The sequence below is a fragment of the Acinetobacter sp. AOR34_HL genome (genome assembly GCF_027854795.1).
GTDB classification, from domain to species: Bacteria; Pseudomonadota; Gammaproteobacteria; order Pseudomonadales; family Moraxellaceae; genus Acinetobacter; species Acinetobacter junii.
Genome location: NZ_JAKTID010000079.1, coordinates 1 through 44,255, shown reverse-complemented (window position 1 = coordinate 44,255; position 44,255 = coordinate 1). Strand labels below are relative to the sequence as shown.

The 44,255-nt window shown below is 38.2% G+C and carries 39 protein-coding genes, 1 tRNA gene and 1 pseudogene; 28 read left to right on the top strand and 13 right to left on the bottom strand.

Translation table 11 applies throughout. From position 1 onward, the window contains the following. A partial coding sequence (locus MKL32_RS16245; protein WP_442866712.1) for a transposase occupies nucleotides 1–148 on the bottom strand: 148 nt, incomplete at its 3' end. Next, nucleotides 108–515, bottom strand: a complete 408-nt coding sequence (locus tag MKL32_RS13380) for an IS5/IS1182 family transposase (RefSeq protein WP_019509710.1) — start codon at nucleotides 513–515, stop codon at nucleotides 108–110. The genes MKL32_RS13380 and MKL32_RS16245, both read right to left, overlap by 41 nt. A 251-nt stretch (nucleotides 516–766) precedes the next feature. Between MKL32_RS13380 and MKL32_RS13375 the strand changes: the two genes are divergently transcribed. From MKL32_RS13375 to MKL32_RS13355, 5 genes are all read left to right on the top strand, one after another. Beyond that, complete coding sequence (locus MKL32_RS13375) at nucleotides 767–1,930, top strand: catalase family protein (RefSeq protein ID WP_126132660.1); 1,164 nt, start codon at nucleotides 767–769, stop codon at nucleotides 1,928–1,930. A gap of 150 nt (nucleotides 1,931–2,080) precedes the next feature. Next, a complete protein-coding gene (locus MKL32_RS13370; protein ID WP_125272552.1) occupies nucleotides 2,081–3,010 on the top strand; it encodes an LpxL/LpxP family acyltransferase in 930 nt (309 codons plus the stop codon). 117 nt (nucleotides 3,011–3,127) lie between these two features. Beyond that, a tRNA-Met gene (locus MKL32_RS13365) sits at nucleotides 3,128–3,204 on the top strand. 271 nt (nucleotides 3,205–3,475) lie between these two features. After that, nucleotides 3,476–3,697, top strand: a complete 222-nt coding sequence (locus MKL32_RS13360; RefSeq protein WP_125272551.1) for a cold-shock protein — start codon at nucleotides 3,476–3,478, stop codon at nucleotides 3,695–3,697. A 271-nt stretch (nucleotides 3,698–3,968) separates the two neighbouring features. Next, complete coding sequence (locus MKL32_RS13355) at nucleotides 3,969–4,202, top strand: hypothetical protein (RefSeq protein WP_099948791.1); 234 nt, start codon at nucleotides 3,969–3,971, stop codon at nucleotides 4,200–4,202. 57 nt (nucleotides 4,203–4,259) lie between these two features. On the opposite strand, the gene MKL32_RS13350 is transcribed toward MKL32_RS13355, so the two are convergent. After that, nucleotides 4,260–4,826, bottom strand: a complete 567-nt coding sequence (locus MKL32_RS13350) for a lysozyme (protein ID WP_125272550.1) — start codon at nucleotides 4,824–4,826, stop codon at nucleotides 4,260–4,262. Nucleotides 4,827–5,050: 224 nt separating this feature from the next. Here MKL32_RS13350 and MKL32_RS13345 point away from each other — a divergent pair, with 224 nt between their 5' ends. Continuing rightward, the gene (locus MKL32_RS13345) at nucleotides 5,051–5,605 is read left to right on the top strand and encodes a 1-acyl-sn-glycerol-3-phosphate acyltransferase (protein ID WP_125272549.1); all 555 of its coding nucleotides are present in this window, start codon (nucleotides 5,051–5,053) and stop codon (nucleotides 5,603–5,605) included. A gap of 142 nt (nucleotides 5,606–5,747) precedes the next feature. After that, nucleotides 5,748–6,497, top strand: coding sequence for a YebC/PmpR family DNA-binding transcriptional regulator (locus MKL32_RS13340; protein WP_004954784.1), 750 nt, complete (start codon nucleotides 5,748–5,750; stop codon nucleotides 6,495–6,497). Nucleotides 6,498–6,540: 43 nt separating this feature from the next. Here MKL32_RS13340 and MKL32_RS13335 read toward each other — a convergent pair whose 3' ends face one another. Both MKL32_RS13335 and MKL32_RS13330 read right to left on the bottom strand, forming a co-directional pair. Beyond that, nucleotides 6,541–7,011 (bottom strand): Lrp/AsnC family transcriptional regulator, encoded by a 471-nt coding sequence (locus MKL32_RS13335; protein WP_004911804.1) that lies wholly within the window; start codon nucleotides 7,009–7,011, stop codon nucleotides 6,541–6,543. Between the two features lie 456 nt (nucleotides 7,012–7,467). Then, nucleotides 7,468–8,238, bottom strand: a complete 771-nt coding sequence (locus tag MKL32_RS13330) for a glutathione S-transferase family protein (protein WP_126132347.1) — start codon at nucleotides 8,236–8,238, stop codon at nucleotides 7,468–7,470. A gap of 357 nt (nucleotides 8,239–8,595) precedes the next feature. Here MKL32_RS13330 and MKL32_RS13325 point away from each other — a divergent pair, with 357 nt between their 5' ends. From MKL32_RS13325 to ychF, 7 genes are all read left to right on the top strand, one after another. After that, nucleotides 8,596–9,807, top strand: coding sequence for an SfnB family sulfur acquisition oxidoreductase (locus MKL32_RS13325; protein WP_270900648.1), 1,212 nt, complete (start codon nucleotides 8,596–8,598; stop codon nucleotides 9,805–9,807). A 13-nt stretch (nucleotides 9,808–9,820) separates the two neighbouring features. After that, nucleotides 9,821–11,044 (top strand): SfnB family sulfur acquisition oxidoreductase, encoded by a 1,224-nt coding sequence (locus MKL32_RS13320; protein WP_042892106.1) that lies wholly within the window; start codon nucleotides 9,821–9,823, stop codon nucleotides 11,042–11,044. Next, a complete protein-coding gene (locus MKL32_RS13315) occupies nucleotides 11,044–12,456 on the top strand; it encodes an LLM class flavin-dependent oxidoreductase (RefSeq protein WP_270900647.1) in 1,413 nt (470 codons plus the stop codon). Before MKL32_RS13320 ends, MKL32_RS13315 begins: the two co-directional genes overlap by 1 nt. Nucleotides 12,457–12,483: 27 nt before the next feature. Further along, the gene (locus tag MKL32_RS13310) at nucleotides 12,484–13,314 is read left to right on the top strand and encodes a MetQ/NlpA family ABC transporter substrate-binding protein (RefSeq protein WP_270900646.1); all 831 of its coding nucleotides are present in this window, start codon (nucleotides 12,484–12,486) and stop codon (nucleotides 13,312–13,314) included. A gap of 11 nt (nucleotides 13,315–13,325) precedes the next feature. Beyond that, nucleotides 13,326–14,396 (top strand): methionine ABC transporter ATP-binding protein, encoded by a 1,071-nt coding sequence (locus MKL32_RS13305; RefSeq protein WP_270900645.1) that lies wholly within the window; start codon nucleotides 13,326–13,328, stop codon nucleotides 14,394–14,396. Then, the gene (locus MKL32_RS13300; RefSeq protein WP_087540784.1) at nucleotides 14,377–15,036 is read left to right on the top strand and encodes a methionine ABC transporter permease; all 660 of its coding nucleotides are present in this window, start codon (nucleotides 14,377–14,379) and stop codon (nucleotides 15,034–15,036) included. Before MKL32_RS13305 ends, MKL32_RS13300 begins: the two co-directional genes overlap by 20 nt. Nucleotides 15,037–15,135: 99 nt before the next feature. Beyond that, nucleotides 15,136–16,227 carry a redox-regulated ATPase YchF gene (gene ychF, locus MKL32_RS13295; protein ID WP_004911821.1) on the top strand — a complete coding sequence of 364 codons (1,092 nt, stop codon included), beginning with the start codon at nucleotides 15,136–15,138 and terminating at the stop codon, nucleotides 16,225–16,227. An 87-nt stretch (nucleotides 16,228–16,314) separates the two neighbouring features. Here ychF and MKL32_RS13290 read toward each other — a convergent pair whose 3' ends face one another. Next, the gene (locus tag MKL32_RS13290; protein WP_125272543.1) at nucleotides 16,315–16,887 is read right to left on the bottom strand and encodes a hypothetical protein; all 573 of its coding nucleotides are present in this window, start codon (nucleotides 16,885–16,887) and stop codon (nucleotides 16,315–16,317) included. A 128-nt stretch (nucleotides 16,888–17,015) separates the two neighbouring features. Then, nucleotides 17,016–17,549 carry an Mpo1 family 2-hydroxy fatty acid dioxygenase gene (locus tag MKL32_RS13285; protein WP_005402442.1) on the bottom strand — a complete coding sequence of 178 codons (534 nt, stop codon included), beginning with the start codon at nucleotides 17,547–17,549 and terminating at the stop codon, nucleotides 17,016–17,018. 106 nt (nucleotides 17,550–17,655) lie between these two features. On the opposite strand from MKL32_RS13285, the gene MKL32_RS13280 reads away from it, so the two are divergent. Beyond that, entirely contained in the window at nucleotides 17,656–18,360 is a 705-nt protein-coding gene (locus MKL32_RS13280) for a Crp/Fnr family transcriptional regulator (RefSeq protein WP_005402441.1), read from the top strand. Nucleotides 18,361–18,503: 143 nt separating this feature from the next. Here the strand turns inward: MKL32_RS13280 and MKL32_RS13275 are convergent, their stop codons facing one another. Further along, on the bottom strand, nucleotides 18,504–18,965 hold the full coding sequence (locus MKL32_RS13275) for a hypothetical protein (protein WP_004911833.1): 462 nt from the start codon (nucleotides 18,963–18,965) through the stop codon (nucleotides 18,504–18,506). 268 nt (nucleotides 18,966–19,233) lie between these two features. Between MKL32_RS13275 and purT the strand changes: the two genes are divergently transcribed. From purT to dapC, 3 genes are read left to right on the top strand one after another with little or no spacing between them, the layout of a single operon-like run. After that, nucleotides 19,234–20,451 (top strand): formate-dependent phosphoribosylglycinamide formyltransferase, encoded by a 1,218-nt coding sequence (purT, locus tag MKL32_RS13270; protein WP_171265950.1) that lies wholly within the window; start codon nucleotides 19,234–19,236, stop codon nucleotides 20,449–20,451. Nucleotides 20,452–20,475: 24 nt separating this feature from the next. Next, nucleotides 20,476–23,142: a [protein-PII] uridylyltransferase gene (gene glnD, locus MKL32_RS13265; protein WP_125272542.1), complete on the top strand. Its 2,667-nt coding sequence runs from the start codon at nucleotides 20,476–20,478 to the stop codon at nucleotides 23,140–23,142. 25 nt (nucleotides 23,143–23,167) lie between these two features. After that, nucleotides 23,168–24,337, top strand: coding sequence for a succinyldiaminopimelate transaminase (gene dapC, locus MKL32_RS13260; RefSeq protein ID WP_004962620.1), 1,170 nt, complete (start codon nucleotides 23,168–23,170; stop codon nucleotides 24,335–24,337). A gap of 55 nt (nucleotides 24,338–24,392) precedes the next feature. Here dapC and MKL32_RS13255 read toward each other — a convergent pair whose 3' ends face one another. After that, nucleotides 24,393–25,010: a LysE family translocator gene (locus MKL32_RS13255; RefSeq protein ID WP_126132351.1), complete on the bottom strand. Its 618-nt coding sequence runs from the start codon at nucleotides 25,008–25,010 to the stop codon at nucleotides 24,393–24,395. 155 nt (nucleotides 25,011–25,165) lie between these two features. Here MKL32_RS13255 and MKL32_RS13250 point away from each other — a divergent pair, with 155 nt between their 5' ends. From MKL32_RS13250 to MKL32_RS13240, 3 genes are all read left to right on the top strand, one after another. Beyond that, a complete protein-coding gene (locus MKL32_RS13250; protein WP_004962624.1) occupies nucleotides 25,166–25,618 on the top strand; it encodes an Lrp/AsnC family transcriptional regulator in 453 nt (150 codons plus the stop codon). A gap of 145 nt (nucleotides 25,619–25,763) precedes the next feature. Further along, nucleotides 25,764–26,954: an efflux RND transporter periplasmic adaptor subunit gene (locus MKL32_RS13245; RefSeq protein WP_004962626.1), complete on the top strand. Its 1,191-nt coding sequence runs from the start codon at nucleotides 25,764–25,766 to the stop codon at nucleotides 26,952–26,954. Between the two features lies 1 nt (nucleotide 26,955). Next, the gene (locus MKL32_RS13240) at nucleotides 26,956–30,081 is read left to right on the top strand and encodes an efflux RND transporter permease subunit (protein ID WP_042892115.1); all 3,126 of its coding nucleotides are present in this window, start codon (nucleotides 26,956–26,958) and stop codon (nucleotides 30,079–30,081) included. Between the two features lie 80 nt (nucleotides 30,082–30,161). On the opposite strand, the gene MKL32_RS13235 is transcribed toward MKL32_RS13240, so the two are convergent. Both MKL32_RS13235 and msrB read right to left on the bottom strand, forming a co-directional pair. Continuing rightward, on the bottom strand, nucleotides 30,162–30,650 hold the full coding sequence (locus tag MKL32_RS13235) for a glutathione peroxidase (RefSeq protein ID WP_004954840.1): 489 nt from the start codon (nucleotides 30,648–30,650) through the stop codon (nucleotides 30,162–30,164). Then, complete coding sequence (msrB, locus tag MKL32_RS13230) at nucleotides 30,647–31,066, bottom strand: peptide-methionine (R)-S-oxide reductase MsrB (protein ID WP_004911848.1); 420 nt, start codon at nucleotides 31,064–31,066, stop codon at nucleotides 30,647–30,649. Before msrB ends, MKL32_RS13235 begins: the two co-directional genes overlap by 4 nt. A gap of 240 nt (nucleotides 31,067–31,306) precedes the next feature. Here msrB and MKL32_RS13225 point away from each other — a divergent pair, with 240 nt between their 5' ends. Next, nucleotides 31,307–32,737, top strand: a complete 1,431-nt coding sequence (locus MKL32_RS13225; protein ID WP_075696621.1) for a pyridoxal phosphate-dependent aminotransferase — start codon at nucleotides 31,307–31,309, stop codon at nucleotides 32,735–32,737. Between the two features lie 41 nt (nucleotides 32,738–32,778). Here MKL32_RS13225 and MKL32_RS13220 read toward each other — a convergent pair whose 3' ends face one another. Then, on the bottom strand, nucleotides 32,779–33,681 hold the full coding sequence (locus MKL32_RS13220) for an SEL1-like repeat protein (protein ID WP_004962636.1): 903 nt from the start codon (nucleotides 33,679–33,681) through the stop codon (nucleotides 32,779–32,781). 552 nt (nucleotides 33,682–34,233) lie between these two features. On the opposite strand from MKL32_RS13220, the pseudogene MKL32_RS13215 reads away from it, so the two are divergent. The 6 genes and pseudogenes from MKL32_RS13215 to MKL32_RS13190 all read left to right on the top strand — a co-directional run bounded on the left by MKL32_RS13215 (nucleotide 34,234) and on the right by MKL32_RS13190 (nucleotide 43,851). Next, nucleotides 34,234–35,301: pseudogene (locus tag MKL32_RS13215) on the top strand (type II asparaginase). Between the two features lie 169 nt (nucleotides 35,302–35,470). Beyond that, nucleotides 35,471–39,034, top strand: coding sequence for a DNA polymerase III subunit alpha (gene dnaE, locus MKL32_RS13210; RefSeq protein WP_004954852.1), 3,564 nt, complete (start codon nucleotides 35,471–35,473; stop codon nucleotides 39,032–39,034). A 14-nt stretch (nucleotides 39,035–39,048) separates the two neighbouring features. Continuing rightward, nucleotides 39,049–39,894 carry an RNA methyltransferase gene (locus tag MKL32_RS13205; RefSeq protein ID WP_126132356.1) on the top strand — a complete coding sequence of 282 codons (846 nt, stop codon included), beginning with the start codon at nucleotides 39,049–39,051 and terminating at the stop codon, nucleotides 39,892–39,894. Further along, nucleotides 39,887–40,699, top strand: a complete 813-nt coding sequence (cysE, locus tag MKL32_RS13200; protein WP_270900644.1) for a serine O-acetyltransferase — start codon at nucleotides 39,887–39,889, stop codon at nucleotides 40,697–40,699. Before MKL32_RS13205 ends, cysE begins: the two co-directional genes overlap by 8 nt. 113 nt (nucleotides 40,700–40,812) lie before the next feature. Beyond that, on the top strand, nucleotides 40,813–41,712 hold the full coding sequence (locus MKL32_RS13195) for an ABUW_2363 family tetratricopeptide repeat lipoprotein (protein ID WP_004911875.1): 900 nt from the start codon (nucleotides 40,813–40,815) through the stop codon (nucleotides 41,710–41,712). A 120-nt stretch (nucleotides 41,713–41,832) separates the two neighbouring features. Beyond that, complete coding sequence (locus MKL32_RS13190) at nucleotides 41,833–43,851, top strand: lipase family alpha/beta hydrolase (RefSeq protein ID WP_126132357.1); 2,019 nt, start codon at nucleotides 41,833–41,835, stop codon at nucleotides 43,849–43,851. Between the two features lie 47 nt (nucleotides 43,852–43,898). Here MKL32_RS13190 and MKL32_RS13185 read toward each other — a convergent pair. Beyond that, on the bottom strand, nucleotides 43,899–44,255 hold a 357-nt coding region (locus MKL32_RS13185; RefSeq protein WP_270900643.1), incomplete at its 5' end, for an FAD-dependent oxidoreductase.

Below are 44,255 nucleotides of genomic sequence, written 5' to 3'. Positions count from 1 at the left end.
TAAACAACTGGAAATCATGTGTACTCCCATGTGTAAGACCTAATGAAATAATCTGCATCGTTTCATAATGAATGATGAGTTGAGCTTTGATCGTATGTCGTTTTTTCTTACCGCTGTAGAATCTTTTCTGTTTTTTTGGGACGCTCAATTGTCATTTCAGTTGCATCGACAATAACAACATTCCAATCTATCCCTGCACCATGCGGTAGTTTCTTAGGTAAATGAAATTTATCAGATTTTATTAAAATATTTTCTATTTTATGAATAATTCTGGACGCAGTTGATTCGTGGATTCCATAACTCATAGCAACATGAAAGAGCGTGCGATATTCACGCCAATAACTTAGCGTCATTAACAGTTGGTCTTCAAGTGAAAGACTCGAAGGTCTACCTCGTTGAGTATTGACTTGGCTTGACTCTAATACTTCAAGCATTTCTAAAAAGGTTGAGGGTTGTATTCCAATCAGTCGTTTAAACTGACTATTTGATAGCATCTTTACTTTTTCATATTTCATGTACTGATGATAGTAGAACATGACTTTTTAATCTGGATAAAAAACAAACAAAACGTTGATCGTTTTTTGATTTTTGCAAGAAGTCTATTCTATAAAATCTACAATAATCTATTTAAGAGTAGGAAATTTCCTAGACTTTTACGATGGCATTTGTACAAGCAATTGTATATGAATAATAAAAACACTCGTGTTTAAATATACTTTATTTAGAATAAGCACTAGAATTTGATAATGCTAAATGAGTTAAAACTATGAAAATAATCAAAAATACTTCTCGAAATGCTTTATTCATTTTAGTTACTTCTTCAACACTTTTTAGCATAGGTTGTAGCTCAGCTCCTATCAAATTAAATGATGTAGATACGTCCAACTCCCCAAAAAAAACAAATTTCTCATACCCAACACCCGATCATTTTTTAGGTGAGAAGCTTCAAGACAACGAAGAGAAACTCGCCTATGAAATTTCTCAACATATTGAAGAAACTATTCGCAAACAATACGCGACAAAATTAGCACTACGAGACGCTCATCCTAAAGCCCATGGTTGTGTGAAAGCAGAATTCAAAGTTTTACCAAATTTAGCCGAAAAATTTGCACATGGCATTTTCATACCCAATAAAAATTATGATGCTTGGATCCGTTTTTCAAATGCATCTAGCGATGCTTCAAAAGCAGACTATGAAAAAGATGCTCGTGGCATGGCGATTAAAATTTTAGGCGTTACAGGCAATAAAATTCTAGAAAATGAAAAAAATGCCACGACTCAAGATTTTATTATGATTAATCATCCTGTTTTCTTTGCAGATAATGCAAGTCGATATCTTAAATTTGTGGATGCAACCAGCAGTGATAGTATCTTAAAAAAACTAAAACTCCCTTTTACACTTGGTTTTAAAGGTACAAAAAATGCTTTTAGTGCCGCGAACTCAAAAATAACTAATCCAATAAATAGTCGTTATTGGTCGATGGTTCCCTATCAACTTGGATCAGGAGCTGATAGAAAAGCAGTAAAATACTCGGTTAAACCATGCACACAGACTTCCGAGTTTATAACTAAACAAACAAACCCTGATTATTTAAGAACAGCGCTTAGAAGCACCTTACAGGAAAAAAATGTTTGTATGGAATTTATGGTTCAACCAAGAACTTCATCTAACATGTCTGTCGAAGATTCAATGACCGAGTGGAAAGAGTCAATCGCCCCATTTTATACTGTTGCAATCATAAACATTCCTAAACAAGAGTTTGACACCCCAGAACAAAATCAGTTCTGTGAGAATCTTTCATTTACACCTTGGCATTCCTTGCCTGAACACAAACCTTTAGGCGCTATCAATCGTATGCGTAAAATCATTTACGAAAATATAAGTACTGTTCGCCATCAGATGAACGTTACCCAAAGAATTGAGCCGTGAATAACATCTCAATTCTAGATACATTAATCTAATGTAAAATAATAACTTAAGAATATAGTGAATATGCTTTTCTAGAAGTAAAGATTTCTCTAAAACAAATAAATCTAAAATATGCTAGGCTGGTGAGTTTTTTAAACGAAACAGACTGCTATGAAAACCAACAAACATTATGAGGCAGGAAAGTTTCAGTGGGCTTTTTTACTGCCCAAATACTGGGGTATTTGGATTGCAATATCCCTACTTATGATTGGTGCAATTTTACCTTGGTTTATTCAGCACAGAGTTGCAAATTGTTTAGCAAAATTAGCATGGAAATATCTTCATTCAAGAAGAAAAACTACACTTAAAAACTTAATGATATGTTTTCCCGAAAAAGATGCTGAATCATTATATAGAGATGGTCAAGAGGTCTTTTTCAATACCATGCTTGGAGTATTTGAAGCATTAAATGCATGGTATTGCCCTAAATGGTATGAAAATAGAATTCATATCCATGGTATCGAACACATTAACTCAGCAAAAGGACATGGAATATTACTATTAGGAAGTCATACCACGCTACTGGATGCTGGAGGATTTATCAGTAGTCGCTTCTTTGATCTAGATGTAGTTTATCGCCCTCAGAACAATCCTCTACTTGATATGATGATTACAAGATGTAGAGCTTCTAGCTATAAACATCAGATCTCAAAAGATGATATGAAAGGGTTAATTAGCAGTCTAAAAGCTGGACGAGCTATCTGGTATAGTCCCGATCAAGATTTTGGACTCAAACAAGGTGTGATGGCCCCATTTTTCGGTGTACAGGCAGCAACATTAACCACACATAGACGTCTAATTAAAATTGCAAATGCTGTAGCGATTTCTTTATTTTTCTATCGAACTGGAGATATTAAAAATCCTCAGTATCATATTTTATTAGAGAAGCAGCTTGAGAATTTTCCTACAAATGATGAAATTAATGATGCGACTCGTGTAAATTTAATATTAGAAAATCAAATTCGTACTCAACCAACACAATATATGTGGTTCCATCGCCGCTTTAAAACACGATTAGTAGGTCAAGATAAGATCTATTAATTATAGATAAAATCATGTTAAAACCTCAATAAAGGTTAAAAATACTTCAGATAGCATTATTTATTGAAGATTTATTTGACCTTATCAATTATACCGCGTATAACGTCAACTCACTGGTGCGGGGTGGAGCAGTCTGGTAGCTCGTCGGGCTCATAACCCGAAGGTCGTTGGTTCAAATCCAACCCCCGCATCCAATTATTTAAGTTTTTTTAGAAAAATATTCTGTATTAATCTTATGTAATTCATAACATTAATATTGGTTCATTTTTTAATCTAAAAATAAAGATTGCTAATTCACATATAAAGCGTATAGTGAATATACACGATAAGAAAATATATTTTTGTCTCATTAAAATTCTCATTTTTCATGAATACTTCCCGCTTATTTGATATTTTAGTTTCAAGTTTATTATTTTAAAATCAGTCTTTTATAAATTTATTCTCATCAAGAGAAAGGATATTATTATGTCAAATGGTATGAATGGTACAGTTAAATGGTTTAACGAAACTAAAGGTTTTGGTTTTATTCAGTCAGATAATGGTCAAGATGTTTTCGCTCACTACAGCGAAATTGCAAACAACGGATTTAAAACACTTTTTGAAGGTCAACGCGTTAAACTTGACATAATGCAAGGTAAAAAAGGTTTACAAGCAAGTAATATTTCTGTTCTTGCATTGAACTCTTAACTCCCTTTGCTAATTTAGTTAATTCCAGTCAAAAATATCAAAAGATTATAGTTACAAATAACATAAACTTCTGATCATAAAGTCTTTAAATATTACTAAATTTGCTCAATAAGCCTACTTATAGAAGTGGGCTTATTTCTTATTAGATAAATCATTAAATAAAATTAAAATCTCTCGAATAAAATTTTCATAGAATTTAAATATTGCATTTACATTACAAAGCTTATTTTTTATGTTAGGATAAGATCGAATCTAAGATTATCTTATAAATATGTGCAATATTAGTATATTAGAAGAATTAAACCAATCTATTGAGTACTATTTAAATAGAAATGGGCAATATCCAAGTCGAATTATTTTAGGTTATAAAACCTATACTGAACTTATGCATCAAAAGAAATTTTCAGACGAATTAAAAAATTCTGCTATAGAACCCAATAAGCGTAAGTACAGAAAAATTAAAATTAAGCTAACTCAAGATGATCATCAGTTAGAGTTACGATAGATCTATTCATTATTACAGAATCTCCCTTAACGTATTTACTGTTTCTATCTTCATTAATTATTTTAGAAATAGTTCTTTTTCAGCATGTCGACGTCTCACCAATCCACGCATCACATTCCCTCCAGCCTTATTCCAAACCTCAAATTGTTCGGCTGCTGCTGAATATTTCCCCATATTTAGATACTTTAATAATGTTGATGTTCTAAATGCATTTTCACCAATGTTATAAGTCAATGATACAAGGGCATCGAACTGATTTTGCTTTAATGAAACATTAACAAGGTGATTTACTGTACGCTGAAACCTTAATAAATCATGTTGAAAATAAGCTTTTGCTTCACTTTCAGTGCAGGTCTCACCTCTTTTAACTCTCACTCCATTTGGATAAATCGTTGTTCCATATCCAATAGTCCAAGTGCCTGCTCCATCATCATAAGATTTTAATCTCATATCCTCAAAATCCATGATGAAGCGCATTCCAGCATGGCTTATTTGCATGGGCACTATGGCTTCAACTTCATTTTCATCATATGCGGTTGCTATATTAGAGTTCAATGTCTCTGATCTAGAACTCACTTGGTATTGATTGATCATTTGTTTTAGCCACTTCTTAAAGCTTTTCACCAAGTTTTTCTCGAATCTAAATTAAGTGAGTTCAGCATATTCATGCTGTGATTACGAGTTTGTTATGGTAACAAGCTTACATATCACTGAATCAACAGATCAGAATTATTTGCTATTCCTTGAAAAATATTCAATTTGCCGAAATCATGAAGTTGTGGTTGTTAAGGATATATATATTTTCACAATAAGTCATATTAAACTGCTGTGATTCTTTTGAACGATGAATGACTGCTATGAAAAAAATTATTGGAAAATCAATCTTTAAGGCAGCAGGCTGGACATATCAAGTTGATCCCGCAATTTTGGAACAGAAACAAGTAATTATTGGATTCGAGCATACATCAAACCTAGATACCATCCTTTCTCTGGCTTTATTTGAAATTTTAGAATTAAAAATACATACACTGATAAAAAAAGAACTATTCAAAGGCCCTCTCAAGCCTATTTTAGAAAAACTTGGTGGTATTCCTGTTGATCGTAAAGCAAATAAAGACATAGTGACGCAAATGGTCGACTTATTTAAGCGTAATGAGCGCTTTAACTTAGTCATAGCTCCAGAGGCAACACGCGCAAAAAATGGTGAAGATCGCAAACCAATTCGTTCAGGATTTTGGCATATTGCTAAAGCAGCCAACGTACCTATTATTTTGATGTATGCCAATGCACGTACAAAACAAGGTGGTATTTTAGGAAAAATTTACCCTACAGATTTACAAAAAGATTTGGAACAAATCAAAGCTCTTTATGCTGAATACGATATTGACGTAAAGATTAACTAATTTTTGCATTCTTTCTGATCAATCTTTAATACATGATCAGGAATTTAAATTTTGAATGCTTAATGCGGTGGTTTTCAACAAAACTATCGCTATGCTAATATTCACGCACTTTTTTGAGTTTTAATTTTTTGGAGTTACTTCCATGGCGGGTCATTCTAAATGGGCCAATATTAAGCATCGTAAAGCTAAACAAGATGCAAGTCGCGGTAAAGTTTTTACTAAATACATCCGTGAAATCGTAACAGCTTCACGTTTAGGCGGGCCAGATGCAGCGAGTAACCCTCGTTTACGTGCCGTTGTTGAAAAAGCACTTTCTGTGAATATGACACGTGACACCATCAACCGTGCGATCCAACGTGGTGCTGGTGGCGAAGATAATGATGATTTAAAAGAAGTAACCTATGAAGGTTATGGTGTTGGTGGTGTTGCAGTTATCGTTGAAACCATGACTGATAACTTAAACCGTACTGTTCCAGATGTTCGTCATTGCTTTAGTAAAACCAATGGCAACTTGGGTACCAACGGTTCAGTAGCGTACCTATTCACTAAGCGCGGCGAAATTTCTTTTGATGATGTTTCATTAGAAGACAAAGTGATGGAAGTTGCCTTAGAAGCTGGTGCTGATGACATCGAGATCGATGAAGATAGTATCTTAGTTATCACTAGTCCAGAAAGTTTTGGTGATGTTCAAGATGCGCTTACAGCAGCAGGATTAAAATCTGACAATGCCGAAGTAGTCATGAGCCCATCGACTAAAGCTGAAATCAACGATATCGATCAAGCTAAACAGATCATGAAAATGATTGATATGCTTGAAGATCTTGATGATGTTCAAAACGTTTATACAAACGTGGAATTTACAGAAGAAGTTTTAGCTCAACTCGATGCTTAACTGATTCAAGTGAGTAAAAAATGCATCTTTTTAGATGCATTTTTTATAGCTTATTTAAAAGCTTATAACAGTTGAAAACATTATATTCTTTGATCACAAAACTCGAATGAAGTGCGACTACACTGTCGATCTTACCAATACGGCGTAATAAAATTTCACTGTAGTCATCCATATTTCTCGCTACCAGTTCTAAAATAAAATCTGCACTCTGCCCTGTTACTAGAAATGCATTGGTCACTTCTGGAATATCTTCAATTTCTTCTAAAAACTTATCAAAAGTTTCGCTGTCATGCTTACTAAGCGACACTTGCAAAAGAATGTGCAGACTAAAACCAAGCTTATTAAAGTTAATTTCTCGTTTAAGTTGCCCCATTACTTGGGATTCAATTAAATTTTTAATACGGCGATGCACTGAACTTACAGATAGATTAATACGCTCTGAAAGCTCATTTAGATTGACATCTTCATGGGTCAAAATTTCAAGAATTTGTTTATCAAAACGATCCAATTCCATTCTACAGTTCTCACTCTGAATTTATGCTTCTATCGGAACTGCTCACTCAGTAATTTTTAAGGGTCAAGGGAAAACATTCGTTTAACTTTTGACGATGCTGCATGGATAACGCAAACATGATTCCGATAAACTTTTGGTTTATCTTTGTCTCAAAGCCGAAACAAGACCTTTTGAGCAACTGTTCAACTCATCTCCCCATAGTGAACAACTCGTTTCGATCCCCATCACACCCTGAAACATAAGATAGCAAAGACTTTTTATAATTATTTCCCTCTTTTCAGTTTTTTTAAAGTAAATTTGGCAATAATTTCTAATATTTTCTATTTAAAACGAATTTTCTTTTAATAATTAATTTTATTCACCGATAATTTTTTACTTTATTGACTATTTTGCTCTTTTCTTTCTCATAAAAAAGCCCCGATTATTTTCAATCAGGGCTTTATTCACCAACAAATCTTATAAACCCCGCCAATCAACCCGTGCATTACGTTCAGTCGTATAAATACGCTGTGCATATTGTCCAAGCGGTAAATCTAATAAATAGTCATGATATTCCTTCAATTCACCCGTGAATTGTTCAATATCATCATTTTCCAATTCCCACGGCGTACCTTTAATCACGAGTAAAGGCGCAAGAATTGAACAAACTGCTATATCTGCTAAACCTAGACGATCGCCAACCAAATAACGCCCTTGATTATCAATCAAGCGTTGATTGAGGTCGGTAATCAGCTCAGTCATTCTCACTTTAGATTTTGCGACTTTCTGAGGATTTAACTTATAGTTTGAAGAAACTAAACTCTTTAAAATTGGTTTAGAAATTTTTTCAAACTGGCGTAAATAGCCTTGCTCACCCATCATAATTTCGAGTGGATGATCGCCAACAGATAACGCTTGCGCCAATGACCAACGTCGGACATGCACACCCAGCTCACCCGATAATTTATCAATTTCTAAAGCTTGCTCACGTAACTGTTCATCACGTCTCAATAATGCATGTTCGGGATAAGTCGCATCAAGATAGAGGGCGATCTTGGTTGAATCTGCAACCCAGCGTTTGTCATCTTTCAACATTGGCAAAAAATATTGCCCTGATTTGAGATAGGTAAACGCTCGGTGAAAACCAGGAATTAAATTATGTGCAACATAGTCCAATTCCTTATGATCTAACAACCAGCGAGCTTTTTCACAATAGTGAGATAAAGGAAATTGGTATAAAACCCGCATAGACACTCCAAATTTATTTTTCTATTCGATCAAACATAAAGTTTTCCCTACTTTAGAAGTAAAAGTGAATGATTACAATGTCGTTTTTGCTCTATCTTTTTTAATTTTGGCTAAAGCTTGCTATACATTTTTTAGATGAAGTTATTCTATTTAGTCATAAAAAAACTGTTTTTGTAGCTTTAGGTTTACATCAAAAGTGATAAACAATTGTTTTCACTAAAATTTAAATATCACTTTTTATTTCATTTTTCTCATAAAAAATGCTTAACAATTATTGTGATATACAAGCCAAAACTGATGGTTTAGTGGAAAAGTAAAACTTTTGTAAAGTTCCTCTTATCTATTAGAGGTGTTTACATGTCCAGTAATCAATCAGTGATCCAAGCTCCAGTACAACTGATTTTAAATGATCAGCAGGCCATTAATGCTGCCTATCAAGTTTCTGACTTTGCATTAGAAGAACGAAATAGACGAGACCAAAATCGTATTTTGCCAACGGAACAAATCAATCAGTTTAGTCAAAAGGGTTTAGGCGGTATCCGTATCCCAAAACAATATGGTGGTGCTTTTGTCTTCAATAAAACTTTGGCCCATGTGTTTCGTATTTTGAGTAAAGCCGATGCCAATGTTGGGCAAATTCCACAAAACCAATTCGGTCTTTTAAATTTTATTAATATCACGGGTTCAGATGCGCAAAAACAGTTTATCTACACTGAAATTCTTGCAGGTAAACGCATTGCAAATGGTGGACCTGAAAAAAATTCCAAAGATACCAAATCCATTCAAACCACGTTAACGTTGGAAAATGGGCAATACTTTTTAAATGGAGAAAAGTTTTACTCGACTGGAACCAGCTTTGCAGACTGGATAGCGATTCGTGCCTTACACCCAGATGGTTATACCGTATTTGCGATCGTTGATCGACATGCCGCAGGCGTTGAGGTCATTAATGACTGGAATGGCTTTGGTCAACGCACCACAGCCAGCGGAACAGTAAAACTCCACAACGTCATCGCTGATCCCGCATTATTCTTTGATGAACGCATTATTTCTGATACTCCAAATGTTCGCGGTGCGTATTCTCAGCTTCTACAAGTTGCCATTGATGTTGGCATCGCCGAAGCAGCTTTTGATGACACTTTATCCAGCATTCGTAAAGCACGTCCCATTATTGATGCTGGTGTAGAAAAAGCCAGTGAAGAACATTACACCTTACAAGAAGTTGGTAAGCTCAATATCCTTCTCGATGCAGCTATTTTATTACTAGATGAGGCAGCAGAATATCTAGATGAACTGGATCAACTCACTCAGATTTCTAGCGAGCAAGCCGCGCGCGCCTCTATTTTAGTGGCAGAAGCAAAGATATATGCCAATGATGCTGCCCTGCATATCTCAAAAAAATTACTCGAACTTGGTGGCAGTCGTGCCAGCCTGAGCCAACACAATCTTGATCAGCATTGGCGTAATGCCCGTGTGCATACATTACATGATCCTGTGCGTTGGAAATTCCATGCGATTGGTGACTATTACCTGAATGGTACTCACCCTGCCCGCCATGCTTGGATTTAAGGAGTAAATCATCATGACCTCATATCAAGAATTAGAAGGTTTTGCCAAAACCCATATTAAAGCAGCGCGTATTATTCAAAACGATGCAGAAGCCCTAGAAATTGCGACTCAACTCAGTCAAATGTTTAAACAAACGGCAGTTGAACGTGATACCAATCGAAACTTGCCATTTAGAGAAATTGAAGCCTATAGCCAGTCAGGTTTATGGGCGATTACCGTACCTAAACAGTATGGCGGTGCAGAAGTTTCCAGCTTAACCGTAGCTAAAGTGATTGCCCTGTTTAGCGGTGCGGATGGTTCAATCGGTCAGATTCCACAAAACCATTTTTATGCATTGGAAGTATTGCGCAATACTGGTACGGAAGCGCAAAAAAAACGCCTCTATCAAGAAGTGTTACAAGGTGCGCGTTTTGGTAATGCACTGGCTGAATTTAAAACACGTACCTCTGCACATAAGCAAACCACATTGATTCCAAGCGAAAACGGTTATCTGATTCAAGGAGAAAAGTTTTATTGCACAGGTAGCCTGTTTGCACATCGTATTCCGACCTTAGTGGTGAATGAATCTGGACGCGAATTTTTGGCTTTTGTACAAAGAGACAGTCAAGGATTAGAACTGATTGATGACTGGTCTGGCTTTGGGCAACGGACTACCGGCAGCGGTACAGTCAAATTTCATCAGGTCTTTGTTGCCAAAGAGGATGTGATTCCTTTTGATACCGCCTTTAAGCAGCTATCTTTGGTAGGACCATTTGCTCAAATCATGCATGCAGCGATTGAAGTCGGGATTGCTTGTGCTGCTTTTGAAGAAACCCTAGAACGTGTACGTGTTGCCCGCCCTTGGATTGATGCCAATATTGATTCCGCCACTCAAGACCCCCTAACCCTATTTGAGCTGGGTCGTGTGGCAACCGATGTCAAAGCCAGCGAACTTTTACTAAAACAAGCAGCTCGCTCTGTAGATATTGCCAAACAAGATTTGAATGCGGAGACCTTAGCCAAAGCCTCAATTGATGTGGCAAAAGTACGTGCGCATAGTACTGAAACTGCATTAAAGGCATCATCGAAACTGATTGAATTAGCAGGTAGTCGCGGCAGTCAACGTGCTGATGGTCTTGATCGTCATTGGCGTAATGCACGTGTACACACCTTGCATGATGCTGCACGCTGGAAATATTACTTCATCGGTAATTATGTGTTGAATGGCATTCTGCCTCCACGTCGGGGGACTTTGTAATGAGCCAAACGACTGCTAAAAAAATCTTGTTAAATGCCTTTGATATGAACTGTGTCGGTCATATCAATCATGGCTTATGGACGCATCCGCGTGATCAATCACATCGCTTTAATGAACTGAGTTATTGGACTGAATTGGCACAAACTTTAGAACAAGGTTTGTTTGATGGTTTATTCCTTGCTGATATTACAGGTGTTTATGATGTCTATCAGAATGGCATCGATCTCACCCTGAAAGAATCGATTCAGTTACCAAGTCATGATCCTTCTACCCTAATTTCGGCGATGGCTTTGGTCACGCAGAATTTGAGCTTTGGTGTGACCGTTAATTTGAGCTATGAACAGCCCTACCAATTTGCACGTCGATTTGCCAGTCTTGATCATTTAACCCAAGGGCGTTTGGGCTGGAATATTGTCACAGGCTATCTAGATAGTGCCGAACGCCTAATTGGGCAAAAAGGCTTAAAGGATCATGATGCACGCTACGATCAAGCCGAGGAATTTTTACAGATTTGCTATCAATATTGGGAAGGCTCTTGGGAAAATGATGCCTTAAAGAAAGATAAGCAACAACGCGTTTTTACTGATCCGAATAAGGTCCACTCGATCAATCATCAAGGGCAATATTACCAAAGCCAAGGTGTGTTTCAGGTTACGCCTTCGGTTCAACGTACGCCAACACTCTTCCAAACAGGTGCTTCACCGAAAGGACTACAGTTTGCTACACGTCATGCGGAATGTATTTTTATTGGTGGTGATCAACCTGAAAAGATTCGTCAGCAAGTTAATAAAATACGACTGCAAGCCAAGCAACAAGGTCGTGATGAAAATGCGATTAAAGTCTTTGTCGGTATGACCGTTGTCGTCGCGGAAACACATGAACTCGCCCAGCAAAAACTGGCTGAATATCGTCAATATGCCAGCCCTGAAGCGGGTTTAGCGCATTATGCCAGTTCAGTCGGGATTGATCTTGCCAAGTTTGCAGATGATGAAGCGATTCCATATCAAAAGAGCAATAGCATTGCTTCCGTCAATGAGAAGTTTAAAGAACAGCGCATCAGCAAAAATGACTTAAAAGCCCAACATGTTTTGGGTGGACGTTATCCCCTGATTGTAGGGAGTGGCGCTGAAGTTGCTGAATACCTGATTGAACTACTCGATCAAACTGGCATTGATGGTTTTAACCTGACCCGTACAGTTGCACCTGAATCACACCATGATTTCATTCGACTGGTAATTCCTGAGTTACAGCAACGTGGACGCTATAAAACTGAATATGCTACAGGCTCATTACGCAATAAGCTATTTGCCCAAGGCGATCATTTAGCTACAAGCCATCCTGCTGATCAGTTCCGATGTAGAACACATAACAACGCAGATGAACTAAAAATAATTGAAGAAATTAGCGCTTAACATTTAAGAAAAGAATTGGAGAAATATATGGCTCAAACAGCCTCTAAAAAATGGTTGGGTATTGGCCTTGTCGTTGTTGTCGCAATTATTGCCTTATTGATTTGGAATAAACAAAGACAGCACCATAGCACTGAACTGGTGATTGGGATTAGTCCCTCTTTTGCCCATCCATTGCAAGTTGCAGCGGATGAAGCCAAACAGCAAGGTTTGAATGTCAAATTGGTCGAGTTTTCCGACTGGAATACCCCAAACATCACTTTGAATCATGGCGATATTGATGCGAACTTTTTCCAGCATCAACCTTTTTTGGATAATGCCAATAAAGAAACTGGCTTTAAATTAAAGTCATTTGCTGCTGGTGCGGCTTCACATGTTGGACTGTATTCAAAAAAATATAAAAGTTTTGATGAACTTCCGAATGGTGCAACTGTTGCGATTCCGAATGATCCTGTCAATCAAGGGCGTGCTTTATTGCTATTGCAACAAGCCAAGTTGATTGAGCTGAAAGACAGCAATAATCACCTTTCTGCACTGAAGGACATTACAGCGAATCCGAAGAACCTGAAATTTACCGAAGTTGAAGGCCCTCAAACTGCACGTGCCATTGATGATGTTGATCTCGTTTTTGGCTATCCACATTATTTACGTTTAGCCAAAACGGCTGATCCTGAAATTGCCTTGTTGTTTGATGACAATACCAATAAACGTTATGCGATTTTATTTGTGGTGCGTGATGATTATCAGGACAAAGACAACAAACTACAGAAATTTGTCGAGATTTATCAAAACTCAGCAAAAGTTAAAGCAGCCTTGGATAGCGATTTCGGTCCAACGTTGTGGTTCCCAGGTTGGAAATAAGGAGAACAATCATGGTGAGTTTTGGTTCACAGGTCGATTTTTCAGTCCCGCATCTGAAAATACGTGGTTTAAATAAGTTTTATAATGTACAGGGCCAACGCTTACATGCCTTAAAAGACATTCATCTCGATATTCCCAAAGGACAGATTGTTGGGATTATTGGAAAAAGCGGTGCGGGTAAATCCTCCCTACTCCGTACCTTAAACGGCTTAGAGTCGATTGATACAGGCAGTATTTTGTTTCATCAACAAAATATCGCAGAATTGAGCCATGCCGAGTTGATCAAAACTCGGCAGAAAATTGGCATGATTTTTCAGCATTTTAATTTAATGTCTGCCAAAACGGTGTGGGAAAACGTAGCCTTACCGCTGCGTATTGCAGGTTATGACAAGGCTGAGATTGAACAACGGGTCAGCGAGGTACTGACGCTGGTGGGATTAGAAGCAAAGCGAAATGATTACACAGCTCAACTTTCTGGTGGGCAGAAACAACGTGTTGGTATCGCACGTGCTTTGGTTTCTCAGCCTGAAATTCTCCTTTGTGATGAAGCCACCTCAGCACTGGACCCTGAAAGTACCGCTAATATTCTGTCCTTATTAAAACAGATCAGCCGAGACCTCGGTTTAACCATCGTCTTGATCACCCATGAAATGCAGGTCATCCAAGAAATTTGCGATCAAGTGATCGTGATTGATCAAGGTGAAATCGTTGAATCTGGACAAGTCTGGTCGGTATTTTCCAGTCCACAACAACAGATCACGCAGGAGTTACTCAACTTTAAACAGGTGAATTTACCGTTTGAACTGAGTCAAAACATTCTGCCTCAGAGTACGCATCAGATTTTAAAATTGAAATATGTCAATGAATCGAAATCGGTGCCCGATTTATATGAACTATTGGATGGCTTTAATAGCCCCGTTCAGGTGTATTACAGTCAAATTGATAGCATTGAGCAACGTACCATCGGCTCATTGATCATCGGGATTCGCAATCTCGACTTTGATCTACCCCCCCCACAATCTGAAAAACATCCAGCAATAACACAACTTGAGGTGATCGGTTATGTACAATCAACTCATTGATCTATTACTCACAGGAACCACCGATACTTTAATCATGGTCGGTGTTTCTGCAATTCTCGCCTTTTTGATTGGTCTGCCCATTGCCTTAATTTTGGTGAGTACTGCTGATTTTGGCATTTATCCTTCCAAGAAAATCAATCAATCCTTAGGCTGGATCATTAACATCACTCGATCAGTCCCCTTCCTGATTTTGATGGTGGCTTTGATTCCATTTACCCGTTGGATCGTCGGCACCAGTTACGGCGTCTTGGCTGCAATTGTGCCCTTAACCATTGCTGCGATTCCGTTCTTCGCCCGTATTGCGGAGGTCAGTCTACGTGAAGTCGATCAAGGGTTGATTGAAGCAGCACAAGCAATGGGCTGTAACCGTAAGCAGATTCTTTGGCACGTGCTGCTTCCGGAAGCATTACCCGGAATTATTGCAGGTTTTACCGTGACTATTGTCACCATGATCAGCTCTTCTGCCATTGCAGGTGCGATTGGTGCAGGTGGGCTCGGTGATATTGCCTATCGTTATGGCTATCAGCGTTTTGATATGCAAGTCATGCTGGCGGTGATTTTAGTCCTGATTGTTTTGGTCATGTTGGTACAAACGACAGGTGATAATATTGCCAAACAACTCGATAAACGAAAAGTTTAAGCTTGAAATAAAAATCCACACTCGCCATGACCTGACTTTGTCATGGCTTTCATGTAAAATCATCAGCAATTTTTAAATAACACATTTGTGAGTGGTTTCATGGGTTTTAATTGCGGTATTGTTGGTCTGCCAAACGTAGGTAAATCTACATTGTTCAATGCATTAACAAAGGCAGCGATTGCAGCTGAAAACTTTCCGTTCTGTACCATTGAACCAAACACAGGCATTGTTCCTGTTCCAGATCCACGTTTAGACAAACTTACAGCAATTGTTAAACCACAACGTGTTATTCCAACTACGATGGAATTCGTTGATATCGCAGGTTTGGTTGCTGGTGCTTCAAAAGGTGAAGGTTTGGGTAACCAATTCCTTGCCAATATCCGTGAAACAGATGCAATTGCACACGTGGTTCGTTGTTTTGAAGATGAAAACGTGATTCATGTAAATGGTAAAATTGACCCATTAGATGACATCGCAACTATTAACACTGAACTTGCTCTTGCTGACCTTGATACTGTTGCAAAAGCATTACTACGCTTAACTAAAGCGGCGAAAGGTGGTGACAAAGATGCGATTGCCACTAAAGCAGCTTTAGAAAAAATTCAACCATTATTAGATGAAGGCAAACCAGCTCGTGCCGCTGACCTATCAGATGATGAGCGTAAAGCTGTTCGTGGTTTTGGTTTAATGACACTTAAACCAACTATGTATATCGCTAACGTTGCAGAAGATGGTTTTGAAAATAATCCACATCTTGACGCAGTAAAAAAACTTGCTGCTGAAGAAAATGCGATTGTTGTACCACTTTGTAACCAAATCGAAGCTGAAATTTCATTACTTGAAGATGAAGACCGTGCTGAATTCTTAGAAGCAATGGGTATGGAAGAGCCAGGTCTAAACGTAGTTATTCGTGCAGGCTATAGCTTACTTGGTTTACAAACATACTTTACTGCAGGCGTACAAGAAGTCCGTGCTTGGACAGTTAAAGTGGGTGCGACTGCGCCACAAGCGGCTGGTGTGATTCACACTGATTTTGAAAAAGGTTTTATTCGTGCAGAATGTATTTCTTACGATGACTTTATTCAATACAACGGTGAAAACGGCGCGAAAGAAGCAGGAAAATGGCGTCTAGAAGGTAAAACTTATGTCGTTCAAGACGGTGATGTCCTTCACTTCCGTTTCAACGTATAAATCAAAGTTTTGATTTCCAAACCGCCAATTTGACCTGATTGGCGGTTTTTTTTATTTTTTAATTACCACTTAAATTTAAAAAACAACTTATAACAATAACTTTTTCAATTGTTGCGTGACATGCAATCTCGCTTTTTTCTGCTTAAAGATAGTTGGGATATGTAATAAAAAGAAAGAATGTCGAAAATTTTTGTGGTCTCTTAGGTTTTCATTTAGATAATGATACAGATCCAAAGCAGCCTCACGATGAAACGCCCATAAAACTTGCTGTTTATACATCACAGTGTAATAAGCATCATTCGGCCAGTTTAAATGATGCTTTTGTTGACAATTACATGATTCGCAAACGACTCCTCCATGACTTAGTCTGGAATAACGTGCATGCCAAACTGTTGCATCATAGCCTTTAGGTAAGTCTTGAATTTGTTCAATCGGAATTGATAAATTTGGATAATAAAATGCAGCATGCCAATAAGCTCCGCAACTATCCTGAAAGCGCTCATATTCAAAATCAGCATGTTGTTGGAAATACTCGACATCTTTCTTGAGTGTTATCTTGGCTATTCTGGCAAATTCGAAATTAGCTTTACCGACACAACAACATGGACATTTAATTTCTAATTTTTCAGGTAAGGACCAATATTCATAAATTCCTGTCATTTGCTCTTTAATAATAAATCATCAACCTAAACCGAAAATAAGCTTAGCAATTAGATCAAGCTTTTAGAATCAGTAAATGAAAAAACCAAGTCGTTATGAGCTTGGCTTTTTAACTTGTAATAGATCAATTAAGACGCTGTTTGCGGTTTCATATCCATTTCTGCACGTTTCATTTGTGCTTCTTTTAAAATACGTTGATGTAATTGCTTACGGAATCCAAGTAGAAAAACGAACTCTGCTAATACAAATAGAGGTCCTATTGCTAAACCAATCAAATCATCAACAAATGCAGGTTTTTTCTTCTCGAAATAATGTCCTACAAATTGAAATACCCAACCTACTACAAAAATACCGATACTCGCTCCTAACCAGCTCCACATCGGTAATACGGCTATTTTTACTGCAAGTGGATATGCTGCGATGAATATAATCAACATTAGAATGCCAAATAACTTATCCAGTGATATATAGTAAATCGCACTCAATACAATCAGTATCGATGCCAAAGTCACTGAAACTCCTGATATTTCTACTCCCACACGCGCAGTTAAGCATAAAATTGAAAAAACAATCAGTGGAATACCCACAAAATGGGTCACAATATTTTTCTGATCCAAATGATATGCAGCATACTGACTGAGTAGACGCTCCAAATTTGTCATTTTTAATTCACCATATTATTTGTGTATGTTATTAATCTATTACAAATCAGCAAATAAAAATGTCATGTAGCTGACAAATGGATTTATATTTTTAAAAGGAAATAGAGTGTTAGATCCCATTCATATTCACCATTTACAGCAAAATTCGTGGTTTAGTCATCTTGCAGAGCCTTTCAAGCAGTTCATTTTGAATCATGGTAAGAAACTTATAATTGAAAAAAATGCCGCTGTGTTTAATGCTCAAGATCAATTTGATGGTGTGTATGGTGTTCTCGATGGCTCAATTAGTTTGGGTTACATAGACGTTAACGGTAATGAAGCAATTGCTGCTATCGCTGAACCGATCATGTGGTTTGGCGAGATTTCTCTCATAGACAAACAACCACGCTCTCATGATGCTATTGCGTTGAAAAAAAGTGTTGTGCTTCAAATCCCAGCTCAACCTCTGAACGAGTTTTTATCTAAAAATCCCTATTATTGGTATTTCTTTGCCCTACTGACCAGTCAAAAACTTCGCTATGTCTTTTTAGAGCAAATTGCAATTCAAACTCAAACGATCAGTCAGCGTCTTGCTCAACGCTTGTTATTTATATTAGAAGGTTACGGTAACCGCTCATCCATTCAAGATTTAAATATTCAAATCTCACAAGATCAACTTGCCAATATGCTGACAGTCTCTAGGCAGACTGTAAATCAAGAATTGAATGCTTTCGAAAAACAAGGAATCATTCAATTAGGATTTAAAAAAATCATCGTTATAAATTTAGATGGGTTGAGACATTTAGCTGCGGTGAATAATCTGAATCAATAAAAGTAAAATGTTTGTTTGATATCTGGGATTTATTTTTCTAATAATGAGCAATCTAAAAACCTGAAAATAAAAAATTTGAAAAATAGAAGCTACATAAAACCTAAAGCGAAAATCGTATTCTCGCTTTAGGCGCGAATTTAAATTTACTTCGGTGAAGTATTACCTAATGCTGGATTGTCAATTGCATCCTTACACTGGGCTTTATCGCGCTCATAATCTGATTGCTTCTGACCTGAGTTATTTGCATTGTCTTTAACATCTCTAGCCCAACTATCTAGGCTTGTGAGCGCTTTACGACATAAAGCATATTTCCCTTCCGTCACAGAATCAGTCATTTTGACATTAATACGCCAATCTGTACTCAACTGACGGATAGGCTTTCTCACCTTCTCTTCGATATCAGTAACTTGCTTGTTATATACAAGTACATCTATCTCATTAATTAACTTCCAAGCAGCATTTGCATATGTTGTAGCGTCATTCGTTAATTTTGGAGCTGGTTTGATTTCAACCTTTTTCTCGCTTTCACTGTTTGAGTTACCACATGCAGCTAAAAAAGGACAAATCATCAGTGCTGCTAAAAGATGAACTCTTGCATTTAACATATCAATTCGCCGATGAAAAATTTGGTCTTTATGCTAGTCAATTTAGTCATAATTCTCAACGGCTGTTGACACATTATCATGCAGCTATGACATTAATCGTTTTAGACTCAATAAAATCATTTAATTTATATAAATAGTTGTCTTTCCATCTTGGATAAAGAAACTTAAAGCCATTATTTGTCTAACAAAAACCTATTATTTTTGTTCCTAGCGAGCTTAATTCAACAAAAAGTTCTGCTATGCTTAAACACAAATTACTCAGGATAGGATTATGCGCATGAGCGTCACTCTTGGAACTCCACTTCAATCTTCTGCATTTAAGGTTTTACTGTTAGGTTCTGGAGAGCTAGGTAAAGAAGTTGTTATATCTTTACAACGTTTAGGTGTCGAAGTTCATGCTGCTGATCGTTACGACGATGCACCTGCTATGCAAGTTGCTCATTATTCATATACTTTGAATATGGCTGATCCTACCGAATTAAAACAACTGATTGAAACAATCAAACCTAACCTAATCGTCCCAGAAATTGAAGCAATTGCGACTGAAGTTCTCGTCGAAATCGAACAGTCTCAAACGGCAACGGTGATCCCATCAGCAAAAGCTGTAAACCTTACGATGAATCGTGAAGGTATTCGCCGTTTAGCTGCTGAAGAACTTGGTTTACCAACTTCTGCATATCGTTTCGCGAGTACTTTGGAAAGCTTCCGTGCTGCATGCGATGATATTGGTTATCCAAACTTTGTAAAACCTGTAATGTCATCTTCTGGCAAAGGTCAATCTCGAGTAAAAAACTTTGATGAAGTTGATGCAGCTTGGGATTATGCAATGCAAGGTGGTCGAGTTAATCAAGGCACGGTGATCATTGAGTCACAAATTGATTTTGATTTCGAAATTACCCTACTTACAGTTCGTGCGAAAAACCCTCAAACTGGTGAGATTGAAACACATTACTGTGATCCAATTGGGCATCGCCAAGATGCTGGTGATTACGTAGAAAGCTGGCAACCTCAAGCAATGACTGCTGCAGCTTTACAAGAAGCAAAACGAATTGCTAATAAAGTTACGACTGCTTTGGGTGGTTGTGGTATTTTCGGTGTAGAGTTATTTATTAAAGGCGATAAAGTTTGGTTCAGTGAGGTATCACCTCGTCCTCATGATACTGGATTAGTTACCCTCGCTTCTCAGTTCCAAAGTGAATTTGAACTTCATGCACGTGCGATTCTAGGATTACCAGTCAATACTGAACGCCATAGTGTTGCTGCTAGTGCAGTGATTTATGCGGGTGTTGATGCAAAAAATCTTAGTTTTACTGGCTTGAATTTTGCTTTAGCTAACCCGAACACTGACTTGCGTTTGTTTGGTAAGCCTGAAGGTTTCAAACGCCGCCGTATGGGTGTTGCTACGGCACGTGCTGAAAATACAGACTTGGCTCGTGAACTGGCAAAACAAGCCGCAGATCAAGTGAATGTTCAAACCAACGTTTAACCTAAATTGAGTAGACCCATTTTCATGATCAATACATCTCCATTGCTGAACTATGTCACCAGTCATCATGATATTAAAGCTATTAACCAATGGCGAACCGATGTAGAAAAGCAATTACAAGAGAGTTATGAAAATGGGCAATCTATTCGTGAAGTTATTAAAGCTCGATCAAACTCTATTGATGAAGCATTGATTTTTTTATGGAATCATGCAGGTTTAGATCAAACGAATTTAGGGTTGTTCGCTGTAGGTGGATATGGTCGCCGTGAAATGCTGCCATATTCAGATACAGATATTATGATCTTGTCTGAAGATGAGATCAGTGAAGAACATGAAAAGCTGATTTCTTCTTTCATTTCCTCTTTGTGGGATGTTGGTAATTTTAAACCAGGTACCAGTGTACGCACGATTCAAAACTGTGTTGATCAAGCATCAAATGATTTAACAGTCGCTACTACCTTGATTGAAGCACGCTTGATCACAGGCAATGAAAATTTAGCAAAATGGCCACGTCGAATTGTTGCACAGACATGGACGGATAAAACCTTCTATGATGCGAAAATGGAAGAGCAAGCTAAGCGTTATGCTCAACACAATAATACTGAAAGCAATCTCGAACCAGATATTAAAAATGCGCCTGGCGGTATCCGTGACATCAATCAAATAGGTTGGATTGCTAAACGCCATTTTCGTGTAAATCGTATCTATGATCTAGTGCATTTAGGCTTTATTACAGAATTTGAACTTGCAGTTTTAGAAGAAGCAGAAAGCTTCATATGGGAAATTCGTAGCCATTTACATCGTTTGGCAAAACGTGATGAAAATAGACTTTTATTCGATCATCAAAGAGAAATAGCTGCTAAATTTGGCTATATTCGTGAAGAAGGTCAACCTGCCAACTATGGCGTTGAACAATTCATGAAACGTTACTATCGAACAGCACAGCAAGTTTCAACACTGAACGAAATGCTTTTAGCATATTTTAACGAGTCAGTGATTACCCCTCGCCTACCAGACTATGAACGTCAAATCGAAGACATCAATGAACGTTTCAAAATCGTAGATGGCAAACTTGCAGTGCAGCACCACAAAGTTTTCTCTGAAGAGCCAAGTGCAATATTAGAGTTATTCTATTTACTCGCCAATCGTCCTGAAATAAAAGGGATTCGTGCACGTACATTACGACTACTTGTGCTCGCAGCTAAACGAATCGATCAACGCTTCCGCGATAATCCTGATCATCAAGCACTCTTTATGTCGATTATTCGTTCACCCGATTTATATGACACTATGGTCGCGATGAAACGTTATGGCGTATTAGGTAATTACATCCCAGCTTTCGGTCAAATTACTGGGCTGATGCAATATGATCTTTTCCATATTTATACAGTCGATGCTCACACTTTATTACTGCTGCGTAACCTAAGTCGTTTTAAAGAGCCTGAATTTGCGAAAGAGTTTCCTGTCGTAAGTTCAGTGTTCCAACGTATTTCACGTCATGACATCGTTTATCTTGCTGCAATCTTCCATGATATTGCCAAGGGTCGTGGCGGTGATCACAGTGAACTCGGTGCTTTGGATGCCATTGAATTCTGTCGCACACACGGATTTACTGAACGTGAATGTAAACTCGTTGCATGGTTAATCAACAATCACTTACTGATGTCACTCACTGCTCAGAAAAAAGATATTTCTGACCCTGATGAAGTGAAGGAATTCGCTGAAAAAGTTGGTGATATGGAGCATCTTGATTATCTATACACCCTTACGGTTGCAGATATCAATGCGACAAATCCAAAACTGTGGAATACATGGCGCGCTTCATTAATGCGCCAGTTGTATACCTATGCACGTGATGTGATTCGTTCAGGTCTAGGTCGACCAGTTGATTATCAAATGCTGATTGAAGATACCAAGTTCGCTGCAAGTGAATTGTTAGTGAATGATTTTTCACTCGCTGAAGTAGAAAAGGTTTGGCAAGAACTTGGTGATGAATACTTTGTAAAAGAATCTGCAAATGAAATCGCTTGGCATACTCAAGCCATATTACAACACGGCGATAACCCTGCTCCGTTGGTATTGTTACGTGCTCACCGCAATGCTGCGCAAGATGCAGTACAAATTTTTATTTATACCCGTGATCAGCCAAACTTATTTGCCACAACAGTAGCCGTACTAGATCGTATGAACCTTGATGTTCAAGACGCCCGAATTATTACGGCAAGTACTGCGTTTAGTTTAGACACATATTTAGTCTTAGATCGTTTTGGTACCTTACTGACTGACCCAGAACGGGAACGAAAAGTGAAATTGGCATTGGTTGAAGCGCTCAGCCATCCTGACCAATACCCTGGTATCATGCAACGTCGTATACCAAGACATTTGCGCCATTTCGATGTTCAGAACACTGTCGATATCGCACTAAACCCTGCTTTACAACAGCATATGGTTGAAATATCGACACTTGACCAACCCGGTTTACTTGCACGTATTGGCGCTCTCTTCATGCTACAAGGTTTAGATATCCACTCAGCGAGGATTGCTACCCTAGGTGAACGTGCTGAAGATATTTTCTTTGTGACCAAAAAAAATGGTGTGTTGTTAACTGATGAAGAGGTCAAACTCTTTGCTGAGACACTGAAAGCGGCTCTTGATGAAGCATCAAACCAAATTTGTAATCCACCCTCTTAATTTTTATTGTTCGGTAACTGTTTAAATGAACTCTAGCTTGTCTTTATTGCATCCGTATCCTTTTGAAAAGTTAAATCAACTTTTTAAAAATGTGCAACCAGCCAATTTACCTTTGATTCCATTGTCTATTGGTGAACCGAAACATCCTGCACCTGAGTTCGTTAAACAAGCAATTATTGAAAACTTTGCACATTTATCAACCTACCCAAACAGTAAGGGCTTACCTGAGCTGCGCCAAAGTATTGCACAATGGCTTACAAATCGCTTTTCACTGAATCAAATCAGTGCAGAAGAACATATTTTGCCTGTTTCTGGCACACGTGAAGGAATCTTTTCTTTTGTACAAGCTTTAATTAAAAGAGAAGATGCACCTTATATTGTGATGCCAAACCCTTTTTATCAGATTTATGAGGGTGCTGCGTTACTTGCTGGTGCAAAACCATATTTCATCAACTGTACAGAAGAAAATGGTTATTTAGGCGATTTTGATGCTGTACCTGCAGAAGTTTGGGAAAAAACAGCTTTATTGTTTGTATGTACACCAGGAAATCCAACTGGAACCGTACTCTCAAAAGAACAATTTAAGAAGCTAATCGCACTGTCTGATCAATATGGTTTTGTTATTGCTTCTGATGAATGTTATTCAGAACTTTGGTTTGACCAAGCACCAATTGGCCTTTTAGAAGTCTGCGCTGAAATTGGACGTGATGACTATAAGAATTGCATCGTATTTCATTCACTTTCAAAACGTTCAAACCTTCCAGGTATGCGTTCTGGTTTCGTTGCAGGCGACGCAGCATTATTAAAACCTTATTTACAGTATCGTACCTATCATGGCGCAGCAATGCCTGTTCAACATCAGCTTGCATCAATTTCAGCATGGAATGATGAAGCACATGTGGAAGAAAACCGCCAACAATATCGTGCGAAATTTGAATTATTCCAAAGCGAATTTGGTCATTTATTACCACTACAAAAGCCAGATGCTGGATTCTACTATTGGTTAAAAGTTGACAATGATGAAACTTTTGCTCAAATGCTTATGGAAAAAGCACATATCAAAGTTCTTCCAGGTCGCTATTTATCTCGTGATACTGAACAAGGCAATCCAGGCGAAGGTCACGTACGCATGGCTTTAGTTGCTGATCTCGCTCAATGTGAAGAAGTGGTTAAACGCTTAAAAGCAATTCTTTAAATACAATGAGTTCGGAATCTGTAAGTGATTTTTATTACAGATTCCGAAATAAAACTTAAACCTGACCAATAATTAGAATTGTGGCTATCAAAACCATCAACGTACCTGAAATTCGACTTACCACCCTAACCGCATAGGGTCTAGTACTTAATAGTTTCTTTGCTGCCAATCCAACCAATACATAAACAATCGCGCAACTAATTAAATGAATAATACCTAAAGAAAGGATCTGAGCTGTAGCTGAAAACTGCAAGTTTGGGTGAATAAATGGCGGCAATAATGCAAAAAAGAGCAATAAAACTTTTGGATTTAAACCACTAATTCCCACACCTTTAACGAACCAAGACTTTGCTGAATCAAACGTAGATGTCTGCTGTTCAGTACTTGAGATAGTAGCTGGTCGGATCAACAAGCTTATACCCATCCACAGTAAATAACATGCGCCAACAATCGTTAAAGATGTCAATAAAATTGGATAATGACTAACTAAAGCACCTACTCCAGCCGCAACACACAAAACCGCTAAAAAATGCCCCAGTACAAGCCCTGAAACAGCTGTAACAATAAACTTCCCTTTTATTCCCGCCAATATTGCATACGCCCAGTCAGCACCAGGTGTTAAAACAAACAAGATTGAAACACACCAAAAGGCAATAATTACATTTAAATCCATATCCATAACTCTATTTATTTCAATACACTACGATTGAAATGAATTTTTATTTCAACCATGTGTTGAAAAATCTATTGGAGAGAATATGCTTAAATGGTTAAAATGTTTTCCTAATTAATTTCTTTTATTTCTATTTATTCAGGAGATTCTTCTAAATGGATCGCACAGATAAGAAAATTCTTGCTGAATTACAAAAAAATGGGCGACTATCTATCACAGAACTCGCTGAAAAAGTAGGTCTAAGCTTATCTCCTTGCCATCGTAGAGTAAAGGCTCTGGAAGAATCAGGTGTAATCAAAGGCTATCATGCGGATTTGGAAGCATCTCAAATTGGATTTAATTTCTCAGCTATCATTTTTGTGACACTTAAAGATGGAGATAAAAGCGCACTATCTCAATTTGAAGAAAAAGTCAGTGAAATAGCCAACGTTATTCAAGCACAACGTCTGTTTGGTAATCCTGATTATCTTCTCCATGTGGTTGCCAAAGATCTAGCAAGTTTTCAGAAACTCTATGATGATAGTTTATCGGCATTACCAAATGTGCAACGACTCACCTCAACGATTGTGATGAAAAATGTGGTGATCAACCGCTTATTACCTCTTTAAATATTCATAATATGTAGCCGCTTTCAATTCATTAGTCTCCCAACATATAGTGTATTTAAAAGCTATTCATCTATCTATTAACTATTGACCATCTGTTGAAATGTTCGTCTATACTTAGGCATCAAAATTTGGTGACTATGGAAAGATGGCTCCTCAAACTTCACAAAATACAAAGAAAAAGGTTTGGTTGATTGCTGCAATCATTATTGTACTTATGACTGTTGCATTTTTTATGTGGAAAACGAGTTCAAGTAAAAACTCAGATACAGATGATAAGCAAAAAAATGCTCAAACAAACACTCAAAAAGCTGCACTGACCGTAACAGTAGTTTCACCAGAACAACAAAACTGGAAACAAGTTTTTACTGCAAATGGAAATATTGCAGCTTGGCAAGAAGTTGTAATTAGCAGTGAGCTATCTGGACAGAGATTGACACGCGTGAATGTAAATGTCGGTGATGAAGTAAAACGTGGTCAAATTTTAGCTGAAATTAATAGTGAAACTATTCGTGCTGATTTAGCGGCAGCAAAAGCAAGCTATGCAGAAGCTCAAGCTGTCTTGGCTGATGCAATTACCAATAATAAGCGCATTCAACAGCTAAAAAATACTGGTGCTATTTCAGCTCAAGAATCAACACAATATCAAACATCACAAGCAACAGCTCAAGCACGTTTAGATGCAGCAAAAGCACAAATTGAAAGCAATCAACTGCGCTTAGCCCAAACACAAGTCGTTTCTCCTGACAACGGTGTCATTTCTGCTAGAACTGCAACCGTTGGCTCTTTAGCACAAACAGGTCAAGAATTATTCCGCTTGATTCGAGATCATCGCTTGGAGTGGAGAGCTGAAGTTACAACAACAGATTTATACAAACTTCAACAAGGCATGACTGCTCACGTTATTTCACCTGATCCTTCACAACCCAAAGTGACAGGTCAAGTTAGAATGATTGCACCAGTAATTGATCCTCAAACACGTTATGGTTTGGTATATGTTGATTTACCAACAACTCAAGCAATTCGTATGGGAATGTTTGTAAAGGGAGAGTTTGATCTAGGTGAAAAAACAGCAATCACCATTCCTCAGACCGCTCTACTGCTCCGTGATGGATTTTCCTATGTTTTTGTACTTGATCAAAACAACCGTGTAACACAGAAAAAAGTAACAACAGGACGTCGACAAAATGATCGAGTTGAAATCTTAGACCTCCCGTTAAATGTAAAAGTAGTTTCTTCTGGTACAGGTTTCTTGACCGATGGTGATTTAGTGAATGTTGCGCAAGCAATTCCTGAAACGCCACTTACTCAAAAGCTTGTAAAATCGCAGGAGAAATAAAATGAATTTCTCAGCGTGGTCAATCCGAAATCCAATTCCAGGAATTCTTTTATTCATCATGCTTGGATTGGCAGGTCTGTTATGTTTTCACTGGATGAAAATACAACAATTTCCCGATATTGAATTACCGATGGTGACTGTTTCCGCCGCATTACCAGGTGCAGCTCCACCACAGTTAGAAACAGAAGTTGCTCGAAAAATTGAAAACTCAATTGCAACGCTACAAGGTCTAAGAAATCAGTACACAAACATTCAAGATGGTGTTGTGACTGTCACCGCAGAATTTCAGCTAGAAAAGCCACTACAAGAAGCTGTTGATGACGTGCGTAATGCTGTTTCACAAGTACGTTCAGACCTACCTGCTGATTTAAGAGACCCGATTGTTAGTAAAATTAATCTATCTGGTTCACCTATCCTCACCTATACCATCCAATCCCCTAAAATGGATGAAGAAGCTCTTTCGTGGTTCGTGGATTACGATATTGCTCGTGCTATGTTACAGGTTAAAGGTGTGGGTGCTGTTGCACGTGTTGGTGGTGTCACCCGCCAAGTTGAAGTCGAACTCGATCCTGAAAAATTATTGGCACTCAATGCGACTGCAACGGATATCACTCGCCAGCTTCGTTTGGTTCAACAAGATGCTTCAGGTGGACAAACCAAGATTGGTGGCAGTGAACAATCCATTCGTACGATTGCAACTGTAAAAACAGCTGCTGAAATTGGCGCCATGGATATCGCTTTAAGTGATGGTCGACATATCAGACTTGATCAAGTGGCTACAATTCGAGATGGAATAGCGGAACGACGTTCAGCAGCATTACTGAATGGACAGCCAGTAATCGGTTTTGAGATCACACGAAGTAAAGGTGCAAGTGAAGTTGATGTTGAAAAAGGCGTTATTGAAGCATTAGATAAGCTTAAGGCATCTCATCCTGATATCAAAATCACAGAAGCCTTTAACTTCGTTAAGCCTGTTGCTGACAACTATAAAGGTTCAATGTCATTACTTTATGAAGGTGCAATTCTTGCAATTTTAGTGGTTTGGCTGTTTCTACGCGATTGGCGAGCTACGATTATTGCAGCTACAGCTTTACCTCTTTCTATTTTGCCTGCCTTAATCGGCATGTACTATTTTGGATTTACCTTAAACACAGTAACACTACTCGCTATGTCACTCGTCGTGGGTATCTTGGTGGATGATGCAATTGTTGAAATTGAAAATATCATTCGGCATCTACGGATGGGTAAAACACCATATGAAGCTGCTATGGAAGCAGCCGATGAGATTGGACTAGCTGTTATTGCAACCACATTTACATTGATTGCTGTATTCCTTCCCACCGCATTCATGAGCGGCATCGCAGGAAAATTCTTTGTTCAATTTGGATGGACAGCAGCGCTAGCGATATTTGCCTCGCTTTTAGTCGCTCGATTATTAACACCAATGATGTCAGCTTATATTCTGAAGCCTTGGATTGGTAAAGTTGAAAACACAGCAGAAAACTCAGATGCAGATAGATTAAATGATCAAGGGACATCCAAGCTTGCACGTGACCGAGAAAAAGATGGTCGTGTTATGCGTGGTTATATGCATCTAGTCACGTGGTGTCTACATCACCGTTGGGTTACGCTTGGTGGTGCTATTCTGTTTTTCATCGGCTCCATTATGCTGATTCCACTTCTGCCTACAGGTTTTGTTCCACCACCTGACACAGGACAAACTCAAGTAAGATTAGAACTCACCCCAGGCTCACAATTCGCAGACACCTTAAAAACTGCCGAATACGCACGAAATCTTATTAAAGATCATCCAGAAATCAAAAGCATCTATACAACCATCGGCGGTGGTGCAGCAGGTTCAGATCCTTTTTCTGGTGGTGCATCCAGTGAGCCTCGAAAAGCAACTCTGACAATCCAAACCTCAGAGCGCTCAGATCGTAGTTTAAGTTTGCAAGAAATCGAAAGTGAAATACGTCAACGACTCGCTCCTTTACCCGGTGCTCGTATTCAAGTCGGTATCGCAGGGAACAATAGCCAATATCAACTCGCCTTATCAGGTGATGACCCTGAAGCTCTTATTTCAACAGCACGTAAGCTGGAACGCGAATTACGCACAATTCCAAACATCGGCAGTATTACTTCCAGTGCAGCACTCATTCGTCCAGAGTTGGTTATCCGCCCAGATTTTGCTAAAGCAGCTGATCTTGGGGTTACAACTTTTGATATCGCAGAAACACTGAGAATTGCCACTGCAGGTGATTTCGACCAAAACCTTGCAAAATTAAATTTATCGCAACGACAAGTTCCTGTCGTGATCAAACTTCCGCTTTCTGCACGTCAAGATCAGGAATTGATTAAACGCTTAATGATTAAAGGAAGTCATGGTCCAGTGATGTTAGGCACAATTGCTGATGTCAATATTGAAAGCGGTCCATCACAAATCGATCGTTTCAATCGCCTGCGCAATATTAATTTTAATATTGAGTTGAATAACCAACCGCTTGGTGATGTAGCAGCAAAAGTTGATCAATTACCAACGATGAAAAACTTACCACCTACTGTGAAACGTACCAATATTGGTGATGCTGAGGTGATGCAGGAGCTTTTCTCAAGCTTTGGATTGGCAATGCTCACAGGGGTGCTATGTATCTATGTCGTTTTAGTGCTCTTATTCAAAGACTTCTTACAACCTATTACCATTTTGGTCGCATTACCATTGTCTTTGGGCGGTGCATTTGTATTGTTGCTTTTGGCAAAAAGCAGCTTTTCAATGCCAAGTTTGATTGGACTAATTATGCTGATGGGGATTGCAAGTAAGAACTCTATTCTTTTAGTCGATTACGCGATCATCGCAAGAAAAGAGAAAGATTATTCACGATTTAATGCTTTGCTTGATGCCTGTCATAAACGTGCGCGCCCGATTATTATGACAACCCTTGCTATGGGTGCAGGTATGCTACCTATCGCTTTGGGTATCGGAACAGATCCAAGCTTCCGTGCACCAATGGCAATTTCAGTAATTGGTGGTTTAATCACTAGCACTTTCTTATCTTTATTGGTTATTCCAGTGGTGTATACCTTTATTGATGATATTAATCGCAAGCTGCATAGTTTTAGAAAAACCTAAGATCAAGCGGTTGAACAGCTTTGATCTGTATGTGAAAAAGACGGTCTTATGACCGTCTTTTTTTAATACTTATATTATTGTTACTTTTTCGCCAAAGCTTTCTCAATATCAGCTTCTAAAGCTTCAGGTTTAGTAGTCGGTGCATAACGCCCCAGAACTTCACCATTACGACCAACCAAGAACTTTGTGAAGTTCCATTTGATATTTTGACTACCCAAAATACCTTTTGCCTCACGTGTCAAAAATCTAAAAATAACGTGTGCTTCCGGCCCTTTCACATCAACCTTTGCAAACATTGGAAAAGTTACACCATAGTTCCTTTGACAAAAATTTCCAATTTCCTTATTTGTCCCTGGATCTTGCCCTCCAAATTGATTGCAAGGAAACCCTAAAATTTCTAATCCTTGAGATTTATATTTTTCGTAAAGCTTCTCAAGTCCTGCAAATTGCGGAGTGAAACCGCATTTACTTGCGGTGTTCACAATCAGCATGACCTTGCCTTTATAATCAGCGAGCGCCTTTGTTTCTCCCTCTAACAATTCAGCTTCAAACTGATAAATGTTACTCATGGATACGTTTCCTCGTCATTCTTTTCTTCTGTTTTAAGTTGTAATGATGCCGAATTCACGCAATAACGCAGTCCTGTCGGCTGTGGACCATCCTCAAACACATGGCCCAAATGTGCATCGCAATCATGGCAGACAATTTCTGTTCTGACCATACCATGTGATATGTCTTCGTGCTCTTCTATTGCACTATTATCAATCGGTCGATAGAAACTTGGCCAGCCCGAACCACTGTCGTATTTCGTTTCTGAAGAAAACAACTCAGCACCACAGCAACGACATACATAAATGCCATGTTGTTTGCTATTCCAATATTGACCTGTAAATGCGGGTTCTGTGCCTTTTTTACGAGTGATACGATATTCTTCTGGTGACAACTCTCTTTGCCATTCTCGATCTGTTTTATTCACTTTTCCCATAGCCAGCACCTATTATTTTGTTGTAAAAAATATCTTGATGATCATGCTTTATATTTACGCCATTCAAAAAAAAAACTCTAGTCTTTCAATGTGTAATTTATCGTAATTTAAGCACTTATATTAAAATAGCAAATAGTAAGCAAAATATTTTTACACAAGTAAGCAATTTTCATTTAAAACACCTTTCAAGTAAGCAGTCATAGTGGTATTCTTGTTCAGCGCGGTTGTATTGGACAAAAAATGTCACAGAAAAAAAGTGTGGTTTTTAAAAATCTATTACCAACCATCAGACAGTATCAACAATCTGGTTTTACGCATGAAAAAATTGTTGAATTACTGAGAGATCAACATGATCTTGATCTGGTTACAGTTGAAACATTTAAAAGTTATCTATATCGATATGCAAAAGTGAATCCCGCTATGCCTAAAAATACTGCTACACCCCACTCAGCTCAAATGCCTCGACAAATCAAAAAGTCTTCAAAGCTTGAGCATGTATGTTATGACATTCGTGGACCAGTATTACGCGCCGCCAATGAAATGGAGGAGCAAGGGCATAAAATTATTAAGCTAAATATTGGCAACCCTGCACCTTTTGGTTTTGAAGCACCACAAGAAATTATTAATGACGTAGCATTAAACCTACCGAATGCAATTGGATATACAGACTCAAAGGGGATTTTCCCTGCTCGTAAAGCCATTTGTCAGTACTATCAGCAAAAAGGCGTCTTTGACATGCATGTCAACGATGTCTATGTAGGTAATGGTGTTTCAGAATTAATCGTAATGGCAATGCAAGGTTTGCTAGATGATGGCGATGAAATGCTTGTTCCAATGCCAGACTATCCTTTATGGACAGCTGCGGTAAATCTGTCAGGCGGCACAGCAATCCACTATAAGTGTGATGAAGAAAACTATTGGTATCCAGATCTCGCAGATATGGAAAGTAAAATTACACCAAATACTCGTGGTATTGTTGTAATTAACCCAAACAACCCAACTGGTTCTGTTTACCCTAGACACGTTTTAGAACAGATCGTTGCTTTAGCGAAGAAATACGATCTCATTTTATTTGCAGATGAAATCTACGACAAAATCGTTTATGACGGAATTGAACACGTTGCTCTAGCAGCATTAGCTGGTGATCAATTGTGTATTTCATTTAATGGTTTGTCTAAAGCATACCGAATCGCAGGTTATCGTGCTGGGTGGATGGCGATTACAGGTGACAAGGCACGAGCTGCTGATTATATCGAAGGTTTAGATATGCTAGCGTCAATGCGCTTGTGTTCAAACCATCAAGCTCAGTATGCGATTCAAACAGCATTAGGCGGCTATCAATCAATTAATGACTTGATTCGTCCTGGTGGTCGTTTATATGAACAACGCAATATTGCATGGGAAATGTTAAATGAAATTCCAGGTGTAAGTTGTGTGAAACCTGATGGGGCGATGTATTGTTTCCCTAAACTTGATCCTGAGATTTATCCAGTTGAAGATGATGAAAAGCTCATGCTTGATTTACTGAAAGCTGAAAAGGTACTTTTAGTACAAGGCACAGGATTTAACTGGCCAACTCCAGACCACTTCCGTGTTGTATTTTTACCAGCTGAAAATGAATTACGTGAAGCAATCAATCGTTTAAGCCGTTTCTTGGCAAAAATGCGCTAAGCATCTAAAAAAATCCCCCTATCTAAAGGGGGATTTTTTTATCAGTATTCTGAACTTTGAATTTCATCCCACTGAGCTTCGTATTCTTTAGATTTTTTTAGATCTTGTTTCAGACCAAAACCACCTTTTTCATAGATACGAGCTAAATCCAACAAACACTCATTCTCACCCTGATCAACTGCAAGCTCGTAATATTCAGCCGCTTTTTTATAGTTTTTTACGACGCCTTTGCCTTCTTCATATATATAAGCAATATTTGATGACCCCAAACCGTTATCTGCCTCAGAAGCAAGGGTAAATAATCTTAGCGCTTCTTTATAATCCTGCTTTATACCACCCTTACCTTCTAGATAGAAAATCCCAAGATTATTGATCGCTGTTGGCTCATCTTGTTTTACCGCTAGCTGATAATAATGGAGAGCCTTTTTGAAATCCTGAGTGACTCCATCACTTCCATCATTATATAAGTGACCTAATTCAGCCTGAGCTAAATCTAATCCTCCATCAGCAGATTTAGTCATCCACTCCAAGCCTTTTTTACTATTCACTCCAACTCCTTCATCTCCATACAAATAGAGAAAACCAAGGTAGTATTGAGCATACAGTTGCCCCTTTTGTGCAGCTTGGGTGTACCACTTTAATGCAGTTGGATTATCTTCTTCTGTGCCCTCACCATAGTCATACATGTAACCGACTGAAAAAAGTGCATCTGCATTTCCTTTCGCAGCTGACTTTTTGAACCACTCTAAAGCCTTACCAAAATCTTGATCAACATCATTTCCGTAGTAATAAGCATCACCTAAATTATTTTGTGCTTCAGCATTACCTGATTTTGCCTGCTCTACGAGTTCTTGGCTAAACGGAACATCTTCGGCATAAACAGTACTCGAAATAGTGACACTGCTACTTAATAGTATTGAAAGAACAATATTCTTTAATTTCATTATAAATTTCTCATGGATAAATTTTTATTGGTCTCTATTTTAACGTCAAAAACATCCAAGTAAACTTAAATTTAAATTTACCAATTAGATGAAATAAACCCATGTTTTAAAAGCTCACTATAACCATATCACTTTGAGGTGAATGATTCAGAACAAATTTTTTCATCACCTAATATCACATGAAAAATAAAATAATGGGAAATGGATAAATGTGTTAAAAAATATCAATGTTTGCTTTTTGCCATGGCACAAGTATTGAAAATTATGGTTCTTACAATACGACTAAAGCATAAAGTCCTTATATGAAAAATAAAAAATTGACCATTTGGTCATTAATACCTTATGAAATTCATGATTTTCACACCTTAAAATAGCAATTGAATATTATAAATTTAAAACCCAACTTCTCATTGCTTCGACATAAATTAGATGTAGTCGAAAAAAATATAATGCCAATGATTTTGATCCATAAAAATTTGAATAATATTCCAGTGTCATGTCGTGTGTAGACATAGCACATCTATGGAAAATTAAAATACAGGATTGTGATTAATGATTACTAAAACGGTTAAATCATTTGGATTAGCTTTAACACTGATTGCTTCATCAGTTGCGTTACATGCGAAAAACAATGTCGTAGTTGTAGCAACAGGTGGAACAATTGCTGGTGCGGGTGCAAGCTCAACGAACAGTGCCACATATACCGCAGCCAAAGTTCCAGTCGATGGTTTAATTAATGCTGTTCCTCAAATCAAAGATCTAGCAAATGTAAGTGGTATTCAAGCCCTTTAAATCGCTTCTGAAAATATCACTGACAAAGAGTTACTCTCCCTTGCCCGCCAAGTCAATGATTTAGTTAAAAAACCATTTGTAAATGGCGTTGTGATTACTCACGGTTCCGATACGCTAGAAGAAACGGCATTCTTTCTAAATCTAGTTATTCACACTGAAAAACCTATCGTTCTTGTTGGTTCTATGCGTCCATCAACTGCTCTTTCAGCAGATGGTCCACTCAATCTTTATAGTGCCGTTGCAATCGCTGCATCTGAAGAAGCCAAAAATAAAGGTGTTTTCATCGTGATGAATGATTCAATTTTTGCTGCGCGTGATGCAACCAAAGGGATTAACATTCATACCAATGCATTTATAAGCCAATGTGGCGCATTAGGTACAATCGTTGAGGGGAAACCTTATTGGTTCAGAAATAGTATCAAACGTCATACTAACAACTCTGAATTTAATATTGAAAACATCAAAGGTGATCAACTTCCGTTGGTTCAAATCGCATATGGTTCAGGTTCAATGACACCAGAAGCTTATCTTGCTTATGCAAAAGCTGGAACGAAAGCGATTATTCATGCAGGAACAGGGAATGGTTCGGTAGCAAAATATCTTGTTCCGACATTGAAGCAACTACATGATGAACAAGGCATTCAAATTGTCCGTTCATCTCGCGTAGGTCAAGGTTTTGTATTACGAAATGCAGAACAACCTGATGATCAATATGGTTGGGTGGCTGGACATGATCTAAACCCACAAAAAGCTCGTATTTTGACTGCTTTAGCGCTGACTAAAACTAATGATGCAAAAGAAATTCAGCGAATCTTTTGGCAATACTAATTGCTAAGCTGAAATCCAAATCGATGTTAATCAGTTGATCTGATTAGCATCGTTTTTTTATTTATTCTTGGTTAGATCATTCCGAACAGCATTCTATTGCAAAAATATTAGACAACTGTCCTAAACAGAGCGTGTTAGAATATTCTTCAATCGCGTTTAGGATAGATTTATGCAGTTTGTTCATCTTGGTATTCACACAGAGTTTTCGATTACAGAATCGATAGTTCGCATACCTGATTTGGTCAAAGCTGCTGTTGCTGAAGAAATGCCAGCTTTAGCAATTACTGATCTTTCGAACCTACATGCTGCTGTTAAATTCTATGGTGCATGCTTAGGTAAAGGGATTAAGCCTATTATGGGCAGTGTTATTCGATTGAATGATGCTGAACATCGTGCAACTTTACTTGCGATGAGCAATACAGGTTGGCGAAATTTAACGGAAATAGTATCTAGAGGATTCATCGAAGGTCAGCAACTTAGTGTTCCTTGTGTTCAAAAAGAATGGGTATTAGAACAAGCAGAAGATTTAATCATTCTATTGGGGCAACACAGTGATGTAGGCAAAATGCTCTGCTCTTCCAACCCTCAGAAAGCAGAACCTCTTCTTGAAGACTGGATTAGTAAATTTGGAAATCGTGTCTATCTTAGTTTGACGCGCACAGATCGTGTTGGGGAAGAAGATTTTATTGTTGAGGCGGTAAAACTTGCTGCTAAGTACCAAATCGGTGTAGTGGCTCATAACGATATCCACTTTATCGAGCAAGACGATTTTTATGCTCATGAAGCGCGTGTTTGTATCGCAGATGGATACGTATTAGGTGATGATAAGCGTCCTAAACCTTATAGTCCTGAACAATACTTTAAAACAGCAGAACAAATGTCTGAGTTATTCTCTGACATTCCTAGTGCGATTGAAAATACTTACCAAATTGCAAAACGTTGCAACGTTGCCTTGCAGCTTGGTACCTATTTCTTGCCTGATTTCCCTATTCCTGATGGTTATACCATTGATACCTATTTCGAACATTTATCACGAGAAGGTTTAGAAGAACGTTTAAATCATCTATATCCAATTGATGAACGCGATGAAGATTGGCCTGATATTCGAAAGCCATATGATGAACGAATCAAATATGAAGTCGATATCATCCTCAAGATGGGATTCCCTGGTTACTTCCTTATCGTCATGGACTTTATCCAATGGGCAAAAAACAATGGTGTACCTGTAGGACCAGGGCGTGGTTCGGGTGCAGGTTCATTAGTTGCATATAGTTTAAAAATTACTGACCTTGATCCTTTACGATACGACCTGTTATTTGAGCGCTTTCTAAATCCTGAACGTGTCTCAATGCCTGACTTTGATGTCGATTTCTGTATCGCAGGTCGTGACCGTGTTATTGAATATGTTGCACAAAATTACGGACGTGAAGCAGTTTCACAGATTGCAACCTTTGGAACAATGGCTGCAAAAGGTGCAATTCGTGACGTAGCACGTGTCTTAGGTAAATCTTATGGTTTAGCTGATCGTATCTCCAAAATGGTTCCAACAAAACCATTGGGTGTAGACTTAAAACAGGCCATAGAGCTTGAACCACAACTAAAAGATATCGTCACCAACCCTGCAAACCCTGATCATGATGATGCTGCTGAAATTTGGGAAATGGCGCTCAAATTAGAAGGCATTACACGTAACACAGGTAAGCATGCGGGTGGTGTTGTCATCGCACCTGGAAAAATTACAGATTACTCGGCCGTTATCTGTGATCCTGATGGCACAAACCGTGTAGCTCAATATGATAAAGATGATGTTGAAGCAGCAGGTTTAGTTAAATTCGACTTCTTAGGACTGCGAAATTTAACAGTAATTGAAGATGCTGTTCAAAATATTAATAAAAGAATTCAATCAGATGTCCCACTAAATATCGCTAATGTACCATTAGATGATAAAGATGCTTATCTCGTATTTGCTGAGGCAAATACGACTGCGGTTTTCCAGTTTGAATCCGTCGGCATGAAAAAGATGTTGAAGGAAGCTAGACCAAGCAAATTCGAAGAGATTATTGCTTTCGTTTCCTTGTATCGTCCTGGTCCGATGGACCTCATTCCAGACTTTATCCATCGTATGCACGGTGGAGAATTCGAATATTTGCATCCTTTGCTTGAAAGTGTCTTAGAACCAACCTATGGGATTATGGTTTATCAAGAACAAGTAATGCAGGCAGCACAGTTCTGCGCTGGCTATACGCTTGGCGGAGCCGACTTATTACGCCGTGCAATGGGTAAGAAAAAACCTGAAGAAATGGTAAAACAACGCCAAATCTTTATTAAAGGTGCGGCAGAAAAAGATATTGATGAAGCAACAGCGAACCATATCTTCGATTATATGGAAAAATTCGCGGGTTATGGTTTTAACAAATCACATGCGGCCGCTTATGCTTTAGTTGCTTACCATACTGCATGGTTGAAAGCACATTATCCAGCTGAATTTATGGCAGCGGTAATGTCATCGGAAATGCAGAATACGGATAGTGTCGTATTCTTAATTGATGACTGTCGTAATAACAAACTCGAAGTTCTTCCCCCTTCTGTAAATATGTCCTTGTATCATTTCCATGCCATTGATGAGCGTACAATCGTCTATGGTTTAGGTGCAATCAAAGGTGTTGGTGAGCAGGCAATGCAGTCTGTGATCGATTCACGTATTAAAGATGGGCCATATAAAGATTTGTTTGATTTTTGCCATCGTATTGATCTGAAAAAAATTAACAAACGTACACTCGAAGCGCTTATTCGTGCAGGTGCACTCGACTGTTTAGGAATAGAACGTTCCAGTCTTATGGCTCAGCTTCCTGAAGCCGTTCAAGCTGCGGAACAAGCACGAAGCAATCGTGAAACAGGAATTATGGATTTATTTGGTGAAGTTGAAGAAGTTCAGCGTAAACCAGCTAAACCTGTTAAACCATGGTCAGATGAAGTCCGTTTAAAAGGTGAAAAAGATACACTTGGACTTTACTTAACAGGACATCCAATCGATGTATATCGTTCAGAATTAAAAGCATTCATTCCTGCAAAACTGAATGAAGTTACCCCGACACGTCGTGGTGTAACCACCGTATTTGCTGGTTTGGTACTCGATGTAGCAAACTTTCCAAACCGTATCATGATCACTTTAGACGATGGTACTGCACGAATTGAAGTTAGTTGCAATCATGAACGTTTTCAACGATATAAAGATATTGTGCGCTTAGAACAAGTCATCGTGATCGAAGGCGAGATTTATGAGCGTGAAGGCTTTGACCGCCCAATGGCACGTTTAAGTAAAGCATTTAGTTTGAATGAAATTCGTCAAAAACGTGCTCAATCCATTCAAATACGTATGCCACACGATCTCATGACTAAATCTTTAGCAAAAGATATGCAAAACATTCTCTTACCATATTGCAATGTAGATATGTGTCAGCATATCGGTATACAGCTTCTTATCGATCAAAGTTTTGCGACAGCTGAGTTACATTTAGGTGCTCAGTGGAAAGTTGCTCCTTTAGATGAACTGCTTGGTAAATTACGTGACTACTTTGGCAAAGATGCGATATATATTGAATATCAAGTAAAATCCAAAGCAGCAAAAGTCATTGAAACACCCAAAGTAAGTGTGGTTCCTCCTCCACCTGCAAATATGTCTATAGATGATGCTTTAGATCTGTATCAAGCCGAAGTTTCTCAATATTCTTAAAAATTGGATCATTTATGAACCTGTTTGACCAAAATGACGTGTCCAAACAATTGGATCATGTTCGTATTGTTATGGTAAATACGACTCTCCCTGCCAATATAGGTAGTGCACTTCGTGCCATGAAAACGATGGGATTGTCTAAATTAGTATTGGTAGCACCTAAAACCTTTCCTCATCCTGATATTGATGCTTTAGCCGCTGGCGCCCAAGATTTAATCGAAAAAATACAAATCGTTGATACTTTGGAACAAGCAATTGAAGACTGCCATCTGGTGTTTGGAACCAGTGCTCGCAGCCGTACTATTCCTTGGCCTCTGCTTGATGTTCGCCCTGCAGCTCAAGAAAGTTTAAAAGCAGCCAATTTAGATCAAAATATTGCAATCGTCTTTGGTCGCGAAGATCGTGGTCTAACCAATGAAGAGTTAGCATTAGCAAACTACCATTTAACTATTCCAGTCAATCCAAGTTATGGCGTTTTAAATGTAGCTCAAGCAATTCAAGTGGTATGCTATGAATTAAGGATGGCAGCACTTGAGCTCAATCAGCAAAACACTGATCAGACTGACCCGCAAGAACATATGCAACTAAAGCAAAATCAAAGTATGCAATGGGATGAGCCATTGGTGACACAGAAACAAATGGAAGAGTTCTATCCTCATTTAGAAAAAATGCTAACTGAAATTGAATTCTTAGATCCAAATAATCCACGTTTATTGCCTTTGCGTTTGCGTCGTTTATTTGGAAGAATACAATTAGATCGTATGGAATATCATTTATTGCGCGGTATTTTCAGTCGAGTACAAGCTTTAGCCAATGGTTCATGGAAAAAAACACAGACGGAGGATCACTCTCATGATTAAACAGCTAAAAGAAGACATTGAAGCTGTATTTGCACGTGACCCTGCGGCTCGAAATACACTTGAGGTTTTAACCACTTATCCTGGCATTCATGCATTAATTATGCATCGTGTAGCACATGAACTCTGGAAAAAAGATCACAAAGGTACAGCTCGCCTGCTCTCGTCATTTAGTCGATTTGTAACTGGGATAGAAATCCATCCAGGTGCAAAAATTGGAAAACGTTTTTTTATTGATCACGGCATGGGCGTTGTGATTGGGGAAACAGCTGAAATTGGTGATGATGTCACCCTGTACCATGGCGTTACGCTTGGTGGTACTACTTGGAATAAAGGTAAACGCCACCCAACTTTAGAAGATGGTGTTGTTGTTGGCGCTGGAGCTAAGATATTAGGACCATTTACTGTCCATAAAGGGGCGAAAGTTGGTTCAAATGCTGTAGTGACCAAAGAAGTTCCTGAAGGAGTTACCGCTGTTGGTAACCCAGCACGTTATATCTTTAAAGATAAAAATCAAGTTGAGCAAGATGAAGCAAACCGTCGCGACTATGCAGAAAGCATCGGTTTCCAACCTTATGCAACAACTCAAGATCAATCAGATCCTATTTTAGAAGGCATACGCGTGTTATTAGATCGTATGCAGAAAAATGAAAAGCGTATGAATATTCTATGTCAGCGTCTATCTGAGCTTGACCCAACATTCAAACCTCAAGGTGGTAAAAATCAACCATTGAGTAAAGAAGAACTTAAGATTATTGAAGAAGTTAGAAGAGAGTGTGAAGCACAAAGCAAAACATCAACAACATAATATAATTTATAAGAAATGTAACAAGCTTTTCATTGCAAGTTGGTTTTGCTTTTCCTAGACTGGTAAAACCAACGAACTTCTTCTCATTTTACTAAAATTAATGGATGTAAAGCATGAATTTTAAGCCTTTGGCATTACTTGTAATTTCAACCACATTTTTAACCGCATGTGGTATTGCGCCGACCAAAAAAGAGAAGATTGTTGAACCCTTTGTGTTCAAAGAACCAGATCCGACACCACCATTCTATGCTTTAAATCCAATCAAATATGATGCACCACCAAGCTTTGAAGTTGCCATCAAAGATGCCTCTACACAACCAGTGACAAAGATGGTTGTTTCTTTGCAAAATGACCCAACAAAATCTGCAACTTTAGATATTAATAAATTGATTGTCCCAACAATTGATAGTTCTGAAAGACGGATGAAATATGCGGTTCTTGCAGGCGAAAATGAAATTGATGTAACGGAAATTGATGACTTCTTACAACTAGTTGAAGGAAAAGCACGTCATTACCCTCCTCGATTTACTGAACGCCAAGAACGCAAAGGATATGAAGTAAAGTTAAAAGAAATCACACACAAACTAGATGCTCTCGCTGAGAAACCAAATGCATCTATGGATATTTTGACCCGTGCATTTAAAGCCAGTGTAATGGCTCGCAACCTTGACTTGGGTACAGCTTACACATCTAAGTCTTTAACTTATGCTCAACGAATTTTAGCGATTAACCCTAACGATCCTGAAACCAATTTTTGGTTCGGTTTTGGATTATCAGAAGGTGGTGGACAACGTGAAGCGATTCCATACCTAGATAAAGCGATTAAAGGTGGAGTGCAAGAGGCATATCTTTCTGCTGCAAACAATTTCTTATGGCTTGAACAGAAGAAAAATGCGCTTCAAACGCTCAAAAATTACAAAATTAATTATCCTGACGAAGCAGAAGTAGTTGACCGTTTGATTCAAGAAGTTGAATCAGGAAAACGTTGGAACATGTGGCAAGTTCTTAACTAAATTACTCTCTTTTTTGTAAAAATAGGCCGTTTTAGACGGTCTATTTTTTTATGTTGATTGAAAATGCATCCTTTTTTCGTATTATAGCGGTAATCCTGCTCTCAATTTACTGAAACCCTAATGCGTGCATTTAATTCTTCACATCGCCTATTTGCAATAACGCTACTCAGTACAGTCGTCATGAGTGGTTGCCAAGTTGTAAGCTTAAAACACCAAGCCATTGATGTCACAATTGCTAATGAGAGAAATAGTATCCTGACTCAAAAAAGACTCAGCGAAGCAAGTCTCAATGTTTTATCGATGTCAGGTAAAGAAGCAAAGTATTGCATGCAATCTGCTGATGAGTGCATTGCGGATTTACATAAGATTCCTCAAATCTTAGATGAACAGCTCTTATCGACTAGCAGTGAATTATTTCTAGCGAAATCCAAAGCTCTAGCGGACTCATCAGAATGCAAAATAAGTAAACTAAGCAAACACAAATCTGAGGAAGAACAAAAGAATATTCAGAAAAATTATGAGCAGTGCTTAGATCAACAATTAGAAGCTTTAGATAAAAGTATTCGCTATAGCTATGCTTATCTATTTAAAACTAGTCGCGCACCACAAGAGCGACTTTTTGATAACCGCCAAGTACAAATTCGTGACTTTTACAACCAAGCATTAACTCAACTGGTCAATATTCATAGTCTAAGAAATCCATCCAAAGACCTCGCACCGACTATTAAAATTGGGAAAAGTACGTATACGATTGATATCCAAGCTTATCAACGTTTACAGAATATGAAGCTAGAAAAATTTGTCTCTAGCTATAACATGAACTTCTCAGGATTAAGGGCAATTAACCGACGCGATGGTTTTGGTTCTGATTTTGTAGCAGTATTCCCTGCTGACACAGCTAATAAGTTTGAAAATAAATATATTTTAGATCCTCTCAACTACAACTACCCTAACGGTACAAATCCGAATATTCACAAAGCTCGTTATTTAGCTGCGACTATTATTGCTCAACCTAAACGCGCCGCTGCAACAGCAGATGAAGTGTTAAATAGCCCAGAATTTGAGATTAAAGTTTACGATCCATATAGCGTTGAAAAAGTTAATATTGCTGGAAAACCTTATTCATTGGCTGCAAATTTCTCTGCTCCATATGGTTTATGGTTGTCTGAAAATAATTTAGGCGCAGCAGCTTACTTAACTTTAATTGATCGTGATCAACACCTAACCATGCCGCATTTATATATGCTGGAACCTTACAATCCTAATAAAAAAGTAATCGTATTGGTTCATGGTTTAGCTAGTAGTCCTGAAGCATGGATTGCGGTAACAAACGATATTATGGGTGATCCTGTACTTCGTGAACATTATCAAGTTTGGCAAGTTTTTTATTCAACCAATATGCCAATCTTAGAAAGTCGTTTTCAAATATATGCTCTACTTAAACAAGCATTTGGCTCGGTGAATATGCAAGATGCTGCAGCAAAAGATGCTGTTCTCATCGGACATAGTATGGGTGGTATTATCAGTCGTCTTTTAGTGAGCAATGCTGATATATCAAAAGAAGCATTAGTGATGATGAGTAGTCGTCAGCAAACTCGTTTACGCAAGCATCCCGTAATTGGTGAGCGACTAAAAATGCAACCTATATCTAATTTTGATCGTGCGATTTTTCTTGCAGCACCGCATAAAGGTACAGATTACGCTGATCGTTGGTTTACTCTCGCAGCACGGAAAATCATTAAACTACCGACCACATTTCTCACAACACTGGCAGATACTTTAACAAGTAATGATGTTGAGCTAAAAGATTTTGTAAAAACACTTACTAATGATGTTATTCAGAATGGTCCAAGTGATCTAAGTAAAAAATCCAAATTTATGGAGTTAACGGCTGATATTCCTCCACAGAAAGGTCTACTGTTTCATTCCATCATGGGAAATATCACAAAGAGCCAAGACCCTAACGTCATGACAGATGGAATAGTTCCCTATAAAAGTGCTCACCTAGATGGAGCTGTTTCTGAAAAAATTATTACAGGTGGTCATTCAATTCAAGAAACTCCCGAAGCAGTCCTCGAATTAAGACGAATTTTAAGACAACATCTTGTGGAACACGGTTTATATAAACCGCAAAACTAAACAAAAAGCCCAAAGTTAACTTTGGGCTTTTTTATTACTAGTTCTAATTAATTCGTAGAACGAATCATGTAATCAAAGGCAGATAATGCAGCTTTCGCACCTTCGCCTGTTGCGATGATGATTTGCTTGTATGGTACTGTCGTACAGTCACCTGCTGCAAATACACCCTGTACATTGGTTTCATTACGATCGTTAATCACAATCTCACCACGATTGCTGAGTTCAACTGCACTGTTCTTTAGGAAATCCGTATTTGGCAATAAACCAATTTGTACAAAGATTCCCGCAAGTTCTACTGTGTGTTCTACATCAGTCGCACGATCTTTATACTTCAATGCTGTCACTTGTGAACCATCACCAACCACTTCAGTACTTAAAGCATTGGTAATAACTGTGGTATTCGG

What these genes read in the sequence shown, in the direction of transcription:
- MKL32_RS13225 (WP_075696621.1), top strand. Translation starts at nt 31,307, where the DNA reads ATGTCACAGAAAAAAAGTGTGGTTTTTAAAAATCTATTACCAACCATC.
- MKL32_RS13380 (WP_019509710.1), bottom strand. Translation starts at nt 515, where the DNA reads ATGAAATATGAAAAAGTAAAGATGCTATCAAATAGTCAGTTTAAACGA.
- MKL32_RS13310 (WP_270900646.1), top strand. Translation starts at nt 12,484, where the DNA reads ATGGCTCAAACAGCCTCTAAAAAATGGTTGGGTATTGGCCTTGTCGTT.
- cysE (WP_270900644.1), top strand. Translation starts at nt 39,887, where the DNA reads ATGATTAAACAGCTAAAAGAAGACATTGAAGCTGTATTTGCACGTGAC.
- MKL32_RS13330 (WP_126132347.1), bottom strand. Translation starts at nt 8,238, where the DNA reads ATGCGGGTTTTATACCAATTTCCTTTATCTCACTATTGTGAAAAAGCT.
- MKL32_RS13285 (WP_005402442.1), bottom strand. Translation starts at nt 17,549, where the DNA reads ATGACAAATTTGGAGCGTCTACTCAGTCAGTATGCTGCATATCATTTG.
- glnD (WP_125272542.1), top strand. Translation starts at nt 20,476, where the DNA reads ATGATCAATACATCTCCATTGCTGAACTATGTCACCAGTCATCATGAT.
- MKL32_RS13305 (WP_270900645.1), top strand. Translation starts at nt 13,326, where the DNA reads ATGGTGAGTTTTGGTTCACAGGTCGATTTTTCAGTCCCGCATCTGAAA.
- MKL32_RS13360 (WP_125272551.1), top strand. Translation starts at nt 3,476, where the DNA reads ATGTCAAATGGTATGAATGGTACAGTTAAATGGTTTAACGAAACTAAA.
- MKL32_RS13195 (WP_004911875.1), top strand. Translation starts at nt 40,813, where the DNA reads ATGAATTTTAAGCCTTTGGCATTACTTGTAATTTCAACCACATTTTTA.
- MKL32_RS13290 (WP_125272543.1), bottom strand. Translation starts at nt 16,887, where the DNA reads ATGACAGGAATTTATGAATATTGGTCCTTACCTGAAAAATTAGAAATT.
- MKL32_RS13300 (WP_087540784.1), top strand. Translation starts at nt 14,377, where the DNA reads ATGTACAATCAACTCATTGATCTATTACTCACAGGAACCACCGATACT.
- dapC (WP_004962620.1), top strand. Translation starts at nt 23,168, where the DNA reads ATGAACTCTAGCTTGTCTTTATTGCATCCGTATCCTTTTGAAAAGTTA.
- MKL32_RS13370 (WP_125272552.1), top strand. Translation starts at nt 2,081, where the DNA reads ATGAAAACCAACAAACATTATGAGGCAGGAAAGTTTCAGTGGGCTTTT.
- MKL32_RS13340 (WP_004954784.1), top strand. Translation starts at nt 5,748, where the DNA reads ATGGCGGGTCATTCTAAATGGGCCAATATTAAGCATCGTAAAGCTAAA.
- MKL32_RS13375 (WP_126132660.1), top strand. Translation starts at nt 767, where the DNA reads ATGAAAATAATCAAAAATACTTCTCGAAATGCTTTATTCATTTTAGTT.
- MKL32_RS13355 (WP_099948791.1), top strand. Translation starts at nt 3,969, where the DNA reads ATGTGCAATATTAGTATATTAGAAGAATTAAACCAATCTATTGAGTAC.
- MKL32_RS13190 (WP_126132357.1), top strand. Translation starts at nt 41,833, where the DNA reads ATGCGTGCATTTAATTCTTCACATCGCCTATTTGCAATAACGCTACTC.
- MKL32_RS13220 (WP_004962636.1), bottom strand. Translation starts at nt 33,681, where the DNA reads ATGAAATTAAAGAATATTGTTCTTTCAATACTATTAAGTAGCAGTGTC.
- MKL32_RS13255 (WP_126132351.1), bottom strand. Translation starts at nt 25,010, where the DNA reads ATGGATTTAAATGTAATTATTGCCTTTTGGTGTGTTTCAATCTTGTTT.
- MKL32_RS13315 (WP_270900647.1), top strand. Translation starts at nt 11,044, where the DNA reads ATGAGCCAAACGACTGCTAAAAAAATCTTGTTAAATGCCTTTGATATG.
- dnaE (WP_004954852.1), top strand. Translation starts at nt 35,471, where the DNA reads ATGCAGTTTGTTCATCTTGGTATTCACACAGAGTTTTCGATTACAGAA.
- MKL32_RS13325 (WP_270900648.1), top strand. Translation starts at nt 8,596, where the DNA reads ATGTCCAGTAATCAATCAGTGATCCAAGCTCCAGTACAACTGATTTTA.
- ychF (WP_004911821.1), top strand. Translation starts at nt 15,136, where the DNA reads ATGGGTTTTAATTGCGGTATTGTTGGTCTGCCAAACGTAGGTAAATCT.
- msrB (WP_004911848.1), bottom strand. Translation starts at nt 31,066, where the DNA reads ATGGGAAAAGTGAATAAAACAGATCGAGAATGGCAAAGAGAGTTGTCA.
- MKL32_RS13245 (WP_004962626.1), top strand. Translation starts at nt 25,764, where the DNA reads ATGGCTCCTCAAACTTCACAAAATACAAAGAAAAAGGTTTGGTTGATT.
- MKL32_RS13235 (WP_004954840.1), bottom strand. Translation starts at nt 30,650, where the DNA reads ATGAGTAACATTTATCAGTTTGAAGCTGAATTGTTAGAGGGAGAAACA.
- MKL32_RS13240 (WP_042892115.1), top strand. Translation starts at nt 26,956, where the DNA reads ATGAATTTCTCAGCGTGGTCAATCCGAAATCCAATTCCAGGAATTCTT.
- MKL32_RS13345 (WP_125272549.1), top strand. Translation starts at nt 5,051, where the DNA reads ATGACTGCTATGAAAAAAATTATTGGAAAATCAATCTTTAAGGCAGCA.
- MKL32_RS13275 (WP_004911833.1), bottom strand. Translation starts at nt 18,965, where the DNA reads ATGTTAAATGCAAGAGTTCATCTTTTAGCAGCACTGATGATTTGTCCT.
- MKL32_RS13250 (WP_004962624.1), top strand. Translation starts at nt 25,166, where the DNA reads ATGGATCGCACAGATAAGAAAATTCTTGCTGAATTACAAAAAAATGGG.
- MKL32_RS13205 (WP_126132356.1), top strand. Translation starts at nt 39,049, where the DNA reads ATGAACCTGTTTGACCAAAATGACGTGTCCAAACAATTGGATCATGTT.
- MKL32_RS13320 (WP_042892106.1), top strand. Translation starts at nt 9,821, where the DNA reads ATGACCTCATATCAAGAATTAGAAGGTTTTGCCAAAACCCATATTAAA.
- MKL32_RS13335 (WP_004911804.1), bottom strand. Translation starts at nt 7,011, where the DNA reads ATGGAATTGGATCGTTTTGATAAACAAATTCTTGAAATTTTGACCCAT.